Source organism: Acidovorax sp. (assembly GCF_016783915.1).
Taxonomy (GTDB): Bacteria; Pseudomonadota; Gammaproteobacteria; order Burkholderiales; family Burkholderiaceae_C; genus Acidovorax.
In genome coordinates this window covers 1-40747 of sequence record NZ_JADHVT010000030.1, presented here as the reverse complement: position 1 = coordinate 40747, position 40747 = coordinate 1, and the positions used below count along the sequence as shown (strand labels likewise).

At 65.7% G+C, this 40747-nt stretch carries 39 protein-coding genes and 1 pseudogene; 27 read left to right on the top strand and 13 right to left on the bottom strand.

Features of this window, described 5'->3' with window-relative positions; genetic code table 11:
- The 6 genes from ISS20_RS08580 to otnI form a co-directional block, all read left to right on the top strand.
- A partial coding sequence (locus ISS20_RS08580) for a GntP family transporter (RefSeq protein WP_291435602.1) occupies positions 1-1454 on the top strand: 1454 nt, incomplete at its 5' end.
- A 36-nt stretch (positions 1455-1490) separates the two neighbouring features.
- Complete coding sequence (gene ltnD / locus ISS20_RS08575; protein WP_291435601.1) at positions 1491-2402, top strand: L-threonate dehydrogenase; 912 nt, start codon at positions 1491-1493, stop codon at positions 2400-2402.
- Positions 2399-3676 carry a 3-oxo-tetronate kinase gene (gene otnK / locus ISS20_RS08570; RefSeq protein WP_291435599.1) on the top strand — a complete coding sequence of 426 codons (1278 nt, stop codon included), beginning with the start codon at positions 2399-2401 and terminating at the stop codon, positions 3674-3676. Before ltnD ends, otnK begins: the two co-directional genes overlap by 4 nt.
- A gap of 17 nt (positions 3677-3693) precedes the next feature.
- Entirely contained in the window at positions 3694-4383 is a 690-nt protein-coding gene (locus ISS20_RS08565) for an aldolase (protein WP_291435610.1), read from the top strand.
- 56 nt (positions 4384-4439) lie between these two features.
- Entirely contained in the window at positions 4440-5507 is a 1068-nt protein-coding gene (locus ISS20_RS08560; RefSeq protein WP_291435597.1) for an alpha/beta fold hydrolase, read from the top strand.
- Between the two features lie 27 nt (positions 5508-5534).
- The gene (gene otnI / locus ISS20_RS08555; protein WP_291435595.1) at positions 5535-6332 is read left to right on the top strand and encodes a 2-oxo-tetronate isomerase; all 798 of its coding nucleotides are present in this window, start codon (positions 5535-5537) and stop codon (positions 6330-6332) included.
- A 21-nt stretch (positions 6333-6353) separates the two neighbouring features.
- Here the strand turns inward: otnI and ISS20_RS08550 are convergent, their stop codons facing one another.
- Positions 6354-7349 carry a 2OG-Fe(II) oxygenase family protein gene (locus tag ISS20_RS08550; RefSeq protein ID WP_291435593.1) on the bottom strand — a complete coding sequence of 332 codons (996 nt, stop codon included), beginning with the start codon at positions 7347-7349 and terminating at the stop codon, positions 6354-6356.
- Positions 7350-7788: 439 nt separating this feature from the next.
- On the opposite strand from ISS20_RS08550, the gene ISS20_RS08545 reads away from it, so the two are divergent.
- The 13 genes from ISS20_RS08545 to ISS20_RS08485 all read left to right on the top strand — a co-directional run bounded on the left by ISS20_RS08545 (position 7789) and on the right by ISS20_RS08485 (position 19310).
- A complete protein-coding gene (locus ISS20_RS08545; protein WP_043566080.1) occupies positions 7789-8316 on the top strand; it encodes a nucleoside deaminase in 528 nt (175 codons plus the stop codon).
- A 67-nt stretch (positions 8317-8383) separates the two neighbouring features.
- Positions 8384-9040 (top strand): TetR/AcrR family transcriptional regulator, encoded by a 657-nt coding sequence (locus ISS20_RS08540; RefSeq protein WP_056747723.1) that lies wholly within the window; start codon positions 8384-8386, stop codon positions 9038-9040.
- 189 nt (positions 9041-9229) lie between these two features.
- Positions 9230-9532, top strand: coding sequence for a 2Fe-2S iron-sulfur cluster binding domain-containing protein (locus ISS20_RS08535; protein WP_099729425.1), 303 nt, complete (start codon positions 9230-9232; stop codon positions 9530-9532).
- 32 nt (positions 9533-9564) lie between these two features.
- Positions 9565-10152, top strand: coding sequence for an NAD(P)H-dependent oxidoreductase (locus tag ISS20_RS08530; protein ID WP_291435590.1), 588 nt, complete (start codon positions 9565-9567; stop codon positions 10150-10152).
- A gap of 23 nt (positions 10153-10175) precedes the next feature.
- Positions 10176-11495: an amidohydrolase family protein gene (locus ISS20_RS08525; protein WP_291435588.1), complete on the top strand. Its 1320-nt coding sequence runs from the start codon at positions 10176-10178 to the stop codon at positions 11493-11495.
- The gene (locus ISS20_RS08520) at positions 11492-11956 is read left to right on the top strand and encodes a RidA family protein (RefSeq protein ID WP_056747374.1); all 465 of its coding nucleotides are present in this window, start codon (positions 11492-11494) and stop codon (positions 11954-11956) included. The genes ISS20_RS08525 and ISS20_RS08520 overlap by 4 nt, the downstream gene beginning before the upstream one ends.
- Positions 11957-11987: 31 nt before the next feature.
- Positions 11988-12851: a creatininase family protein gene (locus tag ISS20_RS08515; protein WP_291435583.1), complete on the top strand. Its 864-nt coding sequence runs from the start codon at positions 11988-11990 to the stop codon at positions 12849-12851.
- A gap of 86 nt (positions 12852-12937) precedes the next feature.
- Complete coding sequence (locus tag ISS20_RS08510) at positions 12938-13936, top strand: ABC transporter substrate-binding protein (RefSeq protein ID WP_291435581.1); 999 nt, start codon at positions 12938-12940, stop codon at positions 13934-13936.
- 197 nt (positions 13937-14133) lie between these two features.
- Positions 14134-14964, top strand: coding sequence for an ABC transporter ATP-binding protein (locus ISS20_RS08505; RefSeq protein ID WP_094286805.1), 831 nt, complete (start codon positions 14134-14136; stop codon positions 14962-14964).
- 131 nt (positions 14965-15095) lie between these two features.
- A complete protein-coding gene (locus tag ISS20_RS08500; protein ID WP_291435604.1) occupies positions 15096-15881 on the top strand; it encodes an ABC transporter permease in 786 nt (261 codons plus the stop codon).
- A 101-nt stretch (positions 15882-15982) separates the two neighbouring features.
- On the top strand, positions 15983-17371 hold the full coding sequence (locus ISS20_RS08495) for an FAD-binding oxidoreductase (RefSeq protein ID WP_291435577.1): 1389 nt from the start codon (positions 15983-15985) through the stop codon (positions 17369-17371).
- A 92-nt stretch (positions 17372-17463) separates the two neighbouring features.
- On the top strand, positions 17464-18300 hold the full coding sequence (locus tag ISS20_RS08490; RefSeq protein WP_291435575.1) for an urease accessory protein UreD: 837 nt from the start codon (positions 17464-17466) through the stop codon (positions 18298-18300).
- 383 nt (positions 18301-18683) lie between these two features.
- Positions 18684-19310 (top strand): hypothetical protein, encoded by a 627-nt coding sequence (locus ISS20_RS08485; RefSeq protein WP_291435572.1) that lies wholly within the window; start codon positions 18684-18686, stop codon positions 19308-19310.
- Positions 19311-19447: 137 nt separating this feature from the next.
- Here ISS20_RS08485 and alaC read toward each other — a convergent pair whose 3' ends face one another.
- Positions 19448-20662, bottom strand: a complete 1215-nt coding sequence (gene alaC, locus ISS20_RS08480) for an alanine transaminase (protein ID WP_291435570.1) — start codon at positions 20660-20662, stop codon at positions 19448-19450.
- A 174-nt stretch (positions 20663-20836) separates the two neighbouring features.
- On the opposite strand from alaC, the gene ISS20_RS08475 reads away from it, so the two are divergent.
- Positions 20837-21583: a haloacid dehalogenase type II gene (locus ISS20_RS08475; RefSeq protein ID WP_291435568.1), complete on the top strand. Its 747-nt coding sequence runs from the start codon at positions 20837-20839 to the stop codon at positions 21581-21583.
- A gap of 19 nt (positions 21584-21602) precedes the next feature.
- Here the strand turns inward: ISS20_RS08475 and ISS20_RS08470 are convergent, their stop codons facing one another.
- Positions 21603-22685 (bottom strand): adenylate/guanylate cyclase domain-containing protein, encoded by a 1083-nt coding sequence (locus tag ISS20_RS08470; protein WP_291435566.1) that lies wholly within the window; start codon positions 22683-22685, stop codon positions 21603-21605.
- A 275-nt stretch (positions 22686-22960) separates the two neighbouring features.
- Positions 22961-23749 (bottom strand): metallophosphoesterase, encoded by a 789-nt coding sequence (locus ISS20_RS08465; RefSeq protein ID WP_291435564.1) that lies wholly within the window; start codon positions 23747-23749, stop codon positions 22961-22963.
- A 206-nt stretch (positions 23750-23955) separates the two neighbouring features.
- Between ISS20_RS08465 and ISS20_RS23660 the strand changes: the two genes are divergently transcribed.
- On the top strand, positions 23956-24573 hold the full coding sequence (locus ISS20_RS23660) for a hypothetical protein (protein ID WP_366827877.1): 618 nt from the start codon (positions 23956-23958) through the stop codon (positions 24571-24573).
- Here the strand turns inward: ISS20_RS23660 and ISS20_RS23655 are convergent.
- A pseudogene (locus tag ISS20_RS23655) lies at positions 24522-24893 on the bottom strand (acylglycerol kinase family protein); the annotation flags it as partial. The gene ISS20_RS23660 and the pseudogene ISS20_RS23655 sit on opposite strands and share 52 nt — an antisense overlap.
- 311 nt (positions 24894-25204) lie before the next feature.
- On the opposite strand from ISS20_RS23655, the gene ISS20_RS08455 reads away from it, so the two are divergent.
- Positions 25205-26062: a phosphatase PAP2 family protein gene (locus tag ISS20_RS08455; RefSeq protein WP_291435560.1), complete on the top strand. Its 858-nt coding sequence runs from the start codon at positions 25205-25207 to the stop codon at positions 26060-26062.
- A 4-nt stretch (positions 26063-26066) separates the two neighbouring features.
- Here the strand turns inward: ISS20_RS08455 and urtE are convergent, their stop codons facing one another.
- From urtE to urtA, 5 genes are all read right to left on the bottom strand, one after another.
- Positions 26067-26759 carry an urea ABC transporter ATP-binding subunit UrtE gene (gene urtE / locus ISS20_RS08450; RefSeq protein WP_108626704.1) on the bottom strand — a complete coding sequence of 231 codons (693 nt, stop codon included), beginning with the start codon at positions 26757-26759 and terminating at the stop codon, positions 26067-26069.
- A gap of 76 nt (positions 26760-26835) precedes the next feature.
- Positions 26836-27711, bottom strand: coding sequence for an urea ABC transporter ATP-binding protein UrtD (gene urtD / locus ISS20_RS08445; RefSeq protein WP_291435556.1), 876 nt, complete (start codon positions 27709-27711; stop codon positions 26836-26838).
- On the bottom strand, positions 27708-28847 hold the full coding sequence (gene urtC, locus ISS20_RS08440; RefSeq protein WP_056060630.1) for an urea ABC transporter permease subunit UrtC: 1140 nt from the start codon (positions 28845-28847) through the stop codon (positions 27708-27710). The genes urtD and urtC overlap by 4 nt, the downstream gene beginning before the upstream one ends.
- A 20-nt stretch (positions 28848-28867) precedes the next feature.
- Positions 28868-30448: an urea ABC transporter permease subunit UrtB gene (gene urtB / locus ISS20_RS08435; protein WP_291435553.1), complete on the bottom strand. Its 1581-nt coding sequence runs from the start codon at positions 30446-30448 to the stop codon at positions 28868-28870.
- 155 nt (positions 30449-30603) lie between these two features.
- Positions 30604-31866, bottom strand: coding sequence for an urea ABC transporter substrate-binding protein (urtA, locus tag ISS20_RS08430; RefSeq protein WP_291435551.1), 1263 nt, complete (start codon positions 31864-31866; stop codon positions 30604-30606).
- A 415-nt stretch (positions 31867-32281) separates the two neighbouring features.
- On the opposite strand from urtA, the gene ISS20_RS08425 reads away from it, so the two are divergent.
- Complete coding sequence (locus ISS20_RS08425) at positions 32282-33466, top strand: MFS transporter (protein WP_291435549.1); 1185 nt, start codon at positions 32282-32284, stop codon at positions 33464-33466.
- Here ISS20_RS08425 and ISS20_RS08420 read toward each other — a convergent pair.
- Positions 33463-33801 (bottom strand): darcynin family protein, encoded by a 339-nt coding sequence (locus ISS20_RS08420; RefSeq protein ID WP_291435547.1) that lies wholly within the window; start codon positions 33799-33801, stop codon positions 33463-33465. The two genes, ISS20_RS08425 and ISS20_RS08420, sit on opposite strands and share 4 nt — an antisense overlap.
- 54 nt (positions 33802-33855) lie before the next feature.
- Entirely contained in the window at positions 33856-34632 is a 777-nt protein-coding gene (locus ISS20_RS08415) for an SDR family NAD(P)-dependent oxidoreductase (protein ID WP_291435545.1), read from the bottom strand.
- A gap of 75 nt (positions 34633-34707) precedes the next feature.
- Here ISS20_RS08415 and ISS20_RS08410 point away from each other — a divergent pair, with 75 nt between their 5' ends.
- From ISS20_RS08410 to ISS20_RS08400, 3 genes are all read left to right on the top strand, one after another.
- The gene (locus tag ISS20_RS08410; protein ID WP_291435543.1) at positions 34708-35355 is read left to right on the top strand and encodes a Crp/Fnr family transcriptional regulator; all 648 of its coding nucleotides are present in this window, start codon (positions 34708-34710) and stop codon (positions 35353-35355) included.
- Positions 35356-35475: 120 nt separating this feature from the next.
- Complete coding sequence (locus tag ISS20_RS08405) at positions 35476-37746, top strand: xanthine dehydrogenase family protein molybdopterin-binding subunit (RefSeq protein WP_291435541.1); 2271 nt, start codon at positions 35476-35478, stop codon at positions 37744-37746.
- Between the two features lie 20 nt (positions 37747-37766).
- Positions 37767-38228, top strand: a complete 462-nt coding sequence (locus ISS20_RS08400; RefSeq protein WP_291435539.1) for a (2Fe-2S)-binding protein — start codon at positions 37767-37769, stop codon at positions 38226-38228.
- Between the two features lie 279 nt (positions 38229-38507).
- On the opposite strand, the gene ISS20_RS08395 is transcribed toward ISS20_RS08400, so the two are convergent.
- On the bottom strand, positions 38508-39566 hold the full coding sequence (locus ISS20_RS08395; protein ID WP_291435537.1) for a sensor domain-containing diguanylate cyclase: 1059 nt from the start codon (positions 39564-39566) through the stop codon (positions 38508-38510).
- A gap of 251 nt (positions 39567-39817) precedes the next feature.
- Here ISS20_RS08395 and ISS20_RS08390 point away from each other — a divergent pair, with 251 nt between their 5' ends.
- Positions 39818-40504 carry a DUF3334 family protein gene (locus tag ISS20_RS08390; RefSeq protein WP_291435535.1) on the top strand — a complete coding sequence of 229 codons (687 nt, stop codon included), beginning with the start codon at positions 39818-39820 and terminating at the stop codon, positions 40502-40504.
- The last annotated feature ends 243 nt before the right edge of the window (positions 40505-40747 follow it).

Sequence of the window (40747 nt, the reverse complement as noted above, 5' to 3'; positions counted from 1 at the left end):
TTCAGGCCTCGCCCGAAACGCTGCATGGGCCCATCCCATTGCGCTGCTGCACCTTCCCTCCCGGAGATATCCCGTACATGTCCACCCTCGCACTTCTCGGCATCGGCGCCGGCAGCATTGGCCTGCTCCTGTTGCTCATCATCCGCTGGCAAGTCCATGCCTTCGTGGCGATGATGCTGGTGAGCTTTCTGGTGGCGTTTGCCACCGGCATGCCCATTGGCGACATCATCAGCACGCTGATTGCAGGCATGGGCGGCACGCTGGGTTCGGTGGCCATCCTGGTGGCGCTGGGCTCCATGCTGGGGCGCATGATCGAGGTCTCGGGCGGCGCGGCCAGCCTGGCCAACCGATTCACGCAGCTGCTGGGGCCCACACGGGTGCCCATGGCCCTCACCGCCGCAGCGCTGGTGCTGGCCATCCCCGTGTTTTTTGACGTGGGCTTCATCATCCTGGTGCCCATCGTCTACGGCTTTTGCAAGGCGGCGGGCGTCAACCCCATCAAGTTCGGCCTGCCTGTGGCGGGCATCATGCTGGCCGCACACGTGGTGGTGCCACCGCACCCCGGCATCGTGGGCGGGGCAGCCATCGTCAAGGGCGACATTGGCTGGATCACCATCATTGGCCTGGCCATCTGCATCCCGCTGGCGGCGCTGTCGCAGGTGGTTTCCGGCTGGCTCAACCGCAAGGGCTACCCCATGCTGCCCACAACGGCCGAGCAGTTTGCGGCCTTTGGCAACAGCCAAGAAGGCGCGGACTCCAAGGCCCCCAAGGCTGCTGCCGCCCCCGGTGTGGGCACCATCATGGCGCTCATCCTGATCCCGCTGGCCCTCATCATGGCGGGCACCACGGGCGCCACGCTGCTGCCCAAGGGCGACAGCCTGCGCAATGTGCTGGGCTTCATCGGCTCGCCCATTTTTGCGCTGATGGTGGCTGTGGGCCTGGCGATGTTCCTGCTGGGCCGCAACCAGGGCTGGAACCGCGAGCGCACCAACGCCATCATGGAATCTGCCCTGCCCCCTGCAGCCACCGTGATTCTGGTGACGGGCGCGGGCGGCGTGTTTGCCAAGGTGCTCACCGCCAGCGGCATTGGCACGGCGCTGTCGCAAAGCCTCACCGCCACCCACCTGCCGCTCATCCTGCTGGCGTTCATCATCTCTTTGGCCCTGCGCGCAGCACAGGGCTCGGCCACCGTGGCCATCATCACCACCTGCGGCCTGTTGGCCGACGCCATTGCGGGTGGCGGGTATTCCCCATTGCAAGTAGCGCTGCTCACGGTTGCCATTGGCTTTGGCAGCCTGGGCCTGTCGCACGTCAACGATTCGGGCTTCTGGATCGTGACCCGCTACCTGGGCCTGAGCGTAGGCGACGGCCTGCGCACCTGGACGGTGCTGACCACCGTGCTGGGTCTGGCGGGCTTTGCCCTCACTGCCTTGCTGTGGGCACTGGTGGCCTGAGCCCCCTGTTTTGAATTTCTTTGAAGGACTGACAACATGACAAGACCCACCGTCGGCATCATCGGCCTGGGCGCCATGGGCGCTGGCATTGCCAAGACCCTGCGCAACAACGGTTTCACCATCAACGTGTGCGACGTGCGCCCCGGCGTGGCCGATGCCTTTGTGGCAGACGGTGGCACAGCCCACGCCACCACGGCAGCACTGGCAGCGGTGAGTGATGTGGTGGTGTCGGTGGTGGTCAACGCCGCGCAGACCGAGAGCGTGCTGTTTGGCGACGATGGCCAAAGCGGTGCAGCCAGCACCATGCGCCCCGGCAGCACCTTTGTGATGTGCTCCACGGTGGACCCTAACTGGTCCGTGGCGCTGGAAGCGCGCCTGAACGCCCTGGGCCTGCACTATGTGGACGCGCCTATCTCCGGCGGCGCAGCCAAAGCTGCATCGGGCCAGATGACCATGATGACCTCGGCCAAGCCCGAGGCCTATGCTGCAGCGGGCGCCGTGCTCGACGGCATGGCAGGCAAGGTGTACCGCTTGGGCGACAAGGCGGGCGCGGGCAGCAAGGTCAAGATCATCAACCAGCTGCTGGCCGGTGTGCACATTGCCGTGGCCGCCGAAGCCATGGCCCTGGGCCTGCGCGAAGGCGTGGACGCTGCAGCGCTGTACGAGGTCATCACCCACAGCGCGGGCAACAGCTGGATGTTTGAAAACCGCATGGCCCATGTGCTGGCGGGCGACTACACGCCGCTGTCGGCTGTAGACATCTTCGTAAAGGACCTGGGCTTGGTTCTGGACACCGCACGCGCCAGCAAATTCCCCCTGCCACTGGCTGCCACCGCGCACCAGATGTTCATGCAGGCATCCACCGCAGGCTTTGCCAAGGAAGATGACAGCGCCGTGATCAAGATTTTCCCGGGCATCACATTGCCTGAGGGTAAGGAGAAGGCATGACACGCGCACGCGCACTGCTGGGCTGCATTGCCGACGACTTCACCGGCGCGACCGACCTGGCCAACAACCTGGTGCGCGCAGGCATGCGCGTGGTGCAGGCCATGGGTGTGCCCACGGCCCCGTTGGATGCGGAGGCCGATGCCATCGTGGTGGCCCTGAAGTCGCGCACCATCCCGAAGGACGAAGCCATCGCCCAGTCGCTGGCCGCATTGCAGTGGCTGCAGGCTCAGGGCGCTGAGCAGATCTACTTCAAGTACTGCTCCACGTTTGACAGCACCGCTGAAGGCAATATCGGCCCCGTGACCGATGCGCTGATGCAGGCCCTGGGCACCGACTTCACCATCGCCACGCCCGCCTTCCCCGACAACAAGCGCACGGTGTTCAAGGGCTACTTGTTTGTGGGCGATGTGCTGCTCAGCGAGAGCGGCATGCAGAACCACCCGCTCACGCCCATGGCCGACCCCAACCTGGTGCGCGTGCTGCAGGCACAAACATCGAGCCGCGTGGGCCTGATCGACCACAGCGTGGTCGCACAGGGCGAGGCCGCCATCCGCGCGAGCATCGACCAACTGAAGGCAGAGGGCGTGCGCATGGCTGTGGTCGATGCGGTGTCGAACGCTGACCTGATGCGCCTGGGCCCTGCGCTCAAGGACATGCCGCTGGTCACAGCGGGCTCCGGCGTGGCGATTGGCCTGCCGGGCAACTTTGGCGTGGCCCCCAGCAACGAGGCAGCCCGCCTGCCCGCCGCGCGAGGGCTTCAGGCCATCGTGTCGGGCAGCTGCTCGGTGGCCACCAACCAGCAGGTGATGGATTTCATCAAAGCGGGCCAACCCGCTCTGGCCATCGACCCACTGCGCATCGCGGCAGGCGTGGACGTGGCCGCCGAAGCGCTGGCCTGGGCTGAGGGCCACATTGGCCAAGGCCCGGTGCTGGTGTATTCCACCGCCGAGCCATCGGCCGTGCGTGCCATCCAGGGCAAGCTGGGCTCCGAGAAAGCCGGTGCCATGGTGGAGGAAACCATTGCCGCCATTGCACGCGGCCTGGTGCAGCGCGGTGTGCGCCAGCTCATCGTGGCGGGCGGTGAAACATCCGGTGCCTGTGTGCAGGCCCTGGGCATCACGCAAATGCGCATTGGCGCGCAGATCGACCCCGGCGTGCCGTGGTGCCATGCCGTGGCACCCGACGCCAAGGACGGGCTGCACATCACGCTGAAGTCGGGCAATTTTGGCAGCACCGACTTTTTCACCAAGGCTTTTGCACAATTGTTGGCATGACCTCTACCCCCGCGTTCATGGATGAAGCCCTAGCCCGCGACGAGATCTGCCGCGTGGGCCGCAGCCTGTTTGAGCGGGGCTATGTACACGCCACCGCAGGCAACATCAGCGTGCGCCTGGCAGACGGCTACCTCATCACCCCCACCGATGCCTGCCTGGGAACGTTGCAGCCCGAGCGGCTGGCGCGCCTAGATGGGCAAGGCCAGCAGGTGGCGGGCGACCGTGCCAGCAAGACCATTGCGCTGCACCGGCAGATTTACGACGCATCAGCCAACACCGCAGCGCCCGCCCGCTGCGTGATCCACACCCACAGCACACACCTGGTGGCGTGCTCGCTCCAAGCCGACACAGCTGCAGGCGGACAGTTGATGTCCGATGCGCAATTGCTACCGCCCATCACGCCCTACTTCGTCATGAAGGTGGGCCGCGTGCCGCACATACCCTACCACCGCCCCGGTGATGCCGCAGCTGCAATGCTGGTGGCGCAGACCATCACCCGCTATGCCGCACAGGGCAGCCCTGTGCACGCCGTGATGCTGGCGCGCCTGGGGCCCAACGTGTGGCACGACACGCCTGCCGCCGCCATGGCCGTGCTGGAAGAGCTGGAAGAAACCGCGCGTCTGTGGATGCTGTGCCAACCCCGCCCCACGCCGCTGACCGAGCCCCAGATCGAGGAGCTGCGCCAGAGCTTTGGTGCCCACTGGTAACGGGCGGGCTGTGCCCATGGCGCGGGGACGAAAGAACACACACAAGGAGACAAACCATGACCCTATCTTTCTGGCGCAAAGCCTTTGCTCCCATGCTGCTGGGCGTGCTGGCCACGGGCGGTGCATCGGCTGCGGACTACCCCGCCCCCCAGCATGGCGAGTGGGTCGTCAAGGATTTCCGCTTTCACACCGGCCAGACCCTGCCCGAACTCAAGCTGGCCTACTCCACCGTGGGTAATCCCACAGGCGAGCCGGTACTGGTGCTGCATGGCACCAATGGCTCGGCAGAGAGCATGCTCTCCCCCGGCTTTGCAGGCACGCTGTTTGGCCCCGGCCAGCCGCTGGATGCACGCAAGTACTTCATCATCCTGCCGGACGCCATCGGCACCGGCCGCTCCAGCAAGCCGTCGGACGGCCTGCGCGCTGCGTTTCCGGCCTACAACTATGACGACATGGTGCAGGCCCAGTACCACCTGCTGACAGAGCACCTGGGCGTGCGTCATGTGCGCGCCATCATCGGCAACTCCATGGGCGGCATGCACACCTGGGTGTGGGCCCAGCGCCACCCCGATTTCATGGACGTTGCCGTGCCCATGGCCTCGCTGCCCGCCGCCATGTCAGGCCGCAACTGGATGATGCGCCGCCTGCTGGTCGATGCCATCCGCAACGACCCCGAATGGCAGGGTGGCAATTACACCCGCCAGCCCCGCAGCCTGCAGTTTGCGTCGGTGTTCTTTGGCACCGGCACCAACGGGGGCAACCAGGGCTTGCAAAAGCTGGCCCCCAATCGCGCTGCGGCCGATGCGCTGGTGGAGCAACGCCTCAAAGCCCCTTTCCGTGGCGATGCCAACGACCACATCTACCAATGGGAGGCCTCGCGCGACTACGACCCCGAGCCCGGGCTGGAACGCATTACTGCGCGCGTGCTGGCCATCAACTCGGCCGACGATGAGCGCAACCCGCCCGAACTGGGCGTGCTGGAAAAAGCCATCGCCCGCATCTCGCACGCACAGGCCTACGTGATCCCTGCCAGCGCCGACACCCTCGGCCACAGCACGGTGGGCCTGGCGCGCTTTTACCAAGACCGGCTGGCGCAGGTGCTCACCAACGCACCGCGCCGCTGACCCATATTTTTCAGGAAGCCTTTTTTCATGCCCCGCTTTGCCGCCAACCTGTCCATGCTCTACAACGACGTGGACTTTCTCGACCGCTTTGCCGCCGCTGCCCGCGATGGCTTCCAGGCGGTGGAGTACCTTTTCCCCTACGCCTACCCTGCGCAAGAACTGGCCACACGCCTGCAAGCCAACGGTCTGCAGCAGGTGTTGTTCAACGCCCCGCCTGGCAACTGGGACGCGGGTGAGCGCGGGCTGGCCTGCCTGCCCGGGCGCGAGGACGAGTTCCGCGAAGGCATTGCCAAAGCCATCGAATACGCCCAGGCGCTGCAGTGCCCCCGCATCCACGTGATGGCCGGGCTGGTGCCCCAGGGTGCAGACGCGGCCACCGTGCGCGCCACCTACATCGCCAACGTGCGCCACGCCGCCGAGCAGGCTGCACCGCACGGCATCCAGATCCTGCTGGAGCCCATCAATGGCCGCGACATGCCCGGCTTCTTCCTGAGCCGCCAGGACCAGGCCCACGCGCTGATCGCCGAGATCGGCGCCGCCAACGCGCGCGTGCAGATGGACCTGTACCACTGCCAGATCGTGGAAGGCGACCTGGCCATGAAGGTGCGCCAGTACTTGCCCACAGGCAACGTCGGCCACTTCCAGATTGCCGGTGTGCCCGAGCGGCACGAGCCCGATGTGGGCGAGGTCAACTACACCTACCTGTTCAAGCTGCTGGACCAGTTGGGCTACGACGGCTGGATTGGCTGCGAATACCGCCCGGCACGCGGCGCGGCGCCCCATGCCACATCCGACGGGCTGGGCTGGCTCAAGCCCTGGCTGTAAACAGCACCGCCCGTTCCCCTTTCAATACGCCTTGAAGTTAGCCGCCACCCGCTGGTTCAGGTAGTCGCCCGCGGCAATCGCCGGGTACTTCTTGCCGGGCCCTTCGATGATGGCGTCGCGGTTGGCCTGGGCAAAGAAGGCGATGCTGTAGCGCGGCCCCATGTACTCGCCGGGCAGAGGGTTCTTCACACGGTGGAAGTTGCTGGGCAGCTGGTCGTCGCTCCAGCGCATCAGCATGTCCCCGATGTTGCAGGTGATGGCCTGCTCGTCGGGCTCCACCGAGGTCCAGGCCTGGGTGTCCATCTCCTTGCCCGGGCACACCTGCAGGCCGCCCTGGCCCTGGCGCTGAAAGAGCAGGGTCAGGCAATCAAAGTCGGTATGCGCCCCCGCGCGCCACAGGCCCAGGCTGGCTTGTTGCTCGGGCGGGGTCGCAAAGTAGTGCAGCAGGCGCAAGGTGCTTTGGTAGCTGGCCTGCGCAGGGTCGTGCGCGCGGGCAAAGAAGGCCTCGTCAAACCCCAGCTTCCACGCAAAACACGACAGCACCTGCATGGCCACCTGCCAGCACTGGCCCTCAAACGCGAGCATGGTGGCCTGGAAGCCTGCCAGCTCCTCGTCAGTGGGCCAGAGGCCCGCCATGTGCGGGCGGGTGATCTGGTACGACTCCTTCTGGTCCGGTGTGCCAGTGGAGGGGCGCACCTGCGCGCGGCTCTCCCAGCCCACGTTGAGCGCCTTCTTGAGCGGGTACTGCGCCTTCACGCCATCCGGCAGCGCAAAGAAACGCTCGGTCATCGCAAAGGCGTTGTGCACCTCGGCCAGGTCAATGCCGTGGTTCACGATCTGGAAAAAGCCGACATCGACGGCGGCGTCCCATAGCTGGTCGGCAATCTCGGTCTTGCGCTGAGCAAAGTGGCTGAGGTCGATGCGGCGGATCTCGCGGCTCGCGGTTTCCGAGCCCATCGCGCCCATGCGCGTTTCTTTTTGCAGCTCGGCGAGGTCGTAGGTGGCAGTGGTGGTCATGCAGTTCTCCTGAAGACAAGTGGAAGGAAGAAAGGCCCTCCCGCTGGGTGCTTCAAGAGTGGGTGGCACCGCCTGCGGCGGCCGTCCTTTCAACCCTTGAAGCCACGGTGTGCAAACGCACACCGCTGCGCGCACAGCGGGCTTCAAGAGCAATTTCCGACTGGCACCTCCCCGCGCAGGATGGCACAGGGGGCAATGCAGTGAACGCTTCTACTCTTGCCAATAGCGATGCAAGAAGAATGCCCACGGCGCCTTGCTTGTGTGTTCACGCAGGGTAAGAGCGCTTGTGCACAGCGCATCAAAAGCCATGCATACATGTCACTGATTGTGATTGGCATGCCAAATGCATAGCGCCCTGCGCCACAACGGCGGGCGTGCAGACAGTCCGGCGTTGCAAAACGACAGCCAACCACCCACCATCGACGGAGACACCTACACCATGCACGCGCTCATGTCTGCACCCCCAGCCAGCTTTGACGACCCCACCCCCATCAACGACACCGACGGCACCTACCTGCGCCAGGCCATCGCGTGGTCGTGCACGGCCCGCGCGCGCGGCAACCGGCCGTTTGGTGCGGTGGTCATCAGTGCCGAAGGGCGCCTGCTGGCCGAGGCCTACTGCAACACCACCGAGACCGGCGACTGCACCGGCCACGCCGAGACCAATGCCGTGCGCCAGCTCAGCCCGCGTGTGGGCCGCGATGCCCTGGCCAAGGCCACGCTGTATTCCTCGGCCGAGCCCTGCGTGATGTGCGCGGGCGCCATCTTCTGGTCGGGCATTGGGCGCGTGGTGTTCGGCATTGATGCCGAACGCCTGCGCGTGTTCCGGGGCGAGCGGGCCGAACAGCGCGACGCCGAGCTGTCGTGCCGCGACGTGTTTGCCGCCTCGCCCCACGCCATCGAATGCATCGGCCCGGCGCTGGTCGAAGAAGCCAGCGCGCCCCATATCGGGTTCTGGAAAGTCTGACCCACTCCTGCGCGGGCAGAATCTGCGGCGCACACTCTGCAATCCCCACATGCCTCGCACCAAAGCCATGACCGAATCCGAAGCCGAAGCCGCCTCCGGCGCGCTGCTCAGCCGCGCCAAACAGGGGCGCGAACGCATCTTGGGCGCCATCCGCGAGGCAGCCATTGCCGAGTTCAGTCGCCATGGTTTCAAGGGGGCATCCACCAAAGCCATTGCCGAGCGCGCCGGGCTGACCAAGCCCCAGCTGCACTACTACATCAGCAGTAAGGAAGAGCTGTACGAAGAGCTGCTGTACTCGGTGCTCAACGGCTGGTCGGGCGCCTTCATTTTTGACAGCAACAGCGACGATCCCAAGAAGGTGTTGAGCAGCTACGTGCGCAAAAAACTCGACTACGCGCTGGACAACCCGGGCCTGTCGCGCATCTTCACCACCGAGGTGCTGGGCGGTGGGCGCAACCTGGGCAAATACTGGCCCGTAGCCGTCAAGTCCACCCAGCAGAAGGTGGACCTCATCAACCGCTGGATTGCCGAAGGCCGCATGCGCAAGGTGGACGCCAAGGTTTTGCTGATGCAGATCTGGGGCATGACGCAGCACTACGCCGACTACGGCGTGCAGGTGCACATCATGCTGGGCCTGGCGCCCGACGAGCCCATCGACCGCGAGCCCATCGTGCGCGAACTCACCAGCTTTGTGCTGCTGGGCTGCGGCCTCGCACCAGACTAAGGCCCCCGCCCCATTCTGGGCATCCCTCGGGTGCCCGAGGGGCGAATCCCGGGCAATTTGCACCAGCACGCGGCGTCAAAAGCCCCTTTCAGGCCGCGTTGATCCACCACAAAGACGTTTGACCGCTTTTTGTGGCTGGCACAGCCTTTGCAATAGTTTGACCAATCGATCAAATCACATGGTCAAACAATGCAGACAGCCCCTGACACCGCCGACGCCGCCCGCACAGAACACGCATTCGAGCTGATCCTGCAGCGCAGCCAGATGCGCTTGCCCGTCGCCCCCGGCGAGAGCATGGCCGATGTGCTGCAGCTCGCTGGCGTACCGCTGGAAACCCTGTGCGAGCAGGGCGTGTGCGGCACCTGCGTGACCCGCTGGCTGGACGGCGAGCCCGACCACCGCGACAGCTGCCTGAGCGCTGCAGAGCAAGCCACCCACGTCGCCGTGTGCTGCGCGCGCAGCCACAGCGCCACGCTCACGCTGGACCTGTAGGCCCATCCCCCACAACCCGAAGGACCCCCGCCATGCGCATCCTCGTGATCTATTGCCACCCGGTAGAGACCAGCTACAACGCAGCCCTGCACACCGAGGTGGTGCAGCAGCTGCGCGGCGCGGGCCATGAGGTGGACGACTGCGACCTGTACGCCGAGGGCTTCAACCCCGTGATGACACGCGAAGAGCGCCTGGGCTACCACGAGGTGCCCACTAACCAGTTGCCCGTGCAGGGCTATGTGGACCGCCTGCTCTGGGCCGAAGCCGTGGTCTTCTGCTTTCCCACCTGGTGCTTTGGCATGCCGGCGATGCTCAAGGGATTTTTCGACCGCGTGCTCATGCCCGGCGTGGCCTTTGACATCAGCGATCCGCACAACGTCAAGCCCTCGCTCACGCACATCAAGCGCATCTCGGCCGTGGTCACTTACGGGCGCCCCCGCTGGACGGCCCTGTTCATGGGCGACCCGCCGCGCAAGTCCATCACCCGCTACATGCGCCTGCTCACGGGCGGCAAGGCCCGGGTGGACTACCACGCCTACTACCACATGAACGTGGCCACACCGCCCCGGCTGGCGGCCTTCAAGGCCCGCGTGGGCCAGGCGATGGCGCGCTTTGCATAAGACAACGTTCTAAGGGCCACGGCATGCACGCATCCAACACCCCCGACCACATCCTGCGCGCCCGGTTGCCGCGCTGGCTGCTGCCCTCCGCGTGGCCGCAGCAGGGCCACCAGCCCGCACTGGCCGATCTGCGCCTGGCCCAGGGCCGCATCGTGCAAGTGCTGCCCCACGGCACCCAGCCTGCGCTACACGGCGCTGTGTGGGACGTGGCAGGCGCGCTGGTGCTGCCCGGCCTGGTCGATGCGCACACCCACCTGGACAAGGCCTTCACCCTGCCGCGCATGGGAGAGGTCAAACCCGGCCTGCTGGGCGCCATCGAGGCCATGATGGTGGATCGCCAGGGCTGGACCGAAGCCGACATCCACGCCCGCGCCAGCCGCGCGCTGCAATGGGCCTACGACGCAGGCACCGTCCACCTGCGCACCCACTGCGACTGGTGGGAGCCCGACGCGCAGCCGCTGGCCTGGAACGTGTTGCACGCACTGGCCCACGACTGGGCCGACCGCATCACGCTGGAGCGCGTGAGCCTGATCCCCCTGCACCTGTACGCAGACCGCAGCGCTGCCCTACGGCTGGCCGCCACCGTGGCCGCCAGCGGCCCCGGAGCACTACTGGGCGGCTTTGTGCATTCCACCAACTGGGATCCGCAGGCGCTGCGCCACCTGCTGGAAGCCGCACAACACCACGGGCTGAACGTGGACCTGCATGTGGACGAAGAACTGCACCCCGGCGCCCAGGGCTTGGCGACCACGGCCGCACTGCTCAAGGAGCTGGGTTTCGAAGGCCATGTGGTCTGCGGCCACACCTGCGCGCTGGCCGCACAGGACGAGGCCACGGCCCTCGCCACGCTCGATGCCGTGGCACAAAGCCCCATCACCCTGGTCACGCTGCCCATCACCAACCTGCTGCTGCAGGACGCCACCACCGGCCGCACGCCGCGCCAGCGTGGTCTGACGCTGGTGAAGGAGGCCCGTGCACGCGGCATCCCGGTGCTGGTCGCCAGCGACAACGTGCAAGACCCGTTCTGCCCCGTGGGCAGCTTTGACCCGCTGGAAGCCCTGGCCACGGGTGTGCTGGCTGCGCAACTGGATGCACCTTTCGACCAATGGAGCGAATCGCTGTGCCGCGCCGACTGGCTGTGCACCGGCCGCACTGGCACCACGGCGCTGCCGCTGCAGCCTGGCACGGTGGCTGACCTGCTGGTCTTCACGCAGGCTGACCACTGGGGCTTTCCATCGCGCGCACAAAGCCGTGTGGTGCTGCGCCAGGGCCGCGTCGCCAGCGGCCATGCACCGGCTGCCTGGCATGTGCCAACCACCCAATCCACAAGGAGCCTCGCATGAGCCCCACATCTGCGCCAGGTATCGCCCAGCCCCTGGCCCGCTACGCCGCATGGCGCCGCGCAGGCGACTTCATCTACCTGAGCGGGATCATTGCCGTGGACCCTGCCGCCAGCCGCATCGTGCGTGGCTACGACGACATCCCGCATGAGGCCGCCACGCTGATTGGCCGCACGGGCGAGTTCAGCAGCGACATCAAGGAGGGCCCCATCCTCGCGCAGAGCTGGTATGTGCTCGACCGCATCCGCCAGACCATCGAGGCCGCAGGCGGCCAGATGTCCGACGTGTTCAAGCTGGTGCAGTACTTCAAGAACCTGGACCACTTCCCACAGTACAGCCGCGTGCGCAAGCTGTTCTTCCCCGGCGAGCCCCCCGCATCCACCGTAGTGGAAGTGAGCGGCATGTTGCCCACGCCCGACATCCTGATCGAGGTCGAAGCCACGGCCTATCTGCCACAGCGCTGATACACCCCCAACACCTTCACGAAAGTCTTTCATGCTGCACGGCTACAACCCGCCCCACCGCTACCTGCCCTACCTGAGCTGGACCGAGATCGCCGACCTGCCCGACAAGGAAAACACCGTCATCGTGCTGCCCACGGGCGCCACCGAGCAGCACGGCCCGCACCTGCCCTGTGCGGTGGACACGGTGATCAGCGCGGGTGTGGTGGGCCATGCGCTGGCGCGCCTGCCGGCCGATGTGCCTGCGTTTGCGATGGCGCCAATCACCTACGGCAAGTCCGAAGAGCACCTGCACTTCCCCGGCACCGTCACGCTGAGCGGCGAGACCCTGCTGGCCACCATGAACGAGGTGGGCGAGTCGGTATACCGCGCGGGTTTTCGCAAGCTGCTGTTCGTCAACGGCCACGGCGGCCAGCCGCAGGTGATGGAAATGTGCGCGCGCGAGCTGCGCCTGCGCCATGGCGACTTCATCGTCGTGCCCAGCTTCACCTGGCGTGTGCCGCATGTGGCGGGCAAGTACCTGTCCGACACCGAAAAGAAACTGGCGATGCACGCAGGCCACGCCGAGACGGCGCTGATGCTGGCGCTGGCCCCCGACACCGTGCACATGGAGCGTGCGGTAGTCAACTACCCGCCCGTTTTTGACTCGCCCCTGCTCTCACCCGACGGCCGCCCGGCCTGCGCCTGGAGTGCGCGCGACTTCGGCCCCAGCGGAATCATTGGCGACCCGCTTCCCGCCACGGCCGAACAAGGGCACGCCATCCTCGACTCGCTGGCCGTGAGCTGGGCCGCCGCCATTGCCGAGCTGCACAAGTTGCAGTGGGCACCGCGCGCTGAGCCCACCTGGGGCCGCGCCCATCACACCGGCCACGTGGAGCACTCCAGCGCACTGGCCTGAAACCTGCGAACGCCACCGCAAAACCTTTTCGCCTTCCCCTTCGTTGTCCCTTCGTTCCACCTCCACCACCCTACCGGAGTACCACCATGATGAAGACCGCCTCCCGCCTTTCCAAATTGGGTGCAGCCGCGCTGCTCGCTGTTGGTGCCGTCGGCACCATGCAGGCCCACGCGCAGGAAAAGTTCACCTACATGACCAACTGGTATGCGCAGGCCGAGCATGGCGGCTTCTACCAGGCGGTGGCCACGGGCCTGTACAAAAAGTACGGGCTGGATGTGACCATCAAGATGGGCGGCCCGCAGGTCAACATCGTGCAGATGATGGCCGCCGGCCAGGCCGAATGCGTGATGGGGTCGAGCGACCTGCAGATGATCCAGATGCGTGAAGGCGGCGTGCCCGTGGTCAACGTGGCGGCCGTGTTCCAGAAGGACCCGCAGGTACTCATCGCCCACGAGGACGTGAAGAAATTCGAAGACCTCAAGGGCAAGACCATCCTGATCGCCTCGTCGGCCCAGCGCGGCTACTGGCCCTGGCTCAAGGCCAAGTACGGCTTCACCGATTCGCAGACCCGCCCCTACACCTTCAACATCCAGCCCTTTGTCGCTGACAAGAACTCCGCCCAGCAGGGTTACCTGACGTCCGAGCCGTTTGCGATTGCCAAGGCGGGCGTTAAGGCAAACACGCTGATGTTCAGCGACCAAGGCTACCCCGCCTATGCCACCACCATCTCGTGCATGGAAAAGACGGTGAAGGACCGCAGCGCCGCTGTGGCCTCGTTCGTGAAGGCGTCGATGGAAGGCTGGAAGAGCTACTTGGCAGACCCAGCCCCCGCCAACGCGCTCATCAAGAAGGACAACCCCAACATGACCGACGAGCAGCTCGCCTACAGCGTGGCCAAGCTCAAGGAAATGGGCATGGCCACGGGCGGCGATGCCACCACCATGGGCATCGGCATCATGACCGACGCGCGCGCCAAGGCCAGCTACGACTTCCTGGTGGACGCCAAGCTCATCGACCCTGCCAAGGTGAAGCTGGCCGAGACCTACACCACGTCGTTCGTCAAAGACCTCAAGGTTCTTCCTTGATCCCCCCTGAGTCGCTTCGCGCCTTCCCCCAAGGGGGACAACGCCCTCGCTGCGGGGCGGCCCTTGCTCGGCGTTCGCTGGCTCGGGCCGCGCCAGTTTCCAGCGGCTGGCGCCAAGCCAAGCGCTACGACAGATAAGCCCCATCGCCCTGACACAGCGGCCAGCCTCCCCGGCCACATCCATCGAAAGGCACCACCATGTCCATTCCCGCTGCCTCGCCACCTCTGGCACCCGCGCCGCGCCCCACACCCGCCGTGGAGGTGCTCTCGGCCGAAAAAACCTACCCCAATGGCACCCAGGCCCTGCTGCCGGTAGACCTGACCATTGAGGAAGGCGAATTCGTCACCCTGCTCGGCCCCTCGGGCTGCGGCAAGAGCACGCTGCTGAAAATGGTGGCGGGCCTGCTGGAGCCCACCGACGGCCGCCTACACCTGTGGCGCAAGCCCGTGGCGCAGCTGGACGAAAGCGGCAAGAAGATGGCGTTTGTTTTCCAGTCGCCCACGCTCATGCCCTGGGCCAGTGTGCAGACCAATGTGCGTCTGCCGCTGGACCTGGCGGGCGTGCCGCGTGCCGAGGCCGATGCGCGCGTGACCGAAGCACTGGCGCTGGTGGGGTTGTCAAAGTTTGCCAACGCCCTGCCCCGCGCGCTGTCCGGCGGCATGCAGATGCGCGTATCGATTGCGCGCGGCCTGGTCACCCAGCCCGACCTGCTGTTGATGGATGAGCCCTTTGGCGCACTGGATGAAATCACTCGCCACAAGCTCGACGCTGACCTGCTCGACTTGTGGCGCAAGAAGAAGCTCACTGTGATCTTTGTGACGCACTCGATCCACGAGGCGGTGTTCCTCTCCAGCCGCGTGGTCATGATGGCTGCGCGCCCGGGCCGAGTGGTCGAAGAGTTCCGCATCGATGCGCCCTACCCCCGCACGGCCGACTTCATGGTGTCGCCCGAATTCAGCCGCTACGCCAAGCTGCTGCAGGACAGCCTGCTGCGCGCCAGCGTGGACACCGAGGAGACCGTGGCATGAGCACCCCCTTCCCTTCCGCACCGATGGCGTCGCCCGTGGTCACCGCCCACCCCGCAGCCGCCCCGCGCTCAGCGCCCGCAGCAGTCGCTGCCAAACCTGCCGCCAAGGCCACACCCAAACGCCCGCCGCTCATGGCCCAACCCCGCGTGCAGCGCGTGGTCTACCCCGTGCTGGTCGGCCTGGTGCTGATCGCGCTGTGGCAGGGGCTGGTCACGGCCATGGAGCTGCCACCCTACCTGGTGCCCTCGCCCATCCTGATGATGAAGACGCTGTTCACCGACTGGGCCGCCCTGGGCGGCTCGCTGTGGGTCACCGTCAAGATCACGGTGCTGGCCTTTGTGGTGGCCACGGTGGCGGGTGTGCTCATCTCGTTCCTGTTCGTTCAGAGCAAACGCATCGAGACCGCACTCTTCCCCTACGCCGTGCTGCTGCAGGTCACGCCCATCGTGGCCGTGGCGCCGCTCATCATCATCTGGGTGAAGGACCCAACGGCGTCGATGGTGATCTGCGCCGCACTGGTGGCCCTGTTCCCCATCATCAGCAACACCACGCTGGGTTTGCGCAGTGTGGAGCCTGACCTGCAAAGCTACTTCCAGCTCAACCGCGCCACGCGGCTGCAGACGCTGCTGCGTCTGCGCATCCCGAGCGCGCTGCCCTACTTCTTTGGCGGGCTGCGCATTTCCAGCGGCCTGGCTCTCATCGGCGCTGTGGTGGCTGAGTTTGTGGCGGGCACCGGGGGTCAGGGTGCGGGGCTGGCATACCAAATATTGCAGGCGGGCTTTCAGCTCAACATCCCCCGCATGTTTGCTGCACTGCTGCTGATATCGCTCACCGGCGTCGCGCTCTTCGTGCTGATGGCGTGGCTCACGCGCATAGCACTCGGCGGCTGGCACGCCTCCGAAAACTCGCAGGACTGAACCCAACACTTCCGACACCACACCGCGCACAACCATCGGGTTGCGCGGTGCAGGCCCCCTTTCGCCCAAAAACGGCCCCATCGGCCCTCAGGAGATACGACATGACCGCGACCACCGCCCATCAACTGCCCGACCTGCTGCCCGACCTCGACTGGATCGCCGACCCGCTGCGCGTGGGCCGCCTCTCGCAGGACTTTGCCTGGTTCAGCCCCGTGCTCAAACGCGACCTGGCGGGCAAGCGCGGCGACATCGCCGTGCGCCCGCGCACCGAAGCAGAAATCCGGCAGGTAGTGGCCGCCTGCGCCAGCGCGGGCATCGCCCTCACCGTGCGCGGCAGCGGCACCGGCAACTATGGCCAGAGCACGCCACTGCACGGCGGCGTGATCCTGGATCTGTCGGGCTACAACGCCTTTGGCTGGGTGCGCGGCGGTGTGGGCCGCGCGCAGTCGGGCATCCGGCTGGCAGACTTTGACGCACAGGCCAAGCCGCACGGGCAAGAGCTGCGCTGGCTGCCCAGCACCTACCGCAGCGCCACGCTGGGCGGGCTGTTTGGCGGCGGCTTTGGGGGCGCAGGCTCCATCAACCACGGCCCGCTGGCCGCGCCCGGCAACGTGCTGGCCGTGCGAGCGATGACGGTGGAGCCTGAGCCACAGGTCATCGAGTTGCGCGGCCCCGAGGCCATGCTGCTGCACCACACCTACGGCACCAACGGCATCGTTCTGGAGCTGGAAGTGGCCCTGACCCCTGCCGTGGAGTGGACCGAATGCATCGCCACCTTCGCGCAGTTTGACGCCGCGCTGGAGTTTGCCGACCGCTTTGGCAGCGCCCCCGGGCTGGAGAAAAAAGAGGTGTGTTTTCTGGCTGCACCCATCCCGCAGTACTTCACCAGTCTGGCAGAGCACCTGCCTGCCGACCAGCACGCGGTGCTGCTGCTGGTAGCCCCGCACTCCGAGGCCGGCATGCGCGACATGGTGGCGCAGCACGGCGGCCAGGTCACCTACCGCAAGACGGCCGACGAAGTGGCCAGCAGCCACAAGACGCTGCTCGAATACACCTGGAACCACACCACCCTGCACGCCCTCAAGGTGGACAAGGGCCTGACCTACATCCAGAGCGGCTTCAACCCCATGCACCGCCTCAAGCAGGTGAAGGCGCTGGAGGCCGCGCTGAAGGGCGAGGTGATGATGCACCTGGAGTTCTTGCGCACCAAGGAAGGCGCCTTCAACTGCAGCGGCCTGCAGATCATCCGCTACACCACCGAAGAGCGCCTGAACCAGATCATGCAGATCTACCGCGACCACGGCGTGCAGATCAACAACCCACATGTGTACATCGTGGAAGACGGCAAGCAGAACAACCTGGACCCGGCCGTGGTGGGCATGAAGCGCCGCTTTGACCCCCAGGGCCTGCTCAACCCGGGCAAGCTGCGCAGCTGGTACACGGCCGAACCCACAGCCCCCGTGCAGACACCTGTACGCCAAACAGCGTAGAGAAAACGGGTGGCGCGTGTCGCACCCACGGGCCTCTACCGCTTACCTGCAGGGCATAATCAGCTACTCATTTAGTAGCAAACCACCGAAACATGCCCTGGCACGCCCGCCTTCAGCTCGACTACACGGCAGAACACAACGCCCGCACGGTAGCCCGCTACGAGCACAACGGGCCGCTGCGCATCCTGCAAAGCCTGTACCCCGAGGGCGACGCCATCTGCCACAACGTGCTGGTGCACCCCCCCGGTGGCCTGGTGGGCGGCGACACGCTGGACATCACCGCCACCGTGGGCCCCGGCGCCCACGGCCTGGTCACCACGCCCGGCGCCACGCGCTTCTACCGCTCCACCGGCCCGCTGGCGCCGCAACGCAGCCACCTCACCCTGGCCGAGGGCGCGCGCCTGGAATGGCTGCCGCTGGAAGCCCTGTGCTACAGCGCCTGCCACGCTGAAAACCACCTCACGCTGAACCTCGCCCCCGGCGCCGAGTGCATCGCCTGGGACGTGACCGCGCTGGGCCTGCCGCACGCGGGCCAGCCGTTTGAACAAGGCCGCTTCACACAGCACCTGGAAGTGCCCGGCCTGTGGCTGGAGCGCGGCGTGATCGACGCCGCCGATGACCGGCTGCTGAGTAGCCCCTTGGGTTTAGCGGGCCACCGTTGCATGGCCAGCATGTTCCTTGCCGCAGGCACGCCACTGGACCGCACCCGCCGCGACGCGGCCTTGGACGCGGCCCGTGCAGTGATGGATCAGCACCCCCAGGTCAAGTCCACCGCTGGCGCCACCAGCCCCAACGATCGCATGGTGGTGGTGCGCGTGTTGGCGCCGCAGGTGGAGCCTGCGATGAAACTGCTCAAGGCCGTGCGCGTGGCGTGGCGGGAGGTGTTGTGGGGACTGGAGGGGGAGGCGCCTAGGATTTGGGCGATGTAGGGCGCCGGGTTCAATACCTTAAAAGGTATCGAAGTCAACTCTTACTAATGACTCACATAGGTCACTATTTGTTTAGCTCGCCTTAGTAGAAGACAGCAGGTTGCGTACTCTGAGGATCAGAATATGGTATGGAAAAGCTAAATTCCCACCCTCTGTACTGCTGTTTGACGTCCATTGCTGTTGGTGAGGAGCCTTTTGAGTTAGGGCACGGAATCACACTCTCTCGCTCCTACGCGCATGTGATGTCCCATACCATGCTTGCGGTCAAGCGGCCGGAGAAACCGAACCAGCCTCATCCAGGTCCTTGGGCTGCAACAGGCGATGGATTTGGGTTTGACTCCGATGTTGTCCTTCATATTCCCTCGACGTACAGGCGCCAGGGCATGAACTCCTCGGAAGTCGCGATGCGACTCACTGCGCTTATGCGAATGTGGGTTGATCCACGCATCCGCCTAACGATGATGTCCGCTGAGCCTCCAGAAAAGATAGCAGGGACTGTTTCTCGTGTACACGTAGCGAATGCAGTGGAAGTTCAGCCATGGTATTTCCAACTTCATCCAGCAACTGAACGCGACACGAAGGAAGATTTGAACTGGATCAAGAAGCACTGGGAAACCGCACTTGATCTGACACAACAAAGCGCCGCGTTTAGCCTGGGACTTGATGCCATTGCTCAAGTCCAGCTCATTCACAGCTCCGCACTTGGTTTGGTTTCGGTGTGGGCGGCTCTTGAGGCTCTCTTCACCTCGTCCACAAGCGAACTACGCTTTCGAGTGTCAGCGATGATCGCCGCATACCTTCACCCACCAGGACCGCCTCGGATCGCTGAGCACAAGCGAGCGATGAAACTCTACGATGCTCGGTCAGCCGCAGCTCATGGAGCCCCCAAGCACACTGCCAATGATCTTCTTAACTCCTTGGAAATTCTGAGGAGGGTTCTTATCAAGATGGTTTACGAAGAAAAAGTACCGGCCAGAGAAGATCTTGAGTTGCTTCTATTCGGGAGTTGACGAGAGGCACTCACTTCTAAGATGTGACATGGCAGTCGCGAGCATTTGGCTGGGCTCACACCCACCACCGGCTTGGTAAAAAGCGACCCAATGGGCATTCTTTTTTCTGTCTGCATCTCTCGCCAACAGTTGCTTGTTTAGATTGGCACCGGAAGGATGCCATCGCCCTTAAACATCCCCCGAATCCCCCGCACCGCCTGCCGAATCCGCGCCTCGTTCTCGATCAGCGCAAAGCGCACATATTCATCCCCCTGGTCGCCAAAGCCAATGCCGGGCGACACGCACACCTTGGCCTTGTCCAGCAGCTGCCGCGCAAACTCCAGCGAGCCCAGCGCGCGATACGGCTCGGGGATGCGGGCCCAGATGTACATGCTGGCCTTGGGGCAGTCCACGGCCCAGCCCGCTTCGGTGAGGCCCTTGTAGAGCACGTCGCGGCGGCGCTGGTACTGGGCGGCGATGTCTTTCACGCACTGCTGGTCGCCCTCCAGGGCAGCGATGGCGGCTACCTGCAGGGGGGTGAAGGTGCCGTAGTCGTGGTAGCTCTTGATGCGGGCCAGCGCGGCCACCAGGTCGGGGTTGCCCACCATGAAGCCCACGCGCCAGCCAGCCATGTTGTAGCTTTTGCTCAGGGTGAAAAACTCCACCGCCACGTCCTTGGCGCCGGGCACTTCCATGATGCTGGGCGCGCGGTAGCCGTCGTACACGATGTCGGCATAGGCCAGGTCGTGCACCACCAGGATGTCGTGCTTCTTGGCAAGGGCGATCACGCGCTCGAAGAACGAGAGGTCCACACACTGCGCGGTGGGGTTGCTGGGGAAGCCAAAGATCATCATCTTGGGCTTGGGGTAGCTGCCACGGATGGCCTTTTCCAGCTCTGCGAAGAAGTCCACATCGGGCGCCACGGGCACGCTGCGGATGTCGGCACCGGCAATCACCGCACCGTAGATGTGGATGGGGTAGCTCGGGTCAGGCACCAGCACGGTGTCGCCCCGGTCCAGCGTGGCCAGCATCAGATGGGCCAGGCCTTCCTTGGAGCCGATGGTGACGATGGCCTCGGTGTCGGGGTTGATGTCCACCGCGTAGCGGTCTTTGTACCAGTGGCTGATGGCGCGGCGCAGGCGCGGGATGCCTTTGCTGGCGCTGTAGCCATGGGTGTCCGGCCGCTGGGCCACTTCGGTGAGTTTGGCGACGATGTGCGGTGGTGTGGCCCCGTCGGGGTTGCCCATGCTCATGTCGATGATGTCTTCGCCCCGGCGGCGGGCGGCGAGCTTGAGCTCGGCCGTGATGTTGAAGACGTAGGGAGGGAGGCGATCGATGCGCGCAAAACGGCGCTTGCCCTGCGATGCAGACATGCGGTGTGACTTTCACGTAAGCGCCCGGAACCGTCCGAGCGACGTGGCTGACAGAAAGGCCAGCCCGCAGCCAATGTAGCGCAAGCTGCGGGCAGCACTCCAGCCCTTTGTGCGCAGTGTGGCGGCAATGCCGCAGTGGGGACGAGGGCTTGCCGCCGCCTCTACGATGGGCGCATGAACACCCTCCCATCCGCAAACCCCACTGCCCTGCCTGCCGACCATCCCTTGGCCCAGGCGCAGGTGCTGGCCTTCGACATCTTTGGCACCGTGGTGGACTGGCACGGCAGCATTGCGCGCGAGGTGCGGGCACTCTATCCCCAGGTGGATGCGGATGCATTTGCACTGGCGTGGCGCGCGGGCTACCAGCCCGCCATGGCGCGGGTGATGCGCGGCGAACAGGGCTGGACGCTGATCGATGCCCTGCACCGGCAGATCCTGGACGAGATCCTTCCGCGCTTTGGGCTGGCACACCTGGGTGAGGCCGAGCGCCAGCACCTCAACCGCGCGTGGCACCGGCTCCATGCCTGGCCCGACAGCGTGCAGGGGCTGACGCGGCTCAAGCAGCGCTACACCATCACCACGCTATCGAACGGCAACATCGGCTTGCTGACCAACATGGCCAAGCGCGCTGGGTTGCCCTGGGACTGTGTGCTGAGCGCCGAGGTGTTCAAGGCCTACAAGCCCCATCCCGACACCTACCTGGGCGTGGCGCGGGTGTTTGACCTGCCGCCACAGCAGGTGGCGCTGGTGGCAGCGCACCACGACGACCTGGCCGCTGCGCGGGGCTGTGGCCTGCGCACGGCGTACATCGAACGGCCACACGAGTTTGGCGTGGCACAGCCCAAGGATGTGTCGCCGCAGCCGGGCAATGACCTGCATGCCAAGAACCTGACCGATCTCGCCAGCCTGCTGGGATGCTGAACGGCCAGCGGTGTGTGCGTCAGTGCGCCACCAGCAGCTGCACAAACATCTGCACCTTGGCGCGGCATTCGGCGCTGATGGAGGTGAACTCCAGCCCGGCCACCCATTCATCGCCCTCCTGCTTGAGGGTGACGACCCGGGCGTACACATCGGCCACGCGGTAGTCCACCAGCGGCAGCTCAAACTCCAGCTTGATCTCGCTGTGGGGTTCCAGCGGCTCGATCAGCTCCACCAGCAGGCCGTGGTAGCCAATGTCGCGGATGGCGCCGTGCACGATGTGTGGCACCACGATCTTGTCCTGCATGCGCTGGCACAGGCAGGGCAGGCGCGCGTCCACGCGGTGGCTGCGACGGAACTCCTGGCGGGGCACCTTGAGCTTGTGCGAGGGGATGGCGATCAGCTCACGCAGGCTGACGGGCTGCGTGCGCCCCTTGACGAACACCTGCATGGGCGCAGACGCCGACACCAACCCCCAGCAGCGCTGGTACGTGGAGTCGCTGATAAGCACCTGGCCCCGCAGGCTCAGCGCCTCAATGCGCGACGCCAGGTTCACGGCCTCGCCGATCACCGTGTATTCGGAATACACATCCGAGCCAAAACGCCCGGCCATCACAGTGCCCGTGTTCACGCCGATGCCCAGAAACACCTCGGGCAACCGCTCCGTCAGGTGTGCCAGGTTCAGCTCGCGCATGGCGATCTGCATCTCCACCGCACACAGCAGCGCGCGGTCCACGTCGTCGTCGCGGGCCACCGGGGCGCCAAACAGCACCATGATCGAGTCGCCCATGAACTTGTCGATCGTGCCCTGGTACTTGAACACCACTTCGGACAGCCGTGCCAGGCAGCGGTTGAGCGCCGCAATGACCACCGACGCCGGCTGCGAGCCCGACAGCGCGGTGAACCCGCGCAGGTCGGCCAGCAGGATCGTGACCTCACGCGGCGCCACGGCCAGGCCGTCGGCGGCAGCACCTTCGGGGTTCTCCATGCCGTGCAGGATGTCGGCCATCTCGGCCTGCGCCGCCTCGCCCAGGGGCTTGCCGGTTTCGCGTTCGATCAGCGCCTGCAGGCGGCGCACGGCGTCGTGGTGGAATTCTTTGTGCATGGAGGTCTGGGGCGTGGGGCGGCTGGGCTTTTGTGGGTGGGGGCAAGGGTGCCCCGCGCCACCCAGAATATGCGCCGCCCAGCGGCTGGTCAACCGGTGAAAACACCGCGGGCAAAGCAGCAACAGCGTTTGCTGCAGCACCCACACCCCATCAGGGAACAGGGCATGAGCGCGTGAGCAGCTTCACAGCGCCTTTTTGGTCTTTTTAGCTCCAAGCGCTAGAACCACATGCGCTAACCGCTATCAATCAAATAGCAATTGATGGTTTTCCACCGTCACCTGGCAGTCACCCGGTCCACACACACAAACTCTCCCACCGCGCCGTCATAGTCCCAGCGGGCTGCCACCCTTGCCTGACCGTCTGGCGCAGCGCCCGATGCCTCGGTGCTGAGCACCACCAGGCTGTTGGGGCTGCCGTGCCGCAGGCGGTGCGACACCGCCGTGCCCGCACTGCTGGCCCACAGCCCCGGTACCGGCTGCAACAGGCGCGGCTGGTGAACATGGCCGGACAGCAGCATTTGCGCACCGGCAATGCGCCAGCGCTCCACGGCCTCGTCTGCGCGGTGGGGTCGGTGGTCGCGGTCCTCGGCGTCGCGCGCCACCAGGGGGTGGTGGCTGGCCACAATGCGCCATGCACCCGGGGGTGCACGCGCCAGCAGCAGCGCCACATGCTCGATCTGGGCAGACGACAGGCTGCCGCGCTCGTGCCGCCAGGCGCGCGTGGTGTTCACGCCCACCACGTAGAACGCACCCATCTGCCGTACGGGCTCTTGGTCCATGCCGAACTGTTCGGAGAACCGCTCGTACGACCGGCCCCAGCGCATCCACCACGCGAACAGGGGCAGGTCGTGGTTGCCCGCCAGCACCAGATTGCTGCGCGCATGCAGGCCCCGCACAAACCGTGAGGCCTGTTCAAACTGCTGCGCGGTGGCGCGCTGCGTGAGGTCGCCCGATACCACCACCATCGCTACCCCCAGGCGCTGCGCCAGCCGCTGGACAGCGGCGCATACCACCGGGTCGTGCGCGCCGAAGTGCAGGTCCGACAGGTGCATCAGAACAGTCATGGCAGGTGGTCAAAGGCAGCGGGTGGACGCAATGGCGAACGCAATGGTTGCCGCGTCATGCAGGCAGCAAGCCGGGTGCGGCGGGGCCGGGCTCAGGCGACTCGGGCGGGATTGCGGCGTACTGATCATCAGCAGTGGGCTGGGTCTGCGGTGCGCCATCCCGCGCCAGGGGGCTGGGCGCCACCAGCCACAGCGGCCGCCCACTGATGCGGAAATGCAGGGGTGGTGCCATCCATTCCCGCTCGCCGTCAAACGCCACCTTGACCTGCGGGGGCCTCCAGCTGGCGGGTGCCACGGTCAGCTCGGAACACGCCATGCTGACCACCGCATTGTCTTTGTGCAACTGGCCTGTGGCCGCGTTCCACACGGTGCGGGCAATGGCCCAGCGGCCCTGGGGCTTGAGCATCACCACGGCCAAGTGCCCGCCGTCGGCCACCTTCTGCGCCTGCGGCAGGCCCATGCGGTCCAGCTGCAAGGGGTTATTGCCCACAAACAGGGTGGTGACCAGATGCTCCTCCTGCTGCGCCTCGGCGCCCTGGTGGGTCTTCATCACCACGCGCCAGCGGCGGCCCGATGCGGGACGAAACAGGCTCCACACCGCCGCCGCTATGGCCACCCAGCGCTTGCGGCCAAAGCGGCGCGATGCCATCTCGCGGTCGGCCAGCATCTTGGGGTACACGCCCACGCTGGCGTTGACCACAAACATGCGGCGGTTCACAAACCCCACCTGCACCGGCCGCAGGTCGCCCGCATCCAGCGCCTGCAGCAGCTCTTGCACGGCGGTCTCGGGGTCCAGCGCCAGGCCGTGCTCGCGGCTGAAATAGTTGAACGTGCCCATGGGCACCACCCCCAGAGGCACCCCGGCGCGCCGCGCCGCCGACGCTACGGCGTTGATGGTGCCGTCGCCCCCGGCGGCCACCACCAGTCCACCATCGTCCTGCGCGGCCTGGGCGGCTTGCTCGGCCAGCTGCACGATGTCGGCGCGCCGGTCAGGCACGTGCCACACCACGTCATGCGCCTGCAGGGCAGGCACACCTTCGAGCTTGGCGCGCAGCAGGTCCAGGTCGGCACCTGGCCGCCGTGGCACCACCAGATGGATAGGGCCACGGGGCTGGGGAGGTAGGGTGTATTCCGAAGGTGTCATTCAAAAACTCTGCAACAAACAAGAGCAACCCCACAGCGCACTGGACAAATCGCAGGCGCCGGGCGAACCCGCAGGCCCACACCACGCCACGCGCGCCAGCACGGATGACAGGGCACTCCATGATGACAAGCGGCCGACCCGCGCGCAGCCGGTAGCCACGCCTACCCTCTGTCAGCCTGCGCCGACAGCTGCAGCGACGATGCAATACACCCATCACGCAACGGGATGCTGGGAACTTCGGTACAACCCACGGCTTCTCTCCATGGGCAGACGCCCTGCGGGTGCATCAACAGAAAGGACCCACTATCTCCATGACCACGACCTCCAGCGTTTTGGCCGCCACCGACATCGGCGCCCTGCTGGCGCAACACCCCCTGGGCTGGTGGATGGCTGGCTTGCTGGCGTTTGCCCTGCTGGGTAGCGCTGGATTGACCGGCTTGCGCAGCCTGCGGCAGCACGCAGGCGCACCGCTGGGCCGCGTGTTTCCGGCACAGGCGCGCTGGGTGCTGGTGGCCGCCATGGCCGTATCAGCCTGCACGCTGGCTCTGGCAGGTGCCGCGCTGGCAGAGCTGGCCGAAAGCGGGCGCGCCCCAGGCACCTGGGGCGCACTGGACGACGCGCTGGCCGCAGGCCTGCAAGCACAGGCATCGGCCACCGTGCTGCAGTGGTTTGCCACCCTCACCCACCTGGGAGACACCTGGGTGCTGACGGTGCTGACGCTGGGCGTGGCGGCCGCGCTGTGGCTGCGCCATCACCGCCTGCTGGCCACCGGATGGCTGGTGGCCATGGCAGGCAACGGCGCGTTGACCAAGGTGCTGAAGAATCTGTTCGAGCGCGTGCGACCCGAGCACACGCACGGCATTGCAGAGGCCAGCGGCTACAGTTTTCCCAGCGGGCACAGCAGCGCATCGATGGTGGCCTATGCCATGCTGGCCTACCTGGCCACGCGGCTGTTGCCCCGCACCTGGCACCTGCCTGCGGTGGTGCTGGCCGGTGCGCTCATCTTCACCACCGGCTGGAGCCGTGTGGTGCTGCAGGTGCACTACGCCAGCGATGTGCTGGCAGGCTGGCTGCTGGGCGGCACGTGGATGGTGTGCACCGTACTCATCATGGAGAGCGTGTCGCGCTGGCGGCGCCCTGCCCTCGGCGCCGTGATGCAACGGCCGTGAGACGTCAGATGGCCACCAGGTTGCGAATGCCCTTGGCTTCCATCTCGCTACCTGGCCCGCGGGCGATGACCTCGCCCCGCTCCATCACCAGGTACTCATCGGCCAGTTCCTGCGCGAAGTCGTAGTACTGCTCGCACAGCAGGATGGCCATCTCACCCTGGTCGGCCAGCATGCGGATCACGCGGCCGATGTCCTTGATGATGCTGGGCTGGATGCCTTCGGTGGGCTCGTCCAGGATGAGCAAACGCGGGCCGGGGGCCAGCGCACGCGCAATGGCCAGTTGCTGCTGTTGACCACCTGACAGGTCACCGCCCCGGCGCTTGAGCATTTGCTTGAGCACGGGGAACAGCTCGTACAGATGCGGGGGCACAGGGGTGGAGCCGCTTTTGTAGGCCAGGCCCATGCGCAGGTTTTCTTCCACGGTCAGGCGGCCGAAGATTTCGCGGCCTTGCGGCACAAAGCCGATGCCTGCGCGCGCGCGGTCGTAGGGCGTGGCCTTGTCGATGGGTTTGCCGTCGAAGCTGATGCTGCCGCTCTTGATGGGCACCAGCCCCATGAGGCTTTTGAGCAGCGTCGTCTTGCCCACGCCGTTGCGGCCGAGCAGCACGGTGACCTTGCCCGGGGTGGCGGTGAGGCTCACGTCACGCAGGATGTGGGAGCCGCCGTAGTACTGGTTGATGTTCTGGACGGTGAGCATGGTGACTTGGGATGTTTTGGGCCGCTAGCGCTAGTTCAATATGCGCCGGCAGCTATATTTTTGATAGTGAATACTTTCACCGGCCGAGGTACACCTCAATCACGCGCTCATCGGTCTGTACCTGGTCGAGCGTGCCTTCGGCCAGCACCGAGCCATCGCACAGCACCGTCACCTTCTCTGAGATGGTGCGGATGAAGCCCATGTCGTGCTCCACCACCATGAGCGAATGTTTGCCCTTGAGCGTGAGGAACAGCTCCGCAGTGCGGGCGGTTTCTTCATCCGTCATGCCGGCCACGGGTTCGTCCAGCAGCAGCAGCTTCGGGTCCTGCATCAGCAGCATGCCAATCTCCAGCCACTGCTTTTGCCCGTGGCTGAGGTTGCCCGACTGGCGCGTGACGCTGTCGGCCAGGTGAATGGTGTGCAGGATCTCGGCCAGGCGGTCCGACTGTGCGGAGTCGAGCTTGAAGAACATGCTGGACTTCACGCCCTTGTGGGTCTTGAGCGCCAGCTCCAGGTTCTCGAACACGCTGAGCTGCTCGAACACCGTGGGCTTCTGGAACTTGCGGCCGATACCCAGGCTGGCGATCTCGGGCTCGTTGTGGCGCAGCAGGTCGATGGTGGAGCCAAAGAACACCGTGCCTTTGTCGGGCCGGGTCTTGCCGGTGATGATGTCCATCATCGTGGTCTTGCCCGCGCCGTTAGGGCCAATGATGCAGCGCAGCTCGCCGGGGGCGATATCGAGGCTCAGGCCGTTGATGGCCTTGAAGCCGTCAAAGCTGACATGCACGTCTTCCAGGTACAGGATGCGGCCGTGGGTCACGTCCACTTCGCCCGGCGTGGCAATGCGCGAGAAGCCTGCCGCGCGGCCACCCGACTCGGTCTGGCCCAGTGCGACGGGCGCCAGCGTCTTCTGCAGCCGCCGCGCGCCTTCTTCCATCAGATCGGGCGTCATTGCGCGGCTCCCTTCGTTGTTGTCATTTTTGCCTTGAGCTTCTTGACCAGCCCCACCACACCGTCGGGCAGGAACAGCGTGACCGCAATGAACAGCGCGCCCAGAAAGTACAGCCAGAACTCCGGCGCCGTCACCGTGAGCCAGCTCTTGGCACCGTTGACGATGAACGCCCCCACGATGGGTCCGATGAGTGTGGCGCGCCCGCCCACGGCCGCCCACACGGCGATCTCGATGGAGTTGGCGGCGCTCATCTCGCCGGGGTTGATGATGCCGACCTGGGGCACATACAACGCCCCCGCCACGCCGCACATCATGGCGCTGATGGTCCAGATGGTGAGCTTGTAGGGCAGCGGCGAATAGCCCGAGAACATGACGCGGCTCTCGGCATCGCGCACCGCCTGCAGCACGCGGCCAAACTTGCTGCGCACCAGCCAGCGCGCCAGCAGGAAGAAGCCCAGCAGCGACAACCCCGTCAGCACAAACAGCGTCATGCGCATGTTCTGCGTGGCGATGGGCGTGCCCAGGATGCGCTTGAAGTCGGTAAAGCCGTTGTTGCCGCCAAAGCCGGTTTCGTTGCGGAAGAACAGCAGCATGGCCGCATACGTCATGGCCTGCGTGATGATGGAGAAGTACACACCCTTGATGCGCGAGCGGAAGGCGAAGTAGCCGAACACAAACGCGATCACGCCAGGCACGGCCACGATGAGGATCAGCGTGGCGATGAAGCTGTCGGACAGCGCCCAGTGCCAGGGCAGCTCCTTCCAGTCGAGGAACACCATGAAGTCCGGCAGGTCGCTCTTGTAGTTGCCGTCGCGGCCGATCTGGCGCATGAGGTACATGCCCATCACGTAGCCGCCCAGCGCAAAGAACAGGCCGTGGCCCAGGCTCAGGATGCCGGTGTAGCCCCAGATCAGGTCCATGGCCAGTGCACAGATGGCGTAGCACATGATCTTGCCGAGCAGCGCCACGGCGTAGTCCGACAGGTGGAACATGCTGCCTGCGGGCACCCAGAGGTTGAGCACGGGTGCCACGGCGCACACCACGATGAGCGCCACGATGAAGGCCGACCAGCCACCGCGCGTGAGCAGCGGCGCCGGTGCGGGCAGTTGGATGTTGGGAGAGGTTGGCGTAGTCATGATCAGTCGTCTCTGGTGCTTCAGTCGGCCGTACGCCCTTTGACCGCGAAGATGCCCTGGGGCCGCTTCTGGATGAAGATGATGATGAACACCAGCACCGCAATCTTGGCCAGCACCGCGCCCGCCCAGCCTTCGAGGAACTTGTTCAGGATGCCCAGGCCCAGCGCGGCATACACCGTGCCCGCCAGCTGGCCCACGCCGCCCAGCACCACCACCATGAAGGCATCCACGATGTAGCTCTGGCCCAGGTCCGGCCCCACGTTGCCCACCTGGCTCAGTGCGCAGCCCGCCAGGCCCGCAATGCCCGAGCCCAGCGCAAAGGCCATGGTGTCGATGCGCGCAGTGTTCACGCCCATGCACGAGGCAATGGGGCGGTTCTGCGTCACACCACGCACGAACAGGCCCAGGCGCGTGCGGCCGATCAGGTAACCCATGCCCAGCAGCACGGCGATGGCAAAGCCGATGATGACGAGGCGGTTGTAGGGCAGCGTGAGGTTGGAGAGCACCTGCACGCCACCGCTCATCCACGCGGGGTTTTCCACACCCACGTTCTGCGCGCCAAAAATCGTGCGCACCAGTTGCATCAGCACCAGGCTGATGCCCCAGGTGGCCAGCAGCGTCTCCAGCGGGCGGCCGTACAGAAAGCGCAGCACGCCGCGCTCCAGCACCGCGCCCACGGCGGCCGAGGCGCCAAAGGCCAGGGGCAGCGCGGCGACCAGATACCAGTCGAACGCACCCGGAAAATACTTCTGGAAGATGCCCTGCACCACATAGGTGGCGTAGGCGCCGATCATCATCAGCTCGCCGTGGGCCATGTTGATCACGCCCATGAGGCCGTAGGTGATGGCCAGGCCCAAGGCGACGAGCAGCAGGATGGAGCCCAGGCTGATGCCCGAGAACGCAGCGCCCAGGCGCTCGCCCCAGGCGAGCTGGCCTTCCATCGCGCGCAGTGCGGCCTGCAGTGCGGCCTTGACCTTGGCGTCTTCTTCGACCGTGACGCGTTCGTTGAGCAGCAGCCGCGTATCGGGTGTGGCGCTGAGCGACAGTGCCTGTGCCGCAGCGATGCGCTGTGCAGCGTCGTCACTGCCCAGCAGCGTGGCGGCGCGCGCCAGCTCCAGCTGGGTCTTGATCTTGTCGTTGGTCTCCTGCGCCAGTGCCTTGTCTAGCAGGGGCAGGCGGCCCGCGTCAGGTTCCTTGGTCAGGGCCTTGGCGGCGGCCATGCGCTGGGATTCATCCTTGCCAAACAGCGCCAGGCCCGCCAGGGCCGTGTCGATCTCACCGCGCATGCGGTTGTTGTTGATGATGTCTTCTGCATCAGCGGGCACAGGGACCTCAGCACCGGTGACAGGGTCGATGCCCTTGTCATCGCGCACGATCAGCGCCTTGCCGTCAGCCACCTTCACCGCGTCGTCGGCCAGCGCCTGCAAAAAAGCGGCGGTGCGTTCGCTGGGCTCCACCACGGCCTGCTGCACGGCGGCCACACGGTCGTCGGTTTCACCAGCGGCCATGGCCAGAGCCTGCTCGGCGGTAAGTGCGTACGCCTGCGCAGTTGCACACAACACAACGCAGGCGATCAGACGGGAGAAAAAAGAGAAAAGCATGGAAGGGCCAGTGGGTGAAAGAAACGACCAGCCTCTGCGGTGAGCGCAGCCCATGCCAGCGCCCCCGCGCAAGGGCCGCCCCGCCGTGATGGGGGCGTCTCCCTCCCACGCGCAGCGTGAGAGAGGGGGAAGCGGCATAGCCGCTCAGGGGGAGATCACTTCTTTTCAGGCTCGTCCTTCTTCTTGTCGTTGCCTTCGATGTACGGGCTCCATGGCTTGGCCTTCACGGGGCCGGGGGTCTTCCACACCACGTTGAACTGGCCATCGGCCTTGATCTCGCCGATGAACACGCTCTTGTGCAGATGGTGGTTTTTCTCATCCATCTTGCTCACGATGCCGCTGGGTGCCTTGAAGGTCTGACCAGCCATGGCGGTGATCACCTTGTCGACGTCCGTGCTCTTGGCCTTTTCAACCGCTTGCTTCCACATGTTGATGCCGATGTAGGTGGCTTCCATCGGGTCGTTGGTGAGCGGCTTGTCCTTGTGGCCGGCAATGTTCTTGGCCTTGGCGTAGTCGCTCCACTTCTTGATGAACTCGGTGTTGGCCGGGCTCTTGATGGACTGGAAGTAGTTCCAGGCAGCCAGGTGGCCCACCAGCGGCTTGGTGTCCACACCGCGCAGCTCTTCCTCGCCCACCGAGAAGGCGACCACGGGCACGTCCTTGGCCTTCAGGCCGGCGTTGCCCAGTTCCTTGTAAAAGGGCACGTTGGAGTCACCGTTGATGGTGGAGACCACGGCCGTCTTGCCGCCCTGGCTGAACTTCTTGATGTCGGCCACGATAGTCTGGTAGTCAGAGTGGCCGAAGGGGGTGTACTTCTCGTCGATGTCCGAATCCTTCACGCCCTTGGACTTGAGGTAGGCGCGCAGGATCTTGTTCGTGGTGCGGGGGTAGACGTAGTCGGTGCCCAGGAGCACCCAGCGCTTGGCGCTGCCGCCGTCCTTGCTCATCAGGTAGTCCACTGCGGGGATGGCCTGCTGGTTGGGCGCGGCGCCGGTGTAGAACACGTTCTTGGACAGCTCTTCACCTTCGTACTGCACGGGGTAGAAGAGCAGGCCGTTCATTTCTTCCACCACTGGCAGCACCGACTTGCGCGACACCGAGGTCCAGCAGCCGAAGATGACCGAGACCTTGTCCTGGCCGAGCAGCTGCTTGGTTTTTTCAGCAAACAGGGGCCAGTTGGAGGCCGGGTCCACCACCACGGGTTCGAGCTTCTTGCCCAGCACGCCGCCCTTGGCGTTGATCTCGTCGATCGCCATGAGCACGGTGTCTTTCAGCACGGTCTCGGAGATGGCCATGGTGCCCGACAGGCTGTGCAGGATGCCGACCTTGATCGTGTCCTGGGCGTGGGCTGGCAGCGCAGACAGGCCAGCGAGCGTAGCGACGGCCGCGAGGGCCTTGAGGGAATAACGACGTTGCATGTGTGCTTCTCCGGTGGTGGCTTCAATCAGGGAATCAATCAAACCGCTTCGCCCGGTGGGCCCCGGTGTGGAGCCCCTGTGGATCGGGCGATGGAATGGATTCTGGAGAGCATGGCCAGTTGGCGAAATACGCCGGGTGGCGTACACGCCCGGGGCGGGCCCGCATCACACGGGGGCCGTTGCAAGGCGACTCACCACCCCAGACACACCCCACAGGCGCACAGGGGCCGGGATGGAATTCACTATGAAAACAATAGCTGTTACGGCATATATCACTAGCGCTACCAGCCCATTTCATGCAAAAACCTTGACCAGCAAAGGTTGTGAAGTATCCGTAGAATTCAAGGGTTTTCCCTATATTCAGCGCACTTGGCCCCATCGGCCCCGGTGCCGCCCCTCTGCCCCGCTGCGCTCCATGAACCTCCCTCTGCTGGCCCTGGCCATTGCCGCTTTTGGCATTGGCACCACCGAATTCGTGATCCTGGGGCTGCTGCCCGAAGTGGCAGGTGACCTGTCCGTCTCCATCCCCGCCGCCGGCATGCTGGTGTCGGCCTACGCCCTGGGCGTGGCCGTGGGTGGGCCGCTGCTGGCGGTAGCCACCGCGCGCTGGCCGCGCAAGACCACGCTGACCTGGCTGATGGTGCTGTTCATCGTGGGCAATGTGGGTTGCGCGCTGGCCCCCAGCTATGCGTGGCTGATGGTGGCGCGCGTGGTCACCTCGTTCTGCCACGCCGCGTTTTTTGGCATTGGCGCCGTGGTGGCCGCCAGCGTGGTGGAGCCCCACAAGCGCGCCCAGGCCATGGCGCTGATGTTCACCGGGCTCACGCTCGCCAACGTGCTGGGCGTGCCGCTGGGCACGCTGCTGGGCCAGCACCTGGGCTGGCGCTCCACCTTCTGGGCGGTGGTGGTGATTGGGGTGCTGGCCGTGGCCGCCGTGGTGCGCTGGGTGCCACACCTGCGCCACCAGATCAGCGGCAGCGCGCTGGGCGAGTTCCGCGTGCTGCGCATTCGCCAGGTGTGGCTGGCGCTGGCGGTGAGCGTGCTCGCATCCACCAGCATGTTCACGCTGTTCACCTACATCACGCCCATCCTGCGCGACGTGACCGGTGTGTCGCCCCAGAACGTGAGCGGCGTGCTGCTGCTGTGCGGCGTGGGCCTGACCATTGGCAACCTGCTGGGCGGCCGCCTGGCGGACTGGAAGCTGCTGCCCTCGCTGATGGGCATCTTTGCCGTGCTGGCGGGGGTGCTGGCAGCGTTTTCGTTCACCAGCGTGTGGCTGTGGCCTGCCGTCATCACCGTGGTGGTGTGGGGCATGGTGTCGTTTGCGGCGGGCACGCCGCTGCAGGCGCGGGTGGTGTCACAGGCAGGCGATGCGCCCAGCCTGGCGTCCACACTCAACATCGGAGCGTTCAATCTGGGCAATGCCATCGGTGCCTGGCTGGGGGGCGCGGTCATTACGGCCGGGTGGTCGCTGCAGGCCATTCCGCTGGTGGCGGCCGCCGTCACGCTGAGTGCGCTGGCGCTCACGACCTACATTGCCTGGCTGGACCGGCAGCCCACGCACAAGGCTCCGGCGCTGGCCGACTGCAAGGCAGCCTAAGCCGTTTCGGTGCGCTCGAACGCCACATAGCCGTCTTCGATGGCAGGCAGGATCTGCAGCACCTCGAAATACGGCACGGTGAGCAGGGGGGAATCGCGCAGCCGCTCCATGAAGTCGTAGTGCTTGAGCGGATCATCCGTCTCCACCAGCATCAGGTCGCTGCAAGGCGCCACGAAGGCCTCGGCGTCGAAGTGGCGCAGGCGCAGGGCCCCCTGGTAGCGGGGCAGCAGGGCATGCAGGTGCGCCTCACCCAGCGCGCGCCTTTGCTCACGGGGCAAACGCAGCCACTCGGGCAGAGCACGCAGGTGGATGAAGAAGGCATAACGGGTTGCCATGGGGTGATCTCCGGGGGTCGATGAGAAGACAGGTGTTGAGCCAGCAGGCCTGAATCAAGCCGTGCGCAGCATGCGCGCCAGCAGCCCGGGCGCCCAGCGCTGCAGGTGCCAGGCCGCGCGTGCCTTGCCAATGCGGATGTCGGTGTGCCCCGCCAGCAGGCCGCGGACCAGTGCCTGTGCAGCGACATCGGGAGGGATCTTGCCGCGCCCTCGGCCCCGGGTCATGGGCGTGTCCACCAGCGGCATCACAGCGTGAACCACCCGCACTGGGCTGCCTTGCATCTGCACCCGCAGCGCCTGGGTGAACAGGTCCAGCCCGGCCTTGGTGGCGCTGTAAACCGCCGCCGTGCGCTTGGGGCAAGAGCCCAGCACCGACCCGACATTGACCACCCATGCGCGCTGCTGGGCCTGCAAATGGGGCAGCAACGCGCGCGTCAGCGCCATCGGCGCCAGGAGGTTGAGCTCGACCTCCGCGCGCATGTCCTGTGCCGTGTAGCCGGCATCGTCCACCCGCAGGTCGTGCTGGATGCCCGCGTTGTTCACCAGCGCGCCAATATCGGGATAGCGCAGCAGCCACTGCGCCGCCAGGCCATCCATCTCGTCGATGCGGGACAAGTCGGCCACCCAAGGCTCGATTAGCTCATGGGCGTCTGCCAGCGCCTGCAGTGGCTCGGCATGGCGTGCCACTGCCAGCACCGGTACGCCGCGCCGGGCCAGCTCCAGGGCCAGCGCCCGGCCAATGCCCGAGCTGGCGCCGGTGACGATGGTGCGGGGCAACGGGCCTGCGGACGTGGCCTGGCGTGCGGTGGTGGGGGTGCGAGCGTGTGACATGGGCCGCACTCTAGGCATGGCTCCGTCGGTCGTCATCAACCCAGGTTAATTGCGAACAGAAGGGATCTCGACCCCATGCACGGCGGCCGCGACACGGCGCCACCACGCGGCATACTGCGCGCCATGGCACCCCTCCAGCCCCCCGCCTTCTGGTCGCTCCTCACCCATGCGGCGGGCACACAGGCCCTGCCCGACTGGAGCACGGCAGAGCGCGCCATCACTACGCACACGGTACTGGCAGGCGGCACGGTCTTTCTGCAGGGGGTACAGCACCCGTATGTTTACACCGTTCAAGAGGGCTTGTTCAAGCTGAGCTACCTGCAGGATGACGGCACGGAATGGATCAAGTCGTTTGCCGAAGAGGGACGCTTTTTTGCCAGCGTGTCCGCCTTGCAGCCGGGGGGCCGCACGGCCTTCATGGTGACGGCCATTGAGTCCGCCACCCTGGAGCGCATCGACCACGGCGTGCTGCTCGCGCTAGCAGAACGCCACCTGCCGTGGGCGAAGGCGCTGTACCAGCTGACCCTGGTGTACGCCGCGCGCAAGGAGACGCGTGAGCGCGAACTGCTCACCCTCAACGCCGAAGGCCGCTACCGCGCCTTCCTGGCATCACACCCCGACCTGGCGCTGCGCATCCCACAAAAAGACCTGGCCCGCCACCTGGGATTGACGCCCGTCGGGCTCAACCGCATTGCCATGCGCGTGCGGCGCAGCGTCACATAGCCGACACTCTTCAGCGGCACACCAGTGCGCAGTGGCGCTAGGATGGCCCCCTGCCCTTGCCACCCGGCGATCGCCATCGAAGGCGCCGGCGTGCACTTTCTCAACCGCTCAGGACAATCCATGGTGAAACGACGCACAGTGCTTCTCGGTGGCGCCGCAACAGCCGGCGCGCTGGTCATCGGCTGGGGCGTAGTGCCCCCGCGCCAGCGGCTGCACACCGCACAGCCCCTGCCCCAGGCCACAGGCCAGGTGGCGTTGAATGGCTGGCTCAAGGTCGGCGCCGACAACACCGTGACGGTGATGATGGCCAAGTCCGAAATGGGCCAGGGCGTGCATACCGGGCTGGCCGCCATCCTGGCCGAAGAGCTGGACGCCGACTGGGGCCAGGTGCGGCTGGAGATGGCCCCCATCGACGACATCTACAACAACCTGGCCACGGTGGTGGACGGCCTGCCGTTCCACCCCGACAACGACGGCTCCATCAAGGCCGTGGCAGGCTGGCTGACTGCCAAGACCATGCGCGAGGTGGGCGTGATGATGACCGGCGGCTCCAGCAGCATCAAGGACCTGTGGCGTCCCATGCGCGAAGCCGGGGCCCACGCCCGCGCCATGCTCATCAACGCAGCGGCCGTGCAATGGAAGGTGCAGGCCGCTGAATGCAAAGCCAACGCCGGCGTGGTGGAACATGCGGCAGGCCAGCGCGCCACGTTTGGCGAACTGGCAGCACTGGCCGCGCAGCAGCCGCCACCGGGCAAGGTCTCCCTCAAGGAGCCCGCGGCATTCAAGCTGATCGGCAAGCCGCTCACGCGCATCGAGGCCCCTTCCAAGCTCGACGGCAGTGCGGTGTTTGGCATCGATGCCCACCCGCCCGGGCTGCTGCACGCCAGCGTGGTGATGTGCCCCACGCGCGGCGGCAAGGTGGCCCAGTTCGACGGTGCTGCCGCGCAAAAAATGCCTGGCGTGAAGCAAGTGCTGGCCGTCGCGCCGTACCACGGTGGCACCGGCGGCGTGGCCGTGATTGCCGACACGCCCTGGCACGCCAAGAAGGCCGCCGCCGCAGTCACCGTGCAATGGGACCACGGCCCCGCCGCCACGTTGTCCAGCGCCGCCGTCATGACCCAGCTGGCCCAGGCGCTGGACCAGGCCCAGGGCTTTGGCTACCACAGCGTGGGCGATGTGGACCAGGCGCTTCAAGGTGCGGCAACCACGCTCATCGCCGACTACCGTGCGCCCTATCTGGCCCATGCCACCATGGAGCCGATGAACTGCACGGTGCAGGTCAAGGACGGCGCCGCCAGCGTGTGGACATCCACCCAGGTGCCGGGCCTGGCACGCATGGCCGCCGCCAAGGCCCTCGGCATCGCCGACGACAAGGTGACCGTGCACCAGCTGCTGCTCGGCGGTGGCTTTGGCCGGCGGCTGGAGGTGGACTACGTGGCCCAGGCCGCCGCCATTGCCAAGGCCGCCGGTGGCGCGCCAGTGCAGACCCTGTGGTCCCGCGAGCAGGACATGCAGCACGACTTTTATCGCCCCGCGTGCATGGCCCGGTTCAAGGCCGGGCTGGACGCGCAGGGCCAGCTGGTCGCCTGGCACAACGTGTCGGTGGGCCAGGCGATCGTGCCGCAGGTGCTGGCGCGCACCTTTGGCCTGCCGGGCGCAGGGCCCGACAAGACCGCGTCCGAAGGCGCGTTCGACCAGCCTTACGAGTGGCCCCACGCACGCATTGCCCACGAGATCATCGACCTGCCCCTGCCCGTGGGCTTCTGGCGCTCGGTAGGGCATTCGCACCAGGCATTCTTCAAAGAGAGTTTTGTGGACGAAGCGGCCCACGCCGCCAAGAAGGACCCGGTGGCGTTCCGCGCAGCCCTGCTGCAAAAACACCCGCGCCACCTCAAGGTGCTGCAAAAGGCAGCCGAGCTGGCGGGCTGGGGCCAGCCGCTGGCACCGGGCGCGGCGGGCGAGCAGCGCGCGCGCGGCGTAGCACTGCACCAGTCGTTCGGCTCCATCGTGGCACAGGTGGCCGAGGTGTCCGTAGGCGCCGACAAGGCCATCCGCGTGCACCGCGTGGTGTGCGTGATCGACTGCGGCGCGGCCATCAACCCCAACCTCATCACCCAGCAGATGGAGAGCGCCGTAGTGTTTGGCCTCACGGCGGCGCTGCATGGCGAAGTGACGATCAAAGACGGCCAGGTACAGCAAAGCAATCTGCACGACTACCCCCTGCTGCGCATGGCCGACTGCCCCCGCGTGGAGACCCACATCATCGCCAGCGCCGAACCGCCCGAAGGCGTGGGCGAGCCCGGCGTACCGCCCATCGCGCCCGCTGTGGCCAATGCCTTGTTTGCCCTCACCGGCCAACGCCTGCGCGCGCTGCCGCTCAAGCTCAGCTGACCCGACGCACCGGAGCCCCCATGACCACCACCATCACCCTCAACGGTAAACCCGTCGCCGTCAACGCCGAACCCGACACACCCCTGCTGTGGGTGCTGCGCGGCGAGCTGCAGATGAACGGCACCAAGTTTGGCTGCGGCATGGCGCTGTGTGGCGCCTGCACCGTGCACCTGAACGGCGAGCCGGTGCGCGCCTGCATCACGCCCCTGTCCGCCGTGGGCAGCGCCCACATCACCACCATCGAGGGCCTGCAGGGCCCCGAAGCCACCGCGCTGCGCGCCGCCTGGACCGCAGTGGACGTGGCGCAATGTGGCTACTGCCAGAGCGGACAGCTGATGTCGGCCTGCGCGCTGTTGAAGAAAATGCCGCAACCCACCGACGCCGACATCGACGCCGCCATGTCAGGCAATGCCTGCCGCTGCGGCACCTACCCGCGCATCCGGGCAGCGATCCACCAGGCGGCAGGCAGCAAGACCGCCTGACATCAACTATTTATTTGATAGCAATACAGCCAAAAGATGTAAGCGCAATCTGGTGCTTTGGTGCAGCATGGCGGTTCTCACACGGTCGCTTGGCAGCGCACGCTGGCGCATGTGCCCGAGGGGGAGCCCGAAGGACGCCGACAGCTGGTGTGGCAAGGCCCGCCGCCACCTTCGCACGCACGGCGCATGGGGCCGGAAACTGGATGCGCTGGGGAGGTGTTGCAGGCGCGGCGCAAGGCTCCTGACGCCCCGGGGCAGGCTACACGCATACCACGCCCGTCAATTCAACCGCGCAATGCCTGCCTGGTCCTGCGCTGGGCTGAGCCAGTGCACTGCGGCATCACCGCCGTGTGGAACCTCGGCGCAGTGCACCGCGTTGCGTCCCCTCTCCTTCGCACGGTACAACGCCAGGTCGGCCAGATTCAGCAGTGCTTCAAAGTCCATGCCCGCGACCGGGCGCAGGGTGGCCACACCGATGCTCACCGTGACCAGTACCGTGGCCCCGGCGTCGTTGGCGGGCACCTGAAGGGCCGCCACTTCGGTTCTGAGCGATTCGGCCACGTGCAATGCACTGGCACCATCGGTTTCGGGCAACACGATGACGAACTCCTCGCCCCCAAAGCGGGCCACGATATCCACACCATGGCGCTGGCGCGCAGCGCACGCCTGGGCCACCGCGCAGATCACACGATCACCCGCCAGATGGCCCCAGGCGTCGTTGACCGCCTTGAACAGATCAATGTCCACCACCAGCAGCGACAGCGGGTGGCCGAAGCGCTCAGAGCGTTTGCACTCGTTGGCGCCCAGCTCCATCAGCGTGCGGCGGTTGGACAGACCCGTGAGCGAGTCGTTGGCAGCCAGTCGCCCCAGCGCAGCGTTCAGCTCCTGCAGCAGACGGTTCTGCTCCACCAGCTGGCGGTTGATCTGTGCGATCTCGTCCTCTTTTTGCTTGCGGTCGTGGATGTTGAAGGTGACCCCGATCAGGCGCTTGCCTGGCTTGGCGCTGCTGCGGTCCATGATGCGACCATAGTTGGCAAACCAGATCCACTCACCGGCCTTGGAGCGCAACCTGAACTCGGCGCGGTATTGCGGTGTGACGCCGGCCACGTGGTCAGCCACCGCCTGGCGCACGATGTCCAGGTCACCGGGGTGAAACAGGCCGTAGATATCCTGCAATTCCGTCACCATCTCGGCCTCAGAAAAGCCCAGCTCCGCAAAGGTCTTGGTCGCCTTGTGAGTGACCTGGCCGGTCACCAGGTCGTTCTCCCAAAGATCCAGCCCGGCGGCCTCCAGCACCAGCTCCAGCCGCTCGCGGTTCAGGTCTTCTTTGTCAACCATGGTGCTGGGCATCGACAACCGTGTACATCCAGGGGAGGCTTGGTGGATGTCATCCCCATGCGTGGCAGGCGGGCGCTGATCATGGGTGGCACGATACGCCACCTCCGTGTGTTGTCAACCTGTCTCCACCGTGGCGAGGCACCGCGTGGCCCCTCCGCCACTACCGGGGAAAGCACGCAGGTACGGAGCAGCGCCTTCGCCTATGCTCTGCCCAGCGGTTATCCTGACAGTGCACACTCCTCCAAGACACCATGAGCACCCTTGAAAAATCCCCTGTCTACGGCACCGAAGACCTCTTGATCAGCCTGTGCAACTCGGTCACGCGCGTGCTGGGCGTGGCCACCCACAGCCAGATCCACTACTCCGGCATGGTGCAGCGCATCAGCAAGACCTGCCTGAAACCCGACATCGGCTGCTTTGTGCTGTTTGACGGCGGCTTCTCGGGGCTGGTGATCATCAACTTCTCGGGCCAGGCGGCGATGGAGCTGTACGCCAACTACCTGCTGAACATGGGCATGTCCAAGGACGACCTGGTCAACTCGTACACGTCCGACGAAGTCAGCAACGTGATGGGCGAGCTGATGAACCAGGTGGTGGGCGACTTCACCGGCAAGGTGCGGCGCGAACTGCAGACCCACATCACGCAGAACCAGCCCAAGATGCTGGTGCTGAACAAGCAGGTGCAGCTCTCTGTGGACGCCAACCTCGACAAGCCCGAGGCCCGGCGCGTGACCTTCTACACCAGCAACAACAACATCTTCTACCTCGAACTCGCCATCGACCGCACCGAGTTCATCAAGCTCTACGACTTCGAAGCGCAAGAGGCCCCCGACCCCGACGCGCTGATGGCCCAGTCGCAAGAAGCCCCGCCCGTGCCCGCCCCACCGCCTGCCGGCCAGGACGATACGGATGCACTGCTCAAGTCGCTGGGGATGTAGCAATACTACAAAAGTGATAGCTGCCAGCGCATGATGCACTAGCGCTTGCAGCCATTTTTCCTTAAGAACGCGGGGCGGACGCTACAGCAGCGCCCGCCCCGGCACTCACTGCCAGCCGTAGCGCCGCACGTACCAGCGCTTCATCACCGTTGTCAGCAGCACATAGCCCGCCAAGATGCCCACCAGCCACGGAAAGTAAGCCAGCGGCAGCGCCTGCAGCTTGAAGTGCCCGGCCAGCGGCCC

Coding starts and splice junctions, on each gene's coding strand:
- ltnD (WP_291435601.1), top strand. CDS start 1,491: ATGACAAGACCCACCGTCGGCATCATCGGCCTGGGCGCCATGGGCGCT.
- otnK (WP_291435599.1), top strand. CDS start 2,399: ATGACACGCGCACGCGCACTGCTGGGCTGCATTGCCGACGACTTCACC.
- ISS20_RS08565 (WP_291435610.1), top strand. CDS start 3,694: ATGGATGAAGCCCTAGCCCGCGACGAGATCTGCCGCGTGGGCCGCAGC.
- ISS20_RS08560 (WP_291435597.1), top strand. CDS start 4,440: ATGACCCTATCTTTCTGGCGCAAAGCCTTTGCTCCCATGCTGCTGGGC.
- otnI (WP_291435595.1), top strand. CDS start 5,535: ATGCCCCGCTTTGCCGCCAACCTGTCCATGCTCTACAACGACGTGGAC.
- ISS20_RS08550 (WP_291435593.1), bottom strand. CDS start 7,349: ATGACCACCACTGCCACCTACGACCTCGCCGAGCTGCAAAAAGAAACG.
- ISS20_RS08545 (WP_043566080.1), top strand. CDS start 7,789: ATGCACGCGCTCATGTCTGCACCCCCAGCCAGCTTTGACGACCCCACC.
- ISS20_RS08540 (WP_056747723.1), top strand. CDS start 8,384: ATGACCGAATCCGAAGCCGAAGCCGCCTCCGGCGCGCTGCTCAGCCGC.
- ISS20_RS08535 (WP_099729425.1), top strand. CDS start 9,230: ATGCAGACAGCCCCTGACACCGCCGACGCCGCCCGCACAGAACACGCA.
- ISS20_RS08530 (WP_291435590.1), top strand. CDS start 9,565: ATGCGCATCCTCGTGATCTATTGCCACCCGGTAGAGACCAGCTACAAC.
- ISS20_RS08525 (WP_291435588.1), top strand. CDS start 10,176: ATGCACGCATCCAACACCCCCGACCACATCCTGCGCGCCCGGTTGCCG.
- ISS20_RS08520 (WP_056747374.1), top strand. CDS start 11,492: ATGAGCCCCACATCTGCGCCAGGTATCGCCCAGCCCCTGGCCCGCTAC.
- ISS20_RS08515 (WP_291435583.1), top strand. CDS start 11,988: ATGCTGCACGGCTACAACCCGCCCCACCGCTACCTGCCCTACCTGAGC.
- ISS20_RS08510 (WP_291435581.1), top strand. CDS start 12,938: ATGATGAAGACCGCCTCCCGCCTTTCCAAATTGGGTGCAGCCGCGCTG.
- ISS20_RS08505 (WP_094286805.1), top strand. CDS start 14,134: ATGTCCATTCCCGCTGCCTCGCCACCTCTGGCACCCGCGCCGCGCCCC.
- ISS20_RS08500 (WP_291435604.1), top strand. CDS start 15,096: ATGGCCCAACCCCGCGTGCAGCGCGTGGTCTACCCCGTGCTGGTCGGC.
- ISS20_RS08495 (WP_291435577.1), top strand. CDS start 15,983: ATGACCGCGACCACCGCCCATCAACTGCCCGACCTGCTGCCCGACCTC.
- ISS20_RS08490 (WP_291435575.1), top strand. CDS start 17,464: ATGCCCTGGCACGCCCGCCTTCAGCTCGACTACACGGCAGAACACAAC.
- ISS20_RS08485 (WP_291435572.1), top strand. CDS start 18,684: ATGAACTCCTCGGAAGTCGCGATGCGACTCACTGCGCTTATGCGAATG.
- alaC (WP_291435570.1), bottom strand. CDS start 20,662: ATGTCTGCATCGCAGGGCAAGCGCCGTTTTGCGCGCATCGATCGCCTC.
- ISS20_RS08475 (WP_291435568.1), top strand. CDS start 20,837: ATGAACACCCTCCCATCCGCAAACCCCACTGCCCTGCCTGCCGACCAT.
- ISS20_RS08470 (WP_291435566.1), bottom strand. CDS start 22,685: ATGCACAAAGAATTCCACCACGACGCCGTGCGCCGCCTGCAGGCGCTG.
- ISS20_RS08465 (WP_291435564.1), bottom strand. CDS start 23,749: ATGACTGTTCTGATGCACCTGTCGGACCTGCACTTCGGCGCGCACGAC.
- ISS20_RS23660 (WP_366827877.1), top strand. CDS start 23,956: ATGCGGAAATGCAGGGGTGGTGCCATCCATTCCCGCTCGCCGTCAAAC.
- ISS20_RS08455 (WP_291435560.1), top strand. CDS start 25,205: ATGACCACGACCTCCAGCGTTTTGGCCGCCACCGACATCGGCGCCCTG.
- urtE (WP_108626704.1), bottom strand. CDS start 26,759: ATGCTCACCGTCCAGAACATCAACCAGTACTACGGCGGCTCCCACATC.
- urtD (WP_291435556.1), bottom strand. CDS start 27,711: ATGACGCCCGATCTGATGGAAGAAGGCGCGCGGCGGCTGCAGAAGACG.
- urtC (WP_056060630.1), bottom strand. CDS start 28,847: ATGACTACGCCAACCTCTCCCAACATCCAACTGCCCGCACCGGCGCCG.
- urtB (WP_291435553.1), bottom strand. CDS start 30,448: ATGCTTTTCTCTTTTTTCTCCCGTCTGATCGCCTGCGTTGTGTTGTGT.
- urtA (WP_291435551.1), bottom strand. CDS start 31,866: ATGCAACGTCGTTATTCCCTCAAGGCCCTCGCGGCCGTCGCTACGCTC.
- ISS20_RS08425 (WP_291435549.1), top strand. CDS start 32,282: ATGAACCTCCCTCTGCTGGCCCTGGCCATTGCCGCTTTTGGCATTGGC.
- ISS20_RS08420 (WP_291435547.1), bottom strand. CDS start 33,801: ATGGCAACCCGTTATGCCTTCTTCATCCACCTGCGTGCTCTGCCCGAG.
- ISS20_RS08415 (WP_291435545.1), bottom strand. CDS start 34,632: ATGTCACACGCTCGCACCCCCACCACCGCACGCCAGGCCACGTCCGCA.
- ISS20_RS08410 (WP_291435543.1), top strand. CDS start 34,708: ATGCACGGCGGCCGCGACACGGCGCCACCACGCGGCATACTGCGCGCC.
- ISS20_RS08405 (WP_291435541.1), top strand. CDS start 35,476: ATGGTGAAACGACGCACAGTGCTTCTCGGTGGCGCCGCAACAGCCGGC.
- ISS20_RS08400 (WP_291435539.1), top strand. CDS start 37,767: ATGACCACCACCATCACCCTCAACGGTAAACCCGTCGCCGTCAACGCC.
- ISS20_RS08395 (WP_291435537.1), bottom strand. CDS start 39,566: ATGGTTGACAAAGAAGACCTGAACCGCGAGCGGCTGGAGCTGGTGCTG.
- ISS20_RS08390 (WP_291435535.1), top strand. CDS start 39,818: ATGAGCACCCTTGAAAAATCCCCTGTCTACGGCACCGAAGACCTCTTG.